55 protein-coding genes and 1 pseudogene (2 of these 56 running past the window's edge) are annotated in these 55,080 nt (G+C 73.5%); 33 read left to right on the top strand and 23 right to left on the bottom strand.

Annotation, left to right across the window (positions count from 1 at the left end; all coding sequences use genetic code 11):
* The 5 genes from ACF08F_RS27805 to ACF08F_RS27785 form a co-directional block, all read right to left on the bottom strand.
* On the bottom strand, window positions 1–1,050 hold the 5' portion of the coding sequence (locus ACF08F_RS27805) for an alpha/beta hydrolase (RefSeq protein ID WP_392301245.1). Its footprint begins 594 nt before the window's first position; the window shows 1,050 of its 1,644 coding nt (coding positions 1–1,050); it begins with the start codon at window positions 1,048–1,050; the stop codon falls past the left edge of the window.
* Between the two features lie 87 nt (window positions 1,051–1,137).
* Window positions 1,138–1,893 carry a TIGR04222 domain-containing membrane protein gene (locus tag ACF08F_RS27800; protein WP_392301244.1) on the bottom strand — a complete coding sequence of 252 codons (756 nt, stop codon included), beginning with the start codon at window positions 1,891–1,893 and terminating at the stop codon, window positions 1,138–1,140.
* 48 nt (window positions 1,894–1,941) lie between these two features.
* Window positions 1,942–2,952: a TIGR04222 domain-containing membrane protein gene (locus ACF08F_RS27795; protein WP_392301243.1), complete on the bottom strand. Its 1,011-nt coding sequence runs from the start codon at window positions 2,950–2,952 to the stop codon at window positions 1,942–1,944.
* A 2-nt stretch (window positions 2,953–2,954) separates the two neighbouring features.
* Window positions 2,955–4,550 (bottom strand): DUF692 domain-containing protein, encoded by a 1,596-nt coding sequence (locus ACF08F_RS27790; protein ID WP_392301242.1) that lies wholly within the window; start codon window positions 4,548–4,550, stop codon window positions 2,955–2,957.
* A 124-nt stretch (window positions 4,551–4,674) separates the two neighbouring features.
* Window positions 4,675–5,388 (bottom strand): peptidyl-tRNA hydrolase, encoded by a 714-nt coding sequence (locus ACF08F_RS27785; RefSeq protein WP_392301241.1) that lies wholly within the window; start codon window positions 5,386–5,388, stop codon window positions 4,675–4,677.
* A gap of 91 nt (window positions 5,389–5,479) precedes the next feature.
* Here ACF08F_RS27785 and ACF08F_RS27780 point away from each other — a divergent pair, with 91 nt between their 5' ends.
* The 3 genes from ACF08F_RS27780 to ACF08F_RS27770 are packed head-to-tail and all read left to right on the top strand — an operon-like array spanning window position 5,480 to window position 7,196.
* Window positions 5,480–6,328, top strand: coding sequence for an ATP-binding cassette domain-containing protein (locus ACF08F_RS27780; RefSeq protein WP_392301240.1), 849 nt, complete (start codon window positions 5,480–5,482; stop codon window positions 6,326–6,328).
* Window positions 6,325–6,975 carry an ABC transporter gene (locus ACF08F_RS27775; protein ID WP_392301239.1) on the top strand — a complete coding sequence of 217 codons (651 nt, stop codon included), beginning with the start codon at window positions 6,325–6,327 and terminating at the stop codon, window positions 6,973–6,975. The genes ACF08F_RS27780 and ACF08F_RS27775 overlap by 4 nt, the downstream gene beginning before the upstream one ends.
* Before the next feature lie 29 nt (window positions 6,976–7,004).
* A complete protein-coding gene (locus ACF08F_RS27770; protein WP_392301238.1) occupies window positions 7,005–7,196 on the top strand; it encodes a hypothetical protein in 192 nt (63 codons plus the stop codon).
* A 229-nt stretch (window positions 7,197–7,425) separates the two neighbouring features.
* Here ACF08F_RS27770 and ACF08F_RS27765 read toward each other — a convergent pair whose 3' ends face one another.
* The 5 genes from ACF08F_RS27765 to zapE form a co-directional block, all read right to left on the bottom strand.
* Window positions 7,426–8,316: a polysaccharide deacetylase family protein gene (locus ACF08F_RS27765; protein WP_392301327.1), complete on the bottom strand. Its 891-nt coding sequence runs from the start codon at window positions 8,314–8,316 to the stop codon at window positions 7,426–7,428.
* A gap of 130 nt (window positions 8,317–8,446) precedes the next feature.
* Window positions 8,447–9,328, bottom strand: coding sequence for a PPK2 family polyphosphate kinase (locus tag ACF08F_RS27760; protein WP_392301237.1), 882 nt, complete (start codon window positions 9,326–9,328; stop codon window positions 8,447–8,449).
* A gap of 86 nt (window positions 9,329–9,414) precedes the next feature.
* The gene (locus ACF08F_RS27755; protein ID WP_392301236.1) at window positions 9,415–10,794 is read right to left on the bottom strand and encodes an alkaline phosphatase PhoX; all 1,380 of its coding nucleotides are present in this window, start codon (window positions 10,792–10,794) and stop codon (window positions 9,415–9,417) included.
* A 136-nt stretch (window positions 10,795–10,930) separates the two neighbouring features.
* Window positions 10,931–11,356 (bottom strand): OsmC family protein, encoded by a 426-nt coding sequence (locus ACF08F_RS27750; RefSeq protein ID WP_392301235.1) that lies wholly within the window; start codon window positions 11,354–11,356, stop codon window positions 10,931–10,933.
* 33 nt (window positions 11,357–11,389) lie between these two features.
* Window positions 11,390–12,475 carry a cell division protein ZapE gene (gene zapE / locus ACF08F_RS27745; RefSeq protein ID WP_392301234.1) on the bottom strand — a complete coding sequence of 362 codons (1,086 nt, stop codon included), beginning with the start codon at window positions 12,473–12,475 and terminating at the stop codon, window positions 11,390–11,392.
* Window positions 12,476–12,538: 63 nt separating this feature from the next.
* Between zapE and ACF08F_RS27740 the strand changes: the two genes are divergently transcribed.
* The 11 genes and pseudogenes from ACF08F_RS27740 to ACF08F_RS27690 all read left to right on the top strand — a co-directional run bounded on the left by ACF08F_RS27740 (window position 12,539) and on the right by ACF08F_RS27690 (window position 20,540).
* Window positions 12,539–13,438 carry a pyrimidine reductase family protein gene (locus tag ACF08F_RS27740; RefSeq protein WP_392301233.1) on the top strand — a complete coding sequence of 300 codons (900 nt, stop codon included), beginning with the start codon at window positions 12,539–12,541 and terminating at the stop codon, window positions 13,436–13,438.
* Window positions 13,439–13,543: 105 nt separating this feature from the next.
* A complete protein-coding gene (locus tag ACF08F_RS27735) occupies window positions 13,544–14,026 on the top strand; it encodes an indole-3-glycerol phosphate synthase (protein WP_392301232.1) in 483 nt (160 codons plus the stop codon).
* Between the two features lie 209 nt (window positions 14,027–14,235).
* The gene (murC, locus tag ACF08F_RS27730) at window positions 14,236–15,627 is read left to right on the top strand and encodes a UDP-N-acetylmuramate--L-alanine ligase (RefSeq protein WP_392301231.1); all 1,392 of its coding nucleotides are present in this window, start codon (window positions 14,236–14,238) and stop codon (window positions 15,625–15,627) included.
* Window positions 15,628–15,637: 10 nt separating this feature from the next.
* A complete protein-coding gene (msrB, locus tag ACF08F_RS27725) occupies window positions 15,638–16,048 on the top strand; it encodes a peptide-methionine (R)-S-oxide reductase MsrB (RefSeq protein ID WP_392301230.1) in 411 nt (136 codons plus the stop codon).
* 80 nt (window positions 16,049–16,128) lie between these two features.
* Window positions 16,129–17,199 (top strand): annotated as a pseudogene (locus tag ACF08F_RS27720) (type IV secretion protein Rhs); the annotation flags it as partial.
* Between the two features lie 129 nt (window positions 17,200–17,328).
* Window positions 17,329–17,925 carry a YwqJ-related putative deaminase gene (locus tag ACF08F_RS27715; RefSeq protein WP_392301326.1) on the top strand — a complete coding sequence of 199 codons (597 nt, stop codon included), beginning with the start codon at window positions 17,329–17,331 and terminating at the stop codon, window positions 17,923–17,925.
* Window positions 17,926–17,944: 19 nt separating this feature from the next.
* Window positions 17,945–18,409: an SUKH-3 domain-containing protein gene (locus tag ACF08F_RS27710; protein ID WP_392301325.1), complete on the top strand. Its 465-nt coding sequence runs from the start codon at window positions 17,945–17,947 to the stop codon at window positions 18,407–18,409.
* A gap of 37 nt (window positions 18,410–18,446) precedes the next feature.
* Window positions 18,447–18,740 carry an SUKH-3 domain-containing protein gene (locus tag ACF08F_RS27705; RefSeq protein WP_392301229.1) on the top strand — a complete coding sequence of 98 codons (294 nt, stop codon included), beginning with the start codon at window positions 18,447–18,449 and terminating at the stop codon, window positions 18,738–18,740.
* Window positions 18,733–19,128, top strand: a complete 396-nt coding sequence (locus tag ACF08F_RS27700) for a YwqJ-related putative deaminase (protein WP_392301228.1) — start codon at window positions 18,733–18,735, stop codon at window positions 19,126–19,128. The genes ACF08F_RS27705 and ACF08F_RS27700 overlap by 8 nt, the downstream gene beginning before the upstream one ends.
* Window positions 19,125–20,030: an SUKH-3 domain-containing protein gene (locus tag ACF08F_RS27695; RefSeq protein ID WP_392301227.1), complete on the top strand. Its 906-nt coding sequence runs from the start codon at window positions 19,125–19,127 to the stop codon at window positions 20,028–20,030. The genes ACF08F_RS27700 and ACF08F_RS27695 overlap by 4 nt, the downstream gene beginning before the upstream one ends.
* A 36-nt stretch (window positions 20,031–20,066) precedes the next feature.
* The gene (locus tag ACF08F_RS27690) at window positions 20,067–20,540 is read left to right on the top strand and encodes an SUKH-3 domain-containing protein (protein ID WP_392301226.1); all 474 of its coding nucleotides are present in this window, start codon (window positions 20,067–20,069) and stop codon (window positions 20,538–20,540) included.
* Window positions 20,541–20,545: 5 nt separating this feature from the next.
* On the opposite strand, the gene ACF08F_RS27685 is transcribed toward ACF08F_RS27690, so the two are convergent.
* The 3 genes from ACF08F_RS27685 to ACF08F_RS27675 form a co-directional block, all read right to left on the bottom strand.
* Window positions 20,546–21,331 carry an SDR family NAD(P)-dependent oxidoreductase gene (locus tag ACF08F_RS27685; RefSeq protein WP_392301225.1) on the bottom strand — a complete coding sequence of 262 codons (786 nt, stop codon included), beginning with the start codon at window positions 21,329–21,331 and terminating at the stop codon, window positions 20,546–20,548.
* A gap of 182 nt (window positions 21,332–21,513) precedes the next feature.
* Window positions 21,514–23,532, bottom strand: coding sequence for an elongation factor G (gene fusA / locus ACF08F_RS27680; protein WP_392301224.1), 2,019 nt, complete (start codon window positions 23,530–23,532; stop codon window positions 21,514–21,516).
* Window positions 23,533–23,812: 280 nt separating this feature from the next.
* On the bottom strand, window positions 23,813–24,247 hold the full coding sequence (locus ACF08F_RS27675) for a VOC family protein (RefSeq protein WP_392301223.1): 435 nt from the start codon (window positions 24,245–24,247) through the stop codon (window positions 23,813–23,815).
* Window positions 24,248–24,416: 169 nt separating this feature from the next.
* Between ACF08F_RS27675 and ACF08F_RS27670 the strand changes: the two genes are divergently transcribed.
* Together ACF08F_RS27670 and ACF08F_RS27665 are read left to right on the top strand one after the other, a co-directional pair.
* Entirely contained in the window at window positions 24,417–25,055 is a 639-nt protein-coding gene (locus ACF08F_RS27670) for a nucleoside/nucleotide kinase family protein (RefSeq protein ID WP_392301222.1), read from the top strand.
* 22 nt (window positions 25,056–25,077) lie between these two features.
* Window positions 25,078–25,602, top strand: coding sequence for a YcxB family protein (locus ACF08F_RS27665; RefSeq protein WP_392301221.1), 525 nt, complete (start codon window positions 25,078–25,080; stop codon window positions 25,600–25,602).
* 19 nt (window positions 25,603–25,621) lie between these two features.
* Here the strand turns inward: ACF08F_RS27665 and ACF08F_RS27660 are convergent, their stop codons facing one another.
* Window positions 25,622–26,359 carry a hypothetical protein gene (locus ACF08F_RS27660; RefSeq protein WP_392301220.1) on the bottom strand — a complete coding sequence of 246 codons (738 nt, stop codon included), beginning with the start codon at window positions 26,357–26,359 and terminating at the stop codon, window positions 25,622–25,624.
* 96 nt (window positions 26,360–26,455) lie between these two features.
* Between ACF08F_RS27660 and ACF08F_RS27655 the strand changes: the two genes are divergently transcribed.
* The 4 genes from ACF08F_RS27655 (at window position 26,456) to ACF08F_RS27640 (ending at window position 30,186) form a co-directional block, all read left to right on the top strand.
* Entirely contained in the window at window positions 26,456–27,004 is a 549-nt protein-coding gene (locus tag ACF08F_RS27655; protein WP_392301219.1) for a tetratricopeptide repeat protein, read from the top strand.
* A gap of 8 nt (window positions 27,005–27,012) precedes the next feature.
* Entirely contained in the window at window positions 27,013–27,951 is a 939-nt protein-coding gene (locus tag ACF08F_RS27650; protein ID WP_392301218.1) for a LysR family transcriptional regulator, read from the top strand.
* A 49-nt stretch (window positions 27,952–28,000) separates the two neighbouring features.
* Complete coding sequence (locus ACF08F_RS27645) at window positions 28,001–28,960, top strand: hypothetical protein (protein ID WP_392301217.1); 960 nt, start codon at window positions 28,001–28,003, stop codon at window positions 28,958–28,960.
* 77 nt (window positions 28,961–29,037) lie between these two features.
* Window positions 29,038–30,186 carry an aminopeptidase P family protein gene (locus tag ACF08F_RS27640; protein ID WP_392301216.1) on the top strand — a complete coding sequence of 383 codons (1,149 nt, stop codon included), beginning with the start codon at window positions 29,038–29,040 and terminating at the stop codon, window positions 30,184–30,186.
* A 25-nt stretch (window positions 30,187–30,211) separates the two neighbouring features.
* Here the strand turns inward: ACF08F_RS27640 and treZ are convergent, their stop codons facing one another.
* A complete protein-coding gene (treZ, locus tag ACF08F_RS27635) occupies window positions 30,212–31,963 on the bottom strand; it encodes a malto-oligosyltrehalose trehalohydrolase (RefSeq protein ID WP_392301324.1) in 1,752 nt (583 codons plus the stop codon).
* A 61-nt stretch (window positions 31,964–32,024) separates the two neighbouring features.
* Window positions 32,025–32,942, bottom strand: a complete 918-nt coding sequence (locus ACF08F_RS27630) for a GNAT family N-acetyltransferase (RefSeq protein WP_392301323.1) — start codon at window positions 32,940–32,942, stop codon at window positions 32,025–32,027.
* Between the two features lie 255 nt (window positions 32,943–33,197).
* On the opposite strand from ACF08F_RS27630, the gene ACF08F_RS27625 reads away from it, so the two are divergent.
* The 3 genes from ACF08F_RS27625 (at window position 33,198) to ACF08F_RS27615 (ending at window position 35,849) form a co-directional block, all read left to right on the top strand.
* Window positions 33,198–33,746: an FHA domain-containing protein gene (locus ACF08F_RS27625; protein ID WP_392301215.1), complete on the top strand. Its 549-nt coding sequence runs from the start codon at window positions 33,198–33,200 to the stop codon at window positions 33,744–33,746.
* Window positions 33,747–34,118: 372 nt separating this feature from the next.
* The gene (locus tag ACF08F_RS27620) at window positions 34,119–35,261 is read left to right on the top strand and encodes a cytochrome P450 (RefSeq protein WP_392301214.1); all 1,143 of its coding nucleotides are present in this window, start codon (window positions 34,119–34,121) and stop codon (window positions 35,259–35,261) included.
* A gap of 96 nt (window positions 35,262–35,357) precedes the next feature.
* Entirely contained in the window at window positions 35,358–35,849 is a 492-nt protein-coding gene (locus ACF08F_RS27615; protein WP_392301213.1) for a hypothetical protein, read from the top strand.
* A 56-nt stretch (window positions 35,850–35,905) separates the two neighbouring features.
* Here the strand turns inward: ACF08F_RS27615 and treY are convergent, their stop codons facing one another.
* Window positions 35,906–38,251 (bottom strand): malto-oligosyltrehalose synthase, encoded by a 2,346-nt coding sequence (gene treY, locus ACF08F_RS27610; protein WP_392301212.1) that lies wholly within the window; start codon window positions 38,249–38,251, stop codon window positions 35,906–35,908.
* A gap of 90 nt (window positions 38,252–38,341) precedes the next feature.
* On the opposite strand from treY, the gene ACF08F_RS27605 reads away from it, so the two are divergent.
* Window positions 38,342–39,580 carry an MFS transporter gene (locus tag ACF08F_RS27605; RefSeq protein ID WP_392301322.1) on the top strand — a complete coding sequence of 413 codons (1,239 nt, stop codon included), beginning with the start codon at window positions 38,342–38,344 and terminating at the stop codon, window positions 39,578–39,580.
* Here the strand turns inward: ACF08F_RS27605 and glgX are convergent.
* The gene (glgX, locus tag ACF08F_RS27600; protein ID WP_392301211.1) at window positions 39,549–41,669 is read right to left on the bottom strand and encodes a glycogen debranching protein GlgX; all 2,121 of its coding nucleotides are present in this window, start codon (window positions 41,667–41,669) and stop codon (window positions 39,549–39,551) included. The two genes, ACF08F_RS27605 and glgX, sit on opposite strands and share 32 nt — an antisense overlap.
* A gap of 138 nt (window positions 41,670–41,807) precedes the next feature.
* Here glgX and ACF08F_RS27595 point away from each other — a divergent pair, with 138 nt between their 5' ends.
* The 4 genes from ACF08F_RS27595 to ACF08F_RS27580 all read left to right on the top strand — a co-directional run bounded on the left by ACF08F_RS27595 (window position 41,808) and on the right by ACF08F_RS27580 (window position 46,297).
* On the top strand, window positions 41,808–42,698 hold the full coding sequence (locus tag ACF08F_RS27595) for a Tat pathway signal sequence domain protein (RefSeq protein WP_392301210.1): 891 nt from the start codon (window positions 41,808–41,810) through the stop codon (window positions 42,696–42,698).
* Window positions 42,699–42,751: 53 nt separating this feature from the next.
* On the top strand, window positions 42,752–44,077 hold the full coding sequence (locus ACF08F_RS27590; protein ID WP_392301209.1) for a copper amine oxidase: 1,326 nt from the start codon (window positions 42,752–42,754) through the stop codon (window positions 44,075–44,077).
* Between the two features lie 108 nt (window positions 44,078–44,185).
* Window positions 44,186–45,472 (top strand): SAV2148 family HEPN domain-containing protein, encoded by a 1,287-nt coding sequence (locus ACF08F_RS27585; protein WP_392301208.1) that lies wholly within the window; start codon window positions 44,186–44,188, stop codon window positions 45,470–45,472.
* 99 nt (window positions 45,473–45,571) lie between these two features.
* Window positions 45,572–46,297 carry a 3'-5' exonuclease gene (locus tag ACF08F_RS27580; protein ID WP_392301207.1) on the top strand — a complete coding sequence of 242 codons (726 nt, stop codon included), beginning with the start codon at window positions 45,572–45,574 and terminating at the stop codon, window positions 46,295–46,297.
* 46 nt (window positions 46,298–46,343) lie between these two features.
* Here the strand turns inward: ACF08F_RS27580 and ACF08F_RS27575 are convergent, their stop codons facing one another.
* Both ACF08F_RS27575 and ACF08F_RS27570 read right to left on the bottom strand, forming a co-directional pair.
* Window positions 46,344–47,177 (bottom strand): alpha/beta fold hydrolase, encoded by an 834-nt coding sequence (locus ACF08F_RS27575; RefSeq protein WP_392301206.1) that lies wholly within the window; start codon window positions 47,175–47,177, stop codon window positions 46,344–46,346.
* Window positions 47,178–47,235: 58 nt separating this feature from the next.
* Window positions 47,236–48,093, bottom strand: a complete 858-nt coding sequence (locus ACF08F_RS27570) for a phosphotransferase enzyme family protein (protein WP_392301205.1) — start codon at window positions 48,091–48,093, stop codon at window positions 47,236–47,238.
* Window positions 48,094–48,239: 146 nt separating this feature from the next.
* On the opposite strand from ACF08F_RS27570, the gene ACF08F_RS27565 reads away from it, so the two are divergent.
* The 5 genes from ACF08F_RS27565 to ACF08F_RS27545 all read left to right on the top strand — a co-directional run bounded on the left by ACF08F_RS27565 (window position 48,240) and on the right by ACF08F_RS27545 (window position 52,731).
* Entirely contained in the window at window positions 48,240–49,184 is a 945-nt protein-coding gene (locus ACF08F_RS27565) for a carbohydrate ABC transporter permease (protein WP_392301204.1), read from the top strand.
* Window positions 49,181–50,023: a carbohydrate ABC transporter permease gene (locus tag ACF08F_RS27560; protein ID WP_392301203.1), complete on the top strand. Its 843-nt coding sequence runs from the start codon at window positions 49,181–49,183 to the stop codon at window positions 50,021–50,023. The genes ACF08F_RS27565 and ACF08F_RS27560 overlap by 4 nt, the downstream gene beginning before the upstream one ends.
* Window positions 50,020–51,327 carry an ABC transporter substrate-binding protein gene (locus ACF08F_RS27555; RefSeq protein WP_392301202.1) on the top strand — a complete coding sequence of 436 codons (1,308 nt, stop codon included), beginning with the start codon at window positions 50,020–50,022 and terminating at the stop codon, window positions 51,325–51,327. The genes ACF08F_RS27560 and ACF08F_RS27555 overlap by 4 nt, the downstream gene beginning before the upstream one ends.
* 142 nt (window positions 51,328–51,469) lie before the next feature.
* Window positions 51,470–52,024: a DUF1697 domain-containing protein gene (locus ACF08F_RS27550; protein WP_392301201.1), complete on the top strand. Its 555-nt coding sequence runs from the start codon at window positions 51,470–51,472 to the stop codon at window positions 52,022–52,024.
* A gap of 74 nt (window positions 52,025–52,098) precedes the next feature.
* The gene (locus tag ACF08F_RS27545) at window positions 52,099–52,731 is read left to right on the top strand and encodes a DsbA family protein (RefSeq protein ID WP_392301200.1); all 633 of its coding nucleotides are present in this window, start codon (window positions 52,099–52,101) and stop codon (window positions 52,729–52,731) included.
* Window positions 52,732–52,943: 212 nt separating this feature from the next.
* On the opposite strand, the gene ACF08F_RS27540 is transcribed toward ACF08F_RS27545, so the two are convergent.
* The 3 genes from ACF08F_RS27540 to ACF08F_RS27530 form a co-directional block, all read right to left on the bottom strand.
* Window positions 52,944–54,044: a hypothetical protein gene (locus ACF08F_RS27540; RefSeq protein ID WP_392301199.1), complete on the bottom strand. Its 1,101-nt coding sequence runs from the start codon at window positions 54,042–54,044 to the stop codon at window positions 52,944–52,946.
* A 75-nt stretch (window positions 54,045–54,119) separates the two neighbouring features.
* Window positions 54,120–54,602 (bottom strand): hypothetical protein, encoded by a 483-nt coding sequence (locus ACF08F_RS27535; protein WP_392301198.1) that lies wholly within the window; start codon window positions 54,600–54,602, stop codon window positions 54,120–54,122.
* Window positions 54,603–54,804: 202 nt separating this feature from the next.
* Window positions 54,805–55,080: the 3' end of a sirohydrochlorin chelatase gene (locus ACF08F_RS27530; protein ID WP_392301197.1), read on the bottom strand. The gene runs 516 nt beyond the window's last position; 276 of the gene's 792 nt are visible here — the last part of the coding sequence; the start codon falls outside the window, past its right edge; it ends in the stop codon at window positions 54,805–54,807.

The following is a 55,080-nucleotide window of genomic DNA, read 5'->3' as shown; positions in this document are numbered from 1 at the left end:
GCCCTTCAGATACGTGGCGAGCGCGCCCGCCCGCAGCGGCCACAACCGGTCGTCGTAGCCCGCCCCCAGCATCGCCCCGTGCAGCTGGCCCGGACCGACCCGGCCGCCCGCCGGCCGCGCCGCCAGCTCGGCGCGCACCCGCTCGTAGTTCGCGGCCACCTCCCGCGCGGTGCCCCCGAGCCCGTAGACCGCGTCGTGCTTCGCCACCCAGGTGCGGAAGTCCGCCCAGCGGCGCTCGAAGGCCTCGGACTGGGCGAGGTTGTTGGCGTACCAGACCCGACCGGGCGACGGGTCCACCGGCGCGTCGAGGACCATCCGCCGCACCCGGTGCGGGAAGAGCGTGGCGTACACGCCGCCGATGTAGGTGCCGTACGAGGCCCCCAGGTACGTGAGCCGGCGCTCGCCGAGCGCCGCCCGGAGGACCTCCAGGTCCCGGGCGTTGTTGAGCGAGTGGTAGTGGCGCAGGGCCGGGCCCGTCCGCCGCGCGCAGCCCTCCGCGTACGCCTTCGCCCGCGCGACCCGCTCCCGCTTGTACACCTCGGACGGCCGGCTCGGCGCAGGGGTCGGGCCCGTGACCCGGTCCGCCGGGTCCTGGCAGGAGACCGGCGCCGAGCGGCCCACCCCGCGGGGGGTGTAGCCCACGAGGTCGTACGCGGCGGAGATCCGCCGCCACTCGGGGAGTCCGGCGGCCAGCGGGAAGTACGTCGAGGAGGCGCCGGGACCCCCGGGGTTGAGGACGAGCGCGCCCTGCCGGCCGGCGGCGGGCCCCGAGGCCCGGACGCGGCTGACGGTCAGCGGGACGCTGGGCCCGTCGGGGTCCGCGTAGTCGAGCGGGACGCGGACCGTGCCGCACACGACGGACGACGGCAGCTTCTCGGCCGCCGGGCAGGTGCCGAAGACGATCCCCTCGGCGGCGGCCCGGCCGGCGGCGAGCAGGGTGCCGTGCGCCTCGGAGGCCGGGGTGCCGTACGCGGGGGCGAGGGGGGAGGCCAGGGGGAGGGAGGTGAACAGGAGGGCGCTGAGGGCTCCGTACAGCGCGGGAGAGGGCATCGGTGCTTCCCTTCGTGACCGCGTGCGCGTGGGGCGCGCGCGGGGACGAGGAGATCGTCGGCACGAGGGCGGAGCGAAGTAAAGGATCTACGGCAGGCGCACGGGAGCGTGTCCGCGGAGGGCCGCGCGGAGCTCGGGCTCCAGGACGGCCGGGCCGCGCGTCGCCAGCGCGGTGAGCGGATCGGCGGGGGAGAGGCCGGAGAGCAGCCGCTGCCCGGCGGGGGACGCCCAGCGGGAGTACGGGTGCACCTCGACCAGGCCGATCAGCAGGCAGAGCCCCGAGCCGAGCAGCGGCAGCGAGAACGCGGCGAGCACCGGGGTCCGTTCGGCGGGCGGCACGAGGAGCGCCGCCGCCGTCCCGAGCGCCAGCGCGAGCAGGAAGGCGGCCCGCACCGCCCGGACCCCGGCCGCGTACTCCCGGCGGCCCGCGTCGGAGACGGCGAGCCCCCGCTCGACGAGCCCCTGGGCGAGCGACCGCACCGCGCCGGCGGCGGCCACCGCCGGACGGACCGCGGGGATCGGGGACTGCCCGCCGGGCCCGATGGCACCGAGCACGGCGCTCTCCCACTCGTCCCGGGAGTCGGCGGAGGAGTCCACGACCGTCGCCCAGCCGGTGCGGGCGAGGAACAGCCGCCGCTCCCGGTGCATCGTGACGAGCGTGAGGTCGGTGACGCGGAACGGACCCCCGGCGAGGTAGGCGGCTTCGACGACGGTGAGTTCCGTGTCCTTCCCGGCGGTGGACGGGGCCGGGGGCCGGGCCGCCGCGAGGGAGGCCCGGCACAGCCGCGCGCAGCCGATGCCGGCCACGACGCACGCCACGAGGAGAAGCGGAACCCAGACCATGTCCGAGTTCTACGACAGGAACGACGGGCCCGCCACTCGAATGGGTGATCAGCCGCTGGAACTGGAACTGGAGCACGAACTCCCGCTGGAACTGGAGCTGGAACACGAGCTGCCGCCGGAGCTCGAACAGGAGCTGCCGGACCCGCCGCCCGAGCACGAACCGGAGGAACAGGACCCGGACGAGCACGAACCGGAGTTCCCGCCGGAGGAGCCGCTGCCGCAGAAGCTGTTCTCCGCGCACCACTCGGCGGGCACCCCGGCGAAGGCGTCGTCGGTGAGGTGGCGGCGCCCGGCCGCGGGACGCCGCCCGCGCCCCCGGGGCGCGTACACCCGGGCGGCGGCCAGGAGTTGCTCCTGCAGCACCGGGTCGGGCAGCCCCCGCAGCCCGTAGAGCGCCACGAGATGGCCGGCGTCCGCGAGGTGACCGTGGGCCCGCCCGTACGCGGAGACGGCCCGCTGCCCGGCCGGGGTGATCCGCCGCCCGGCGACCGCCCCGCACGCGATGGCGGCGACCCCGGCGCCGAACAGGGCGGGCAGCACCTTCACGACGAACGGCACCGACATCTCCGGCGCGGTGGAGAGTTCGACCATCGTGAGGGCGACCGAGACGGGGAAGAGGAAGAAGGCCGTGAGACCGATCCCGGTGCACCAGCCGACGGTGGTGCGTCGCCTCGACGGCTCCACGATCAGTCCGCGCCCCGCGAGCCCGTCCCCGATCTCCTGCACCGCCGGGTGCCGCATCACGGCGAGCCGCAGGTGGTGCAGGGCCCCGTGCGGGGCCGCCGCGTGCTCCTCGAGCACGGCGCGCTCCACCGGGTCGTGTGCGACGGGCCGGACGACCGCGACGATCCCGGGGCCGCCGATCGCGATCCGGCCGTCGTACTGGAGGGCCGCGAGGGCGGTGTCGGCGACCCGGGCCGGGCCGCCGTTCAGGAAGGCGGCCTCGTACCGGTCGTGGACCGGCCCGCCGGAGCCGCCGCGCGAGCGGACGACCCGGGTGACGAGCAGGACGACGGCCACGGCGGCGGCCACGTAGTAGACGACGACCAGGGTGTTCACGGTCACCTCCTGACGAGGGCGTGGCGGGCGGCCCGGACGAGGCGGACGGCACGGCCGGGCGGACGGCTGCCGGAACGGTCCTGCCACCACTCCGTGAGCCGGCGGCGGGCCGACGGGTCCTCGGGGCGCTCGGCGAGCAGCAGGTGTTCGGCGAAGTCGAGGGCGTCCCGGCGATAGCCGCCGGTCATCGGACGGGTCCTGGCGTACGCGAGGAACGCGGGCCGGAAGTCCTTGCCGAGGATCTCCGGCAGCTCGGGGGCGACCTTCGCGACGACCCCGGCCCGCTTGGCCGCGAGGGCCCGGCTCTGCACGCCGAGGCGCCGGCTGTCGAACCCCTCGGGCGCGGGCGTCCCGGCGACGAGCGCCGACAGCAGCGCGGCCTGCGCGAGCCCGACGCGCTGCCGGGCGCCGTCGCCCGGGGCGGACGCGGGCGCGGATGGGGACGCGGACGTGGACCGGGGCTCGACGTGGGAACCGGACCCGGACGCGGGCACCGACTCGACGCCGGACCCGTGTGCAGGAACGGGTACGGCCACGGAGCCGGACTCCTGCGCGAGGTCCTCGACGGCGGCGGCGCCCGGCATCGGCCCGCCCGACACGCGCGCACCGGCGCCGATCAGCAGCGGCGTAGGACGGGCGGCGAGCACGGACGAACGGGCACCGCGCGACCGGACCGCCCCTCCGGCGGACCGCGTCGCACCGACGCCCACCGTTCCTCCGACGTCCACCGTTCCCCCGGCGGTCACCGGCCCACCGGCGGATCCCGGCCTCCCGGCGGTCACGGTCACCGTCTCCCGGATCACCGTCAGCTCGGCCGCCAGCTCCTCCGCCGGCGGGAAGTCGTCGTCCCGCTCCAGCAGGACCCCGGGCGGCGAGACCCGCGAGGCGAGGTCCGCGAGGACGTCGAGCACGGCCCCCGGCACCGGGTGGGCGTGCGTGTCGTGCCAGACCCCGTCCCGCTCGACACCGCCCGCCACGTGCACGTACGCGATGGCCTCCACCGGCAGCTCGGACAGCGCCCGCGCGGGGTCCTCGCCGCGGTTGACGTGGTTGGTGTGCAGGTTGGCGACGTCGACGAGGAGCCGCACCCCCGTACGCTCCACGAGCTCCGCCAGGAACTGCCCCTCCGTCAGCTCCTCCCCGGGCCAGGCGATCAGGGCCGCGATGTTCTCCAGGGCGAGCGGCACGGGCAGCGCGTCCTGGGCGATCCTGACGTTCTCACAGAGCACGTCGAGCGCGTCCCGGGTCCGCGGCACGGGCAGCAGATGGCCCGCCTCGAGGAGCGGCGAGGCGGTGAGCGGTCCGCCGGCCCGTACGAACGCGATGTGCTCCGTGACGAGCGGCGCCCCCAGCGCCACCGCCTTCTCCCCGAGCGCCGCGAGTCGCGCCGGGTCCGGCCGGTCCGCGCCGCCGAGCCCCAGCGACACCCCGTGCGGGACGACCGTCACGCCGCGCTCGCGCAGCCGGGTCAGCGAGTCGGGCAGGTGGTCGGCACAGATGTTCTCCGCGACCACCTCGACCCAGTCGAGACCGGGCAGCGCCTCCACCGCCTCCGCGATCTCGGGACGCCAGCCGATGCCGATGCCGAGTTCCGTCATGTCCCCCTCCTTCGGTCCTCAGTCACCCACGTGATGACCCGGAGGGAAACGTTCGAACCCGAAGAGGGCGACGTTCAGAGCTACATTTGAGGTTCCGGCCGCGGACGGGCCTCCCGGACGGGCCCTACGCCTGCCGCAGCCGCAGCCGGGAGGCGAAGAGGTGGCTGCCCTCGGACACGACCGTCTTCCCGGGCGCGATCTCCGTGAAGCCGGCGTCCCGTACGACGGGCAGCCCGGTGCCGTCCGCCGTGAGCGCGGCCCAGCGCTCGGGTGTCGCGGTGCGTACGGCGAGCGGGAAGCCCGCCTCCCGCCAGGCCTTCCGGTCCGCGTCCGCCATCGCCCACCACAGCAGCTGCGCGCCGTGTCCGACCTGCGCCATGGTCTTGCCGGCCGACATGTCGAGACCGGGGTTGATCCAGAGCACCACGGCCCCGTCCGGCACGGGACCGGGCTCGGCCGGGTCGTCGAGGTCGGTGCCCGACACCTGGAGCTTGGCCAGTTCCTTGGGCCAGCCGTCGAGCGGCACCGGCGGGAAGACCCGTACCTCCGCCTCGGCACCGGTCACGGCGATCCCCGGGAGCGTCCCGGCCCGCCGCCACTCGGCACCGCGCGCCCGGCGCACGACCTTGCGGATCCGGGCGTCCTGCCAGTCCGTCATGGCCTGCGCCCACTCGCCCTCGCCGAGGGAACGGTCGTCGGTGAGGATCTCCAGGACGGCCCGCGCGGCGGTCTCCAGGGCGTCGGTACGGCTCGGGGGCGCGTCGCGCTCGATCCGCACCACCAAGGGGAGGACGAACTGGGGCTTCTCATCGCGGAGGTCGGTCTCTTCGCTGCTCACCCGGCAAGTCTGCCACCGCGGCGTGAGGCGGATCTTGTGGGAGTCCTCGCTTCCGGGTCAGGATGCCCCGTATGACGATCGATCTTCGCGGATGAGGCTGGAGCGGGTCGGGCGCCGGTACGGTCCGCGCGGGCCGTGGGTGCTGCGCGGAGCCGAGCTCGACGTGCCCGGCGCCACCCTCGTCCGGGTCGTCGGCACCAACGGCACCGGCAAGTCGACGCTGCTCCGGCTGGTCGCCGGGATCGACGCCCCGAGCGAGGGCCGGATCACCGGCCGCCCGCCCCGCACGGCCTACGTCCCCGAGCGCTTCCCGGCCGCCCTGCCCTTCACGGCCACCGACTACCTGGTCCACCTGGGCCGCGTCCAGGGCCTCGGCCGGGCGACGGCCCGGGCCCGGGCGGGGGAGTGGCTGGAGCGCTTCGGGGCCGGCGGGCACGGGCGTACGGAACTGGCCGAGCTCTCCAAGGGCACCAGCCAGAAGGTCGCCGTCGCCCAGGCCCTCCTCGCCGATCCCGATCTCCTCGTCCTCGACGAGGCCTGGACCGGCCTCGACACCGGGGCCCGCGCGGAACTCGACCGCGCCGTCCGGGAGCGGGTCGCGGCGGGCGCCACGGCCGTCTTCGTCGACCACGACCCGCGCCGCCTCGCGGGGGAGGCGGACGCGGTGTACGCCGTGGAGTCCGGAGCGGTACGGGCCGTGGCGGCCGCGGCGGGGGACGTACCGGCCGGCCCCCGGGTGCGGATCACCGCCTCCGGCGGCACACCGCTCCCGACGGGCCTGCCGGGCGCCCCCGCCACCGAGCCGCCGGACCCGGACGACCCCGCCCGCCCCCTCGTCCTGACCGTGGCCGCGGCGCACTCCGACGCCCTGCTCGGGGCGCTCCTCGCGGCCTCCTGGCACATCCACCACCTCGGCACGGAGGAGGACGTACGGGTATGAGGGCGCTCCTTCTCTACCAGTCGGGTCTGCTGCTCCGCTCGCAGCGCTGGCTCGCACCCCTCCTGCTGTACGCGGCCGTCCTCGCCGTCGGCGTCCGCGCGGGCGAACCCGTGCTCGGCGCGCTCGGTTTCTCGGCGGCGGCCCTGGTGCCGGTGACGGCCTGGTGCCTGCGGATCTGCCTCACCCAGGAGCCTCCCGCCGCCCGCGATGTCGTCGCCGCGGCCGCCGGCCGGGGCCGGGCCCACCTCGCCACGCTCCTCACCGGGGCCGCGCTGCCGGGGCTCCTCGGCACGGTCGCCGTGCTCGGGCTCACCGCCGTCGGCGACCGGCGCGGGGTCGGCGCGCCCGCCGCAGCGGGTGCCGGGCTGCTCGCCACGGGGGCCTGCGTCCTGACGGGCGCGGCGGTCGGCGCGCTGGCCTCCCGGCCGTTCCTTCGGACCACCGGCCGGTCGGTCGCGGCCCTCGTCACCGGCTCGCTCCTCGCCCTCGTCACCACGGGCTCTCCGGCGAAGCACGCCCTCACCGCGTTGGTCACCGGCTCCCGCACGACGACCGCGCAGCTGCCGTGGCTCGCCTGCGCGGGCGCCGTGCTCCTCGCGGCGGCGACGGCGGCCCTCGCCTGCCGGGCCACGGCACGTCTGGAGTGAGCGGACCCCGGAGGCGTACGCTCGAAGACATGACCGAGTCGACGTCGTACTGCGGCATCCCCGAGCCCGCCGGCCCGAAGCCCGAACCGGCGGCCGAGGGCCCCTTCGCCGCCTGCGTGCTGTGCCAGGAGCCGACCGAGTACCCGGAGTCGACCAAGGGGATCACGCTCTGCCCGGTCTGCGAGTGGCAGGAGGCCGAGCGTACGGCCTGCTCGGGCTAGGGCGTGTTGCGAAAGTCCCGCCTGCCCGACGGCGCCTGGCACGCACGCTCGCCGCGTTGTCGGGATCACCCCGATACATCCAGTATCGGGGCGACCCTCCGCCTTGCGATCGCACGCACCAGACCCCGTCGGGCCCGCCCTTCGGGCGGCCGGCGCTACTTTCGCAACACGCCCTAGAGGGTCCTCCTCGGATCACGCTGCGAGCCCGGCAAGATCCGGAAGTCAGGCCTCAGCGGGTCCCGTTCCCCATCAGCTCCGAGACCTTCACGAAGCGGTAGCCGCGCGCCCGCAGTTCCGGGACGATCCGGCGGATCGCCCGCTCGGTGACGGGCGCGGCGCTGCGCGTGCAGTGCATGACGACGAGCGAACCGGGCTTCACCCCGTCGAGCACCTGCTCGGCGACGGCGTCCGCGTCCTTGGCGAAGGCGTCGCCGCTGACCACGTCCCACTGGACCGCCGTCACCCCGGCGGGGCCGAGCGAGCGGAGGGCGGCGTCGTCGTAGCAGCCGCCGGGGAAGCGGAAGTACGGGACGACGTTGACGGCCCCGGCGTCCCGGAAGGCGTCGAAGGCCCGCTGTACGTCGGCCGTCATGTCGGGTCCCGCCACGGCCGGGAGGCCGTAGCAGGGGGACGCGAAGGCGTAGTGGCTGTAGGAGTGGTTGGCGATCTCGAAGAGCGGGTCGCCGCCGATGGATCTGGTCTGGTCCGGGTACTCCTCCGCCCAGCGGCCCGTCATGAAGACGGTGGCGTCCACCTTGAGCCGGCGCAGGGTCGCGATGAGCTGCGGGTTGTCGAACCGCTCGCCGCCCGCCGCCCTCGGCCCCTGATCGGCCGTCATGTCGGCGTCGAAGGTGAGCGCGACGACCTTCTCGGCACTGTTCGGCGCCCCCGCGACCCGGCGCGAGTACACCGGGGTGAGCCCACCGGGCCCCGGCGCCATGGTGGGCACCGCCCCCCGCCCCGCCCCGCGCGCGGGTGCGGGCTCGGCCCCCGCCGCCGCGTCGGCCCGTGGCGACGGGCTGCCGGATGCGGCCGGGGTCTTCGCCGTCGGCACGGGAGCCTCGGCGCCGCCTCCGCCGCAGCCGACCAGAGCGGCGCCCAGAAGAACGAACGCCGCCATGTTTCGTGCAGGAATGTTCACGATCGGAAGTTATCCGATCAAAGTGTCTAACGCTCGCGACTCGACAGCAGCAGAACCCGAGTCCCCGCACTGAGCTGACGCACCATCGCCTGGAAACGGGAACCGTCGCTCACGTCGCCAGGAGCCGCCTCCGGCACTCCGCCACGTCGAAGTCCCCCGGCGGATACCGCGGATCCAGCGCCTCCAGGTGTTCGAGCAGGAGCTTGCTGATCGCCCAGTTCCGGTACCACTTGCGGTCGGCCGGGACCAGGTACCAGGGCGCCCCGTCCGTCGTGCAGCGCTCCAGGGCGATCTCGTACGCCTCCTGGTAGGCCGGCCACACCGACCGCTCCTCGATGTCGCCCGGGTTGAACTTCCAGTGCTTCTCCGGGTTGTCCAGGCGCTCCAGGAGACGGTTGCGCTGCTCCTCGTACGAGATGTGCAGGAAGACCTTGACGACCGTCACCCCGTCGTCGGCGAGGGACCTCTCGAAGTGGTTGATCTGGGCGTAGCGGCGGTCGAGCTGCTCGCGGGGGGCCAGGTCGCGGACGCGGGCGATGAGGACGTCCTCGTAGTGCGAGCGGTCGAAGATGCCGATCTCCCCGGGCCGGGGGAGCTCCTTCGTGATCCGCCACAGGAACGGGTGGTCCCGCTCCTCCGGGGTCGGGGCCTTGAAGGCGCGGATGCGGCAGCCCGAGGGGTTGAAGAGGCCGATGACGTGCTTGACCGTGCCGCCCTTGCCACTGGTGTCCATGCCCTGGAGGACCAGGAGGAGCCGGCGCCGGTCGCCCGCCGTGCTCGCCGCGTACAGGCGTTCCTGGAGGTCCGCGAGGCGCGGCGCGAGGGCGGCGGTGGCGGCCAGGCCGGCCGCCTTGCCGGCGGGGCCGGCCGGGGTCGCCGAGGCGTCGTACGAGGACAGGTCGGGCCGCTCGCCCCCGGGCACGCGCAGCACGTCCCGCAGGGGTGTGTCCGGCAGGCTGCTCAGCCGTTCCTTCGCCTTCACCTTCGCCACTGCCCGACCCTTCCGCCGCGACCCGTGCCGTCCCCCCGATCCTGCGACGGAACCAGGCCGTCCGCGACCCCGGCCCTCCCGTCAGCTCAGCACCACGGGCCCGTCACCGCGAACGTCGTCCCCGGCGTGTAGCAGTTCACGTACATCGTGGAGCCGTCCGGGGAGAAGGTGACGCCGGCGAACTCGCCCCACTCCGGCGCCTCCGGCGTGCCGATGTTCTGCGCCCCCCGGGCGACCGCGTACACCTCGCCCTTCCGGCTCACCCCGTAGACGTGCTGCGCCCCGTCGCCGTCCTCGCTCACCATCAGGCCGCCGGCCGGCGTCAGACAGATGTTGTCCGGGGACTCGCCCGGGAGCTGGATGTCGGTGCTCGGGCCGAAGACGACGACGAGCGTGAGTCGGCGCCGGTGCGGCTCGTACTTCCAGACCTGCCCGAAGTGGGTGGCGCCGGAGCCCTCCTTCTGCCGGGCGAAGGAGGACACGAAGTACACGGCCCGCCCGCCCCAATAGCAGCCCTCCAGCTTCTGGGCGTGCGTGATGCCCCTCGGGCCGAAGTCCTGGAGCCGGATGGGGGTCTCGGCCGCCTGCGGATCCGGTACGGGGACCCACTCGACGCCCTCGAAGCGCGCGCCGGTCTCCTGGACCACGGAGAGGTCGGGGACGCCCGGCACCCGCATGGCCTCCAGGGCGCCGCCCGCGCGCAGCGAACCGGTGCCGCCGAGCGGCTTGCGCGGGAGGAAGCGGTAGAAGAGGCCGAAGGGCTGCTGGAAGGCGTCCTCCGTCTCGTAGACGATGCCGCTCGCCGGGTCGACGGCGATCGCCTCGTGCTGGAAGCGGCCCATCGCGGTGAGGGGGACGGCGCCGGTGCGGTGCGGGTCGGCCCCGTCGACCTCGAAGATGAAGCCGTGGTCCTTGGTGTAGCCGTTGGTCCCGGCCTTGTCCTCGGTCTCCTCGCAGGTCAGCCAGGTGTTCCAGGGGGTGGGCCCGCCGGCGCAGTTGACGGCCGTCCCGGCGATGGCGACCCGCTCGCCCAGGACGTTGTTCCGGCCGTCGAGTTCGAGGGCCGTGCACCCGCCCTTCGCGGCCGGGTCGTACGTCAGGCCGGGGACGGTCGGGACGCCGATCTTCCCGGTGACCCGGTTCTCGTGGTTGCGGACGAGGTGCACGCGTCCGCGCCGGCCGGCGAAGGCGCCCATGCCGTCGTGGTTGCTGGGGACGAGGCCTTCGCCGGAGCGGAGCGGATCGCCCTGCCGGGAGAGGACCTTGTAGCGGAAGCCGGCCGGGAGGTCGAGGAGGCCGGCGGGGTCGGGGAGGAGGGGGCCGTAGCCGCCCCGCGCCCCGAGCCTGCCGAGGTCCCCGGCGGCGGCCGCGCTGCCGGCGAAGAGTTCGGAGAAGGCGCCGGTGAAGGCGATGCCGGCGACGGACGCGCCGGTGCGGGAGAGGATCTGACGTCGTGTTGCGGACATGAGGCAACCCACTTTTCCTGTTGGCGGACAGGTGTGTGATGTGACGTGTGACCCGCATGTGTGTATCACGCACTGTGGTGACACGTGAACCATGCGGGCCACAACTGCCTCGTGTGGCGCCCGGTCTGACTCCGGGTCAGACCAGCTTGGCGGTGAGGGTGATCGTCGTGCCCGTGAGCGCCTGGCTCACCGGGCAGTTCTTCTTCGCGTCCTCCGCGAGCTCCTGGAAGCGGTCGGCCTCCAGGCCGGGGACCTCGCCGGTCACGGTGAGGTGGATGCCGGTGATGCCCTCGCCCGGCTGGAAGGTCACGTCCGCCTTGGTCTCCAGGCGCGCCGGAGCGTGGCCCGCCTTGGCCAGGCCGTTGGAGAAGGCCATCGAGAAGCAGGACGAGTGCGCGGCGGCGATGAGCTCCTCGGGGCTCGTCTTGCCGTTCGGCTCCTCGGACCGGGCCGGCCAGGAGACGTCGTACGAGCCGAGGCCGGAGGAGTCGAGGGTGACGACGCCGGAACCCTTGAGGAGGTCGCCCTGCCAGACGGTGTGGGCGTGACGCACGGTGGCCATGGTGGATCCCTTTCGATCGGGTATGGCCCCAACCTACTGCGCGACAAGCCCCTTTGCGTCGCGTGCGAGCGCGGTGAGCCGGGAGATCGCCCGGAAGTACTTCTTGCGGTATCCGCCGTTCAGCATCTCGTCGCTGAACAGCCGGTCGAAGGGCAGTCCGGAGGCGAGCACGGGTATCTCGCGGTCGTAGAGGCGGTCGGCGAGGACGACGAGCCGGAGGGCCGTCGACTGGTCGGGGACCGGCCGGACGTCGGTGAGGCAGACCGCCGCGAGGTCGTCGGTGAGCGCGCCGTACCGGCTCGGGTGCACCTTGGCCAGGTGGTCGAGCAGGTGCGGGAAGTCGTCGAGGGAGGCGCCCGGCGTCCTGTACGCGGTCTCGGTGACGACCTGGTCGGTGTACGGGGCGGGGGCCTCGGGCAGGCCGCGGTGGCGGTAGTCCTCGCCGTCGATCCGCAGCGGCATGAAGTGCGCGGAGAGGCCCTGGATCTCGCGGAGGAAGTCGGCGGCGGCGAAGCGGCCCTCGCCGAGCTTGCCCGGGAGCGTGTTGGAGGTGGCGGCGAGCGCCACGCCCGCCTCGACGAGCTTGCCGAGGAGGCTGGAGACGAGGACGGTGTCGCCCGGGTCGTCCAGCTCGAATTCGTCGATGCAGAGGAGACGGTGCCCGCTGAGGGTCTTCACCGTCTGCTGGAAGCCGAGGGCGCCGACCAGGTTGGTCAGCTCGACGAAGGTGCCGAAAGCTTTCAGCGAGGGGTCGGCGGGGGTCGCGTGCCAGAGGGAGGCCAGCAGATGGGTCTTGCCGACGCCGTACCCGCCGTCCAGGTAGACCCCGCGCGGCCCGCTCGGGGCGGCCGGCTTCCTGGCGAACCAGCGGCGCTTCCCGGCACCGGAGGCGTGCGCCCCGCCGAGGCCCTCGGCGAAGCCGCTCAGCGCCTTGACGGCGTCCGTCTGGCTGGGCTGGTTGGGGTCGGGCAGGTACGTGTCGAAGCGCACGGAGTCGAAGCGCGGCGGCGGCACCATCTCCGCGACGAGACGGTCGGCGGGGACGTGGGGCTCTCGGGAGCAGAGCGAGAGCGGGGCCGCTTCGGTGGAAGCCGCTTCGGTGAGGGCGTGGGTCGACACAGTTCCCCACTGTAAGCGCCATGTCAGACTGCGAGGATGCGACGCCTGCTCCCTGTGACGGACATGACAGCCCACGAGACCGCGGCGGGGGAGGTCCACGAGACCGCCGCGGGGAAGCTCGGCCAGGCCGCCCCGGGCAAGGCCACAGCGGCCGCGGAGGCCACGACGGGCACCTCCGCGGGGGCCCGGGGGGACGCCGCGGGAGAGGCCCGGGGGGCCGGTTCCGGGGGCGCCGCGGCCGACGGCCGGGAGTGGTCCCTCGACGAGCTGGCCGACGCCTACGCGTATCCGGAGGGTGACGCCGTGTGGCTGCGCGCCAACATGGTCTCGTCCCTCGACGGGGCCGGGCAGCACGACGGCCGCTCCCAGCCGCTCTCCTCCGAGACGGACATGCGGATCTTCGGCACCCTGCGCGGCCTCGCCGACGTGGTCGTCGTGGGCGCGGAAACGGTACGCCTGGAGGGGTACCGCCCCGCCCGGGCGCGCGAGGCCTTCGCCGCCCGCCGGGCCGCCGCCGGGCAGGGCCCCGCACCCGCGATCGCCGTGGTGACCGCCTCCCTCGATCTCGACTTCTCGCTGCCGCTCTTCACGGAGCCGCTCGTCCCGACCCTGATCCTCACGGGGGCCGCCGCGCCCGCCGAGCGCGTACGGGCCGCCCGGGAGGCGGGCGCCGAGGTGCTGGTCGCGGGCGACGGGGCCGGGGTGGACCCCGCCCGCGCGGTGGCGGTCCTCGCGGAGCGCGGGCTGCGGCGCCAGCTGACCGAGGGCGGACCCCGGCTCCTCGGCCAGTTCGTGGCGGCGGAGGTGCTCGACGAGCTGTGCCTGACGATCTCGCCGACGATGACCGCGGGTGCCGCCCAGCGGATCGCCGGAGGGCCTTCGGTGGCCGTCCCGACACGCTTCTCGGTGGCTTCCGTGCTGGAGCAGGACGGCTTCCTCTTCACCCGCTACCGTCGGATCTGACAATCGGCGGAATTTGTCGTTCCGCTTTCCGTCCGCTGGGCACACTTATGTCGCAGACCCCGTGCGGGCACGGGGAAGGATGGTTTCCGCAGAAGGGCTCCTGAGGTGTTCACAAGCGTTCTGATGATCGAGAAGCCCCTGACGTCCGTCGACGTGGAGTTCGTCACCACGCTGCACGGCGACGAGGGCGTGTCCTTCATCGTCCTTATGCAGCCGCGTGGTGACCAGGCCGATGTGCTGTTGCGGGCCATCGACGACGTCGCCATGGGCGAACTGAAGGAAGCCGCCCACGAGGGCGGGGAACCCGAGGGCAAGGCCGCCCGGGGCCCCGCCGAGCAGGCCCTGGAGCACTCGCTCCAGGCCCTGAGAGACGCAGGCTGCGAAGCGGTCGGCCAGGTCGTCGAGGACCACCCGCTCACCAGGATGAAGGCGGTGGTCGAGGAATCGGAGGCGGACGAGGTGATCGTGCTCACCGCCCCGCACTACGTGGAGGAGTTCTTCCACCGGGACTGGGCCTCCCGGGCCCGGCACAAGGTCGGCGTCCCGGTGCTCAAGCTCTTCGCCCACAGCGAGCAGGACGGCGCGTAGGGCCTGTCCGGCGGATCAGGGCCCGACGGGCCCTGACGACCGGCCCCGGGCCGCGCCCCGTGCAGGGGGCGCGGCCCGGGGCCGCACACCGTCCGACGTGGCTGGCCCCGGTCACGGAGACCGGAGCCACTAGGCTGGGGACTTCCACCGCTACCTGTTGCGTACGCAACAGGTAGGAGATACGAGACGCACCCCGGGGAGAGATCCGCATGGCACCCGCCATCCCTGCCGCCATGGAACGACCGCACTTCATCGGCATCGGCGGTGCCGGAATGTCGGGCATCGCGAAGATCCTCGCCCAGCGGGGCGCCAAGGTCGCCGGCAGCGACGCCAAGGAGTCCCCGACCGCCGAGGCCCTGCGCGCGCTCGGCGCCACCGTGCACATCGGCCACGCCGCCGAGCACCTCGCCGACGACGCCTCCGCCGTCGTCGTCTCCAGCGCCATCCGCGCCGACAACCCCGAGCTGGCCCGCGCCGCCGAGCTCGGCATCCCGGTCGTGCACCGCTCCGACGCGCTCGCCTCCCTCATGGACGACCTGCGCGCCGTCGCGGTCGCCGGTACGCACGGCAAGACGACGACCACCTCGATGCTGGCCGTCGCCCTGACCGAGCTGGGCCTCGACCCCTCGTACGCCATCGGCGGCGACCTCGCGGGCCCCGGCACCAACGCCCGCCACGGCTCCGGGGACGTCTTCGTCGCCGAGGCCGACGAGAGCGACCGCAGCTTCCAGAAGTACGACCCCGAGGTCGCGATCGTCCTCAACGTCGAGCTGGACCACCACGCGAACTACGCCTCCATGGACGAGATCTACGAGTCCTTCGAGGCCTTCACCGCCAAGATCCGCCCGGGCGGCACCCTGGTCGTCGGCGAGCACGCCGGTGCCCGTGAGCTGGCCCGCCGGGTCGCGGACCGCGAGGGCCTGCACATCGTCACGGTCGGCGAGTCCGAGGACTCCGACGCCCGGATCCTGAAGATCGCCCCGAACGGCATGAAGAGCGAGGTCGTCGTCCTCCTCGACGGCGTCGAGCACACCTTCACCGTCTCCGTGCCCGGCCGCCACTACGCGCACAACGCCGCCGCGGCCCTCGCCGCCGGCTCCCGCGTCGGCATCGACCCGGCCGAGCTCGCCCAGGCCCTCACCGCCTACACCGGAGTCGGCCGCCGCCTCCAGCTGAAGGGCGAGGCCGCCGGCGTCCAGGTCATCGACTCGTACGCGCACCACCCCACCGAGATGACCGCCGACCTGGAGGCCATGCGCGGCGCCGCCGGAGCCGCCCGCCTGCTCGTCGTCTTCCAGCCCCACCTCTTCTCCCGCACGCAGGAGCTCGGCAAGGAGATGGGCGACGCGTTGGCCCTCGCCGACGCCTCGGTCGTCCTCGACATCTACCCGGCCCGCGAGGACCCGATCCCCGGCATCACCAGCGAGCTGATCATCGCCGCCGCGCAGCGGGCCGGCGCCGACGTCACCGCCGTCCACGACAAGACCACCGTCCCGGAGGTCGTCGCGGGAATGGCCAAGCCCGGCGATCTCGTTCTGACCATGGGCGCGGGCGACGTCACGGACCTCGGACCGCGGATCCTGGACCACCTGGCGAACTGAGGAGCATCTGATGGCGGCGTACGAGGTCGAGAAGCCGGACGAGCAGTGGCGGGCGGAGCTCAGCCCGGCGGAGTACCAGGTACTGCGCCAGGCGGGCACCGAGCCGGCCTTCCGCGGCGAGTACACGGACACGAAGACGAAGGGCGTGTACGCCTGCCGGGCCTGCGGCGCGGAGCTGTTCACGTCGAACGAGAAGTTCGAGTCGCACTGCGGCTGGCCCTCGTTCTTCGACCCCAAGGACTCCAAGGCGGTCGAGCTGATCGAGGACCGCTCGCACGGCATGCTCCGCACCGAGGTCCGCTGCTCGCGCTGCGGCTCGCACCTGGGCCATGTCTTCGAGGGCGAGGGCTACCCCACCCCGACGGACCAGCGGTACTGCATCAACTCGATCTCGCTCCGCCTGGAGCCGGACGAGGGCTGACGCCCGGACGCCTCGTCACCCACCCCCTGTGGTAGGACTATTGCGGATTGCAAACAGTCTTCAACGGGGGGCGGGGGAACGTGGCAGTCACGGTTCCGGACTGGGCGGACACACTTCTCGACCTGATCGGCGTGGCCTGGCCGAACGTCGACGAGGACGCGTACCGCGAGATGGCGGACGCGCTCAGGGAGTTCGCGGAGGACCTGGAGGACGACGGGCAGCTCGCGAACAACCACTTCGAGCGGCTGCTGTCGTCCGGTGAGGGCGAGGCGCTGGACGCGCTCAACGAGCACTGGGCGAAGATCAAGACCAAGCACCTGAAGGACATCTCGGGTGCGGCGCGGACCGTCGCGGGCGGCCTGGACACGGCGGCCGGTGCGATCGAGGGCATGAAGCTCGCCGCACTCGTCCAGCTGGGCTATCTCGCGGCCGAGGCGGGTATCGCGATCTCCCTGATCCCGGTCACGGGCGGTCTCTCGGCGCTCATCGGCGCGGCGTCGATGCGGGCCACGCAAGAGGTCATCAAGCGGCTGATCAAGGAGTGCGTGGAGGAGGCCGTCGGCTACGTCGTGGCCGCGATGACCGAGCCGGCGGTGGCCGCCCTCGAAGGCATGGCCGCCGATCTCGTCGTCCAGCTCGGCGCGGTGGCGATCGGCCTGCAGGACGGGGTCGACCTCGACCAGACGAAGGACGCCGGGCACGAGGGCTTCAAGGAAGGGGTCCAGTCCGGCAAGGAGGCCATGAACCTGGCCTCGGCCGGCAGCGGGGGCGGTGGCGGTTCGAAGGGCGGCGGGCTGAAGAACCTGCACATCGAGCACGCCGAGCACACCCACGCCTCCACCCAGCTCAACTCCGTCTCCGCGGGCATCCACGGCAAGACTGCGGGCAAGCTCACGAAAGCGAAGACCGCGCACGGCCGGACCCGGGGCCGCGACTCGATCGCGGACGCGATCGACCCGATCGCCGACAAGGCGCTCGAAGCCCTCACCAAGGCCGCGAAGAACATGGGCGATCACGTCGGCCAGACGCTGCCCAAGGCCGTCAAGCAGATCTCCGTCGACCACAAGAACACCGACGACAACCTCCGCGACCGCTTCGCCCGCCAGCGCAAGGGCGACCACGACAACGGCGGGAAGGGCGGGGGCGGAGGCGCCGGTGGGGGTGGCGGTGGCGGGAACGGCAACCCTCCCGGCGGAAGCCACTACGGCGGCTCCGGGAACAACCCCGGCGGCAACCGCATCACCCCGGCCCCGCCCTGGCACGGCAGCTCGGCGGGCGGCATGAAGCACCACCGGACGGACCCGCTCGACGTCAGCCACCTGACGCCCGAACAGCAGCGGGCGGCGCTCGTCCAGGAGGCCCGCGACCTCGCCGACCAGGCGCGGAAGGCCGATCCGAACAACCCGAACGACCCCAAGCACCAGATCGACCTGGCCAAGACCCACTTCCCGCCGGGCACGAACCTCCTCGACGGTTCGTGCTCCGGCAGTCTTCTGCACGACGGAACCGTGACGAGCCACTCCAGCTCCACCAAGGGCGCCGGTCAGAAGCTCCCCGACCTGCACCCCGCGATGCAGTCGATCTACGACGACGTCAAGGCGCAGATCGAGGGCGAGGGCAGGAATCCGGGCGCGGGACACGGCAAGTGCGCGGAGGCCAATCTGGTCTCGGACCGGCTGCGGAGCCTCGACCCCGACGGCACCTCGATCAGGTCGGCCGACGACGTCCGCGAGGCCATGCGGGGATCGCAGGTCTACAGCGTGCAGATCGGCGAGCAGATCAAACCGCACCCCCTCGGTCACGGCGAGTACAAACCGCCGTGCCGATCGTGCGAGATTGCAATGGACATGGCGGGTGTCTCCGCCTACACCGGATGAAGGAGTTCCCGTGGCGCGCATGGAAACCAGGGAGGACGTCGATGCCTGGTTCGGAGAACACGGATGGCTCCCCGGCCGCGACGTGACCGAGCAGGCGACGGCGATGATCGAGGAAGTCGCCGGGCAGTACCGGGAGGCAGGGTTCCCGGTGGAACCCTTCGAGGCCGCGACCGCCTTCCTCGCCGAACACGGCGGGCTCCGCCTGACGATCGACGAACCCCGCGAGGAGTACCTCTACTTCACCCCGTATCTGGGCTACCGGTCGGCTCCGGCCGACGTCGCCGAGCTGAGCCGCGACCTCGGCGTGCGGCTCTTCCCGGTCGGCCTCGACAGCTCGGACTCGTCCCCGGTGCTGGTCGACGAGGGGGGCAGGTTCTTCTACCTGCACCACACCGGCGCCTACTACATGGGCGCCGACAAGTACGAGGCGATGATCAGCCTCGCCCACGCCCCCATGCAGGACGCGGAGGACTACTTTGTCTGACCCGGTCCTCGCCTCGAAGGCCAGTGAGGAGCCCCTTGTGCCCCGTCTCAAGGTTGCCGTGGACGTCGATGCCTGGTTCGCGGAGAACGGCTGGTCACCCGGCCGGAGCGCCGTCGAGCAGGCGTCGGCGTTCGTGGCGGAGGCCGTCGAGGAGAGCCGGAGGTGCGGGTTCCCGGTCGTACCGTTCCCGGAGGTGTTCGTCATCGACGAGCGGGGCCGGTTCTTCTGCATGCACCACACCGGTGACTACTCCATGGGCACCGGCAAGCACGAGGCGATGATCGGCCTCTACGACAGTCCCATGCAGGACGCGGAGGACTTCTATGTCTGACCTGATTCCCGGTACGGCGGCCTCGCTGCTCATCCACGGCACGATCACCAGCCACACCAACCTGACCGGTGACGGCGAGCCCCGGCTGCACCCCGCCGTCCAGGAGTTCTTCGACGGGCTGCCGGCCGCCCTGCGCGAGCCGTTCATCGGGTACTGCGCCGAGTCCGCGCTCGTCTCCGACGAACTCCTCGGATGGGACCGGAAGCGCGGCGACGGCCGTGCCGTCACCCTCGACGAGGCCGTCCCGCACTTCGCGGGCGCCGCGATCGTCGCGCGCAAGATCCGCCCGCACGGCGACCCCGAACACGGCACCGAGGCCGAGGTGTGCCGCTCGTGCTCGGCGCTCCTCGACCGGCTGGGGATCACGATCATCCACGACGAAGCATGACCGGCGTACTGACACGGGCCGGGTGGCAGCCGGACCGCGACGCCGGGGAGGCCGCCATGCTCGCGATCCTCACCTCCGTGGCGGTCGGCGCGAGGCTCTTCCCCGCCGCCGAGCGGGCCGTGCGCGAGTTCCACGGCCTCACCGTCCTCCCCGCCGACACCGGTGGCCGTGACGTCGCGGCCATCGGCAGCGTCGTCGACCCCCGCGAAGCCCGCTTCGACGTCCCGTCCCTGCACCGGGTCGCCGACTCCCTCGGCGTACGCCTCTTCCCCCTCGGCCGTACGGACACGGACGCGCCGCTCGCGGTCGACGAGCACGGCCGACTGCTGATGCTCGGAACCGGTGGGCCCTGGCTCCTCGGTGAGACCGTCCGCGACGGCCTCACCGCGCTCGCGGAGGGCATCGCGCCGAGGCGACTCCGCGCACCCCGCTGGAGCTTCCCGCTGCCCGACGGGCCCGCCGATCTCGGCGCCGCCGTACGGGCCGCGCTCGTCGCCGTCTACGTCCTGCACAGCGCGGGCGTGTACAGCGGTCGCGCGCTGCACCTGCGGGCCACCACTCTGCGGGGGATCGGCGTCGTGGCCGTCGACGAGGACTTCCCGCTCGGCCCGGGCTCCCTGGACGCCGGCGCCGAGCTGCTGATCGCGGCGATGACCGGGCGTCTCGACGCCGCGGGCGCCCGCGCGGCCGGCTGCGAACTGACCCTGACGGTCTCCGTCCCGCCCGGCACGGAGGGGCCGTCCGCCACGGTGGAGTGCACCGTGACGGTGGGCAACCCGGCCGAGGCCCCCGCCCTGGACCTCGCGGCCGGCCTGTCCGCCTCCGCGGGCCCCACGGCGACGTCCCTGGAGAGCTGCGCCCGGTCCTTCGCCGCCTGGTCGGGGGCTCCGGTCAGCGCCTGAAGGCCTGCCGCCCCTCGCGTCCGAAAGGAGCCCCCTGTGCCCCGTCTTCGCGTCCCCGCGGACGTCGACGCCTGGTTCGCCGCGTACGGCTGGTCTCCCGGCCGCGACGTGGCGGACCAGGTCCCCGCGATCGTGGCGGAGATCGTCGGGCAGACCCGGAGCGACGGGTTTCCGCTGGAGCCCTTCGCCGCCGCCACGGACTTCCTCGCCGAGCACCTGGGGCTTCGCGTGACCATCGACGCGCGCCGCGAGGACCACCTGCACCTCACGCCGGCCATCGTCTGGCACTGCACCTCCGAGGACATCGCGGAGCTGAGCCGCGACCTGGGCGTGCGGCTCTTCCCGGTGGGCTGGGACTCCTCGGAGGGCGAGGTGATCGTCATGGACGAGCAGGGCCGGTTCTTCTGCATGCACCACACCGGCAACTACTACATGGGCACCGGCAAACACGAGGCCATGATCGGCTACTCCCAGGCCCCCATGCAGGACGCCGAGGACTTCCACGTCTGACCGGGTCAGTGGACGGAGAAGCCGCCGTCCACGAAGAGCGCCTGGCCCGTGACGTACGCCGAGGAGGCGCTCGCCAGGAAGACCGCCGCACCCGCGAAGTCCTCGGCGAGGCCGTTGCGGCCGACCATCGTCCGGGCCGCCAGGGCCGCCACCTTCTCCGGGTCGGAGGAGAGCCGCCGGTTGAGCGGGGTCATGACGAAGCCCGGGACCAGGGTGTTGGCCGTGACGCCGTACGGCGACCACGCCTCCGCCTGCGAGCGGGCCAGCGACTCCAGGGCGCCCTTGGAGACCCCGTACGCACCGCTCTGCACGAACGCGCGGTGCGCCTGCTGCGAGGTGACGTGGATGATCCGGCCGAAGCCCCGCTCGGCCATGCCGGGACCGAAGCGCCGGCCGAGCAGGAACGGCGCCTCCAGGTTCACGGTCATCGTCGTGTCCCACACCTCCTCGTCCAGCTCGCCGAAGGGCGGACGGAGGTTGACGCCCGCCGAGTTGACCAGGATGTCGGGCTCACCGAAGACGGCCGCCGCCGCCTCCGCCCCGGCCCTGATCCCCTCACGGGTGCTCAGGTCGGCGCTCACCCACGCGGCCCGGCAGCCGTCGGCCGTCAGCTCGTCCACCGTCGCGACGAGCTCCTCCTTCCTGCGGGCGAGGACCACGACCCGCGCCCCGGCCCGGGCCAGTGCCCCGGCGACGGCCCGGCCGATGCCGGAGCTGCCGCCGGTGACGAGGGCGGTGCGGCCTTCGAGGGAGAAGAGGTCGGAGAGATACCCGCCGGGCGTCGTGCTCATCAGTTCTGCGCTCCTCGCGTCGTGCGTGCACCGGCCCCTCCGTGTGCGGTGGAGGGCGGGTACACGCATCCTGGCAGACGCGGTTCGGTCCGGCGGTGCGAGGGATCGCGAACGGGCTCGTGAACCAGGCCGGTTCAGCGGTGTCCGGTCCGTGGGCTCGCCACGGACCGGACACCGTTCACTCAGCCGACCTGCCCCCGAGGCGCCGGGGCGTAACCCGCCGGGCGGGTCGTGAACGTGCCCCGGCCCTGGGTGCGGCCGCGCAGCCGGGACGCGTAGCCGAAGAGTTCGGCCAGCGGGACCGTCGCCGACACCACCGCCGTACCGGAGCGGGTCGTCTGGTCCGTCACCCGGCCCCGGCGGGCCGCGAGGTCGCCGAGGACCGCGCCGACCGACTCCGCCGGGACGGTGACCGTCACCTCGGCCACCGGCTCCAGGAGCGTCATCGCGCTCGCGCGGAGCGCCTCGCGCAGGGCGAAGCGGCCCGCCGTGCGGAACGCCATCTCCGAGGAGTCCTTCGGATGCGTCGCGCCGTCCGTGAGCGTGACCCGGACACCCGTCACCGGGTGGCCGCCGAGCGGGCCCTCGACGAGGGCGTCCCGGCAGCCGGCCTCGACCGCGCGGACGTACTCCTGCGGCACGCGCCCGCCCGTGACCGAGGAGGCGAAGGCGAAGTCCTGCTCCTCACCGGCCGGTTCGACGTCGATGACGACATGGGCGAACTGGCCCGCGCCGCCGTCCTGTTTGACATGGCGGTACAGCAGGCCGGTGACGCCCTTCGCCACCGTCTCCCGGTACGCGACCTGCGGACGGCCCACCGTGACCTCAAGACCGCGGTCGCGCCGCAGCTTCTCCACCGCGACCTCCAGGTGCAGTTCGCCGAGCCCCGACAGCACGGTCTGGCCCGTCTCCGGGTCGGACCGCACGACCAGCGACGGGTCCTCCTCGGAGAGCCGGGCGAGGGCCGTCGCCAGCCGGCCGGTGTCCGTGCTCCGGCGGGCCTCGACCGCGACCGAGACCACCGGGGCGGCGGTCGTCGGCGGTTCGAGGACGATCGGCGCGTCCGGGGCGCAGAGCGTCGCGCCCGGCCGGGCCGTCTTCGGGCCGACGACCGCGACGATGTCGCCGGCGCGCGCCGTCTCCAGCTCCGTCGTCCGGTCGGCCTGGACGCGCAGGATGCGGGAGATCCGCTCGGTGCGGCCGGTGGTGGTGTCGAGCACGGTGCCCCCCTTCGTGAGCGTGCCCGCGTAGACGCGGACGTAGGTCATGCGGCCGGTGGCCGTCGCGCTCACCTTGAACGCGAGCGCGGTGAACGGCGCCGCCGGGTCCGCCGCCGCCCCGCCGCGGACCGGAGGCATGTCGGACGGAGCCGGGAGGTACGCGACGACGGCGTCGAGGAGCGGTTCGACGCCCCGGTTGCGGTAGGCCGAGCCGCAGAGCACGACCACGGCCTCGCCGGTGAGGGTGAGGTCCCGGAGCGCCCCCGTGAGGGTCTCCGCCGAGAGCGAGCCCTCGCCGCAGAACTCCTCCAGGGCGCCCGGATGCAGCTCCGCCACCGCCTCCTCCAGGAGTCGCCTGCGGTGCCGGGCCTCGTCCAGGAGCCCGTCGGGGACCGGTTCGTCGGTGTACGTGTCGGCGCCGTCGGCCCACACGTACGCCCGCATCCGGACCAGGTCCACGACGCCGGTGAAGCCGTCCTCGCGTCCGATCGGGAGCTGGACGGGGAGCGGGACGGTGCCGAGGCGCGTACGGATCGACTCCACGGCGCCGTCGAGCTCCGCGCCCGCGCGGTCCAGCTTGTTCACGAACGCGAGGCGCGGGACACCGTGCCGGTCCGCCTGCCGCCACACCGTCTCGCTCTGCGGTTCGACGCCCGCGACGGCGTCGAAGACGGCGACGGCGCCGTCGAGGACGCGCAGCGAACGCTCGACCTCGTCGGAGAAGTCGACGTGCCCCGGGGTGTCGATCAGATTGATCCGGTGGCCCGTCCAGTCGCAGCTGACGGCCGCGGCGAAGATCGTGATGCCCCGGTCCCGCTCCTGCGGGTCGAAGTCGGTGACGGTCGTCCCGTCGTGGACCTCACCGCGCTTGTGGGTGGCGCCGGTGAGGAAGAGGATCCGCTCGGTGACGGTGGTCTTGCCCGCGTCGACGTGGGCGAGGATGCCGAGGTTGCGGACGCGGTCGGTGAGGTGGGTACGCACGGTGTCGTGCCTTTCGCTGCTGCGTGGAGACAGGGCAGCGCGATTCCCGGACGGATCGAGAAGGGATCAGGACGTCACGGGTCGGCGATGGCGGGCGCGCAGCCGCCACCGGCCGGGGGGAGAGGCGAGGATCACGTCGTACCGGGCACGGGAGGGCGACACGGCGACGGCACGGTGGCTGCGCACGGTCTTCTCCCCTCGGACGGACGTCTCTCGGCGCACCGACCGGTGCGCCGAGACGCGAGTGTAGGGAGACGAACCGCGGGTGCGACAGCGGTTTTTACGCGGAGACGGGAGCGGCGGTGGTGGCCTCGGCGGGCTGGAGGAGGTCCCAGCGGTTGCCGTAGAGGTCCTCGAAGACGACGACCGAGCCGTACGGCTCGTGGCGCGGCTCCTCCTTGAAGACGACACCCGCCGCGGTCATCCGGGCGTGGTCGCGGGCGAAGTCCTCGGTGTGGAGGAAGAAGCCGACCCGGCCGCCCGTCTGGTTGCCGACCGAGGCCGCCTCGGCCTCGTTCTTGGCACGGGCCAGGAGCAGGCCGGCGTTGCCGAGTCCGCCGACGCCCGCCGCGCCGCGCGGGCGGACGACGACCCAGCGACTGCCGTCGCCCCGGTCGGTGTCCTCGACGAGTTCAAAGCCGAGGGCGTCGGCGAAGAAGGCGATGGCCTCGTCGTATTCACGGACGACGAGGGTGACGAGTGCGATGGACGGCATAACCCCAACGTAATACGTGGAAGCGGTAGGAATCTACTCGCGTCAACCCGCGTCGTCGCAGGTACGACCCTCGTCGGGAGGAGGGTCCGGACGAGGGGCCGGGGAGGGTCCGGCGGGGTCCGGACGAGGGTCCGGGGGAGGGGTGGCGAGGGGTGCGACAATGCCCCGCATGGACGTGCGGAGCTTCGACCGGCTCGCGGCCCGGGCGCGGGCCCTCGCCGAGCCGGGCCCCGGCCCGCGCCGGCGGCGGATACTCGGGCTCGCGGGCCCGCCGGGCGCCGGGAAGTCCACGCTGGCGGCGCGGCTCGTCGCCCGCCTCGACGGACTCGCCGTGCTCGTCCCGATGGACGGCTTCCACCTCGCGCAGGCCGAGCTGGAGCGCCTCGGCCGGGCCGGGCGGAAGGGCGCGCCCGACACCTTCGACGCCGCCGGGTACGCAGCGCTCCTCACCCGGCTGCGCGCCCCCGAACCGGGCACCACCGTCTACGCCCCCGCCTTCGACCGCTCCCTGGAGGAGCCGATCGCCGGCTCCGTGGCCGTCCCGCCCGAGGTCCCGCTCGTCGTCACCGAGGGCAACTACCTCCTGCACGACGAGGGCGCCTGGGCCGCCGTCCTGCCCCTCCTCGACGAGGCCTGGTACCTGGACCTGGACGACCGCCGCCGCGTCCCCCGGCTCGTCGAGCGACACGTCCGCTTCGGCAGGGAACGGGCGACGGCCGAGCGTTGGGTCCACGACTCGGACGAGGTCAACGCCCGTCTGGTGGCGCGGAGTCGGGAGCGCGCGCACCTGGTCGTGAGCATGACCTGACGGAACAGTACGATCCCGTTCCATGGTCATGAACGCGGGGCGGGACGGCAGCCAGGGCGACACGGTCGAGCTGGAGTACCGGCCGACCCGGGCCGACATCCTCACGGGCGTCCTCGTGCGCGAGCGCCTGCGCCGCCTCCACGTCGTGCGGTGGGGCTTCACGGTCCTGCTGGGCGGCGCCGCCCTGCTGACGATCGTCGCGCAGGGGACGCTCACCGTGCTGACCGCGCTCGTCGCCCTCTGCGCCGCGCTGAGCTGGGCGACACCCCACCTCCAGGCCCGGCAGGTGCTGCGCGTGGTCGCGGGGCAGGGGAACCACCGGACCACCGTGAGCGAGAGCGGGAGCGCGACCGAGACCGAGCACGCCTCGCTGCTCCAGCGCTGGCCGGTCTTCCGCGGCTACCGGGAGACCCGCGACCACGTGGTGCTCCTCGGGCGCGACCGGAGCATCCAGCTCGTGGAGGTGCTGCCCAAGCGCGGGCTGCGCTCCCGGGAGGACGCGGAGCGCCTCCTCGACCTCGTCGGCCGCCACCTGCCCCGCGTCTGAGCCCTGCTCGGAGGGGCGCTCAGGGCGTGTCGCGTCCCGCGTGCCGCACCGCCGCCGTCGCCAGCGCGCGGATCAGGGGGTGCGGGCGGGTGCCGTCGCCCGCGAGCTCCGGCTGGAAGAGGGTCGCCAGGAAGAAGGGGTGCCCGGGGAGTTCCGCGACGCGGACCCCGCCCTCCTCGTCGGCGCCCGTGAACCGCAGGCCGTGGGCGCGCAGCGCGTCGAGGCGACGGCTGTCCGGTCCGTAGTCGCAGTGGTACCGCTCGGTGGTCCGCTCCGCCCCGAGGGCCCGCTCGGCGAGCGAGCCGGGGGTGACCCGGACGACGCCCTCGTGGCCGACGAGCGAGCAGGCGAGCGGCGCGATCAGCAGGTCGCCGGAGTCGGCCGCCGGGTCGTTCTCGGCGTGCGCGGCGCGGGACAGGCCGCAGACGTTCCGCGCGTACTCCAGCAGGGCGTGCTGGAAGCCGCCGCAGGTGCCGAGGAAGGGGATGCCGTCCTCACGGGCCGTACGGATCGCGGCCAGCGCCCCCGCCTCGCTCGCGTACGGGCTTCCCGGCAGCACCCACACCGCGTCGAAGCCGCGCACGGCTCCGGGCGCCTCCGCGTCGCCGGTCGGGATCCAGTACGCGTCGAGCGCGAGGCCGTCCCGTTCGGCGAGGGCGTCGAGGAGGACGGGGACGCGGACATGCGACCTGACGTGCGGGGAACGGTCGCCGACCAGGGCGATGCGGGGGGCGGGGCGGGAGGTGATGGTGTTCATGACGGCCATGCTGGTCGGCGCCCCTTGTTCACGTCCAACGATGATTCGTGCACACTCCATCAGAAATGCTTATGCCGCCGTCGATAGGGTGACCGTATGACGACTGATCACACGGCAGGACAGGACCCGGTCCGGGAGTGGGAGCTGCGGGTCGCCGCGCTCTGGGAGCGCCTCGACGAGCACGAGCCCGCCGACTTCCGCGCCGCCGTCGCCGCCCTCGCCGCCGAGCGGGCCGAGGACGACCCCGCGGCCCTCTTCGAGCTGGGCGCCGCCCACGACTCCACCGGACAGCCCGCGGAGGCCGTCCGCCTCTACGAGCGCGCCCTCGACCACGGCCTCACCGGGCTGCGCCGCCGCCGGGCCGTCGTCCAGCTCGCCAGCAGCCTCCGCAACCTCGGCCGGCCCGACCGCAGCGTCGAACTCCTCACCGCCGAGCGCGACATCCCCGCCGAGCGGCTCGACGCCGACGAGCTCGCGCTCTCGGGCGCCGTCGACGCCTTCCTGGCCCTCGCCCTCGCCGACACCGGCCGCGACCGCGAGGCCGCCTCCCTCGCCCTCGGCGCCCTCGCGCCGCTGCTGCCCCGCTACAACCGCTCGCTCGCCCACTACGCCCGCGCCCTCCTCACCGCCCCCGACGGCTCCTGAGCGGCTCCGTGGACCCGCACCTCCTCCGTACGTACGTCACCGTCGCCCGGCTCGCCTCCTTCTCCGAGGCCGCCCGCGAGCTGGGGTACACGCAGTCGGCAGTCTCCCAGCACATCGCCGCACTGGAGACCGACCTCGGGCTGCCGCTGCTCGGCCGGCGGCCCGTCGCCCCCACCCCCGCCGGGCGGCGGCTCCTCGAACACGCCGGAGCGCTGCTCCTGCGCATCGACGCGGCCCGTGCCGACCTCGGACGGTTCGCCGCCGCGCCCCGCACGACCCTGAGCGTCGCCGCGTCCCCGCTCGCCCTGCACCCCCGTGTCCTCGCCGCCCTGCCCGCCACCGGGGTCACCCTGCGCGCCCTGCCCCGCGAGCGGGTGGCCGAGGCCGTCGCCACCGGAGAGGCCGACGCCGGGCTCGTCGACGGGATCGCCGCGCCCAGCGACCCGCTGCGGCTGCCCGACGTCGCGCCGCTCACCGCGACGGGCGTCGCCGAGGAGCCGCTTGCCGTCGTGCTGCCCGCCGGCCATCCGCTCGCCGGGCGCGCCGGGCTCCGGCTCGACGACCTCGTGGACGCCCGCTGGCTCGACGCGCCCGCCGCCGGCGTCCCCCTCGGCCGGCTCCGGGAGGTCCACGCCGGACCGGCCGGCCGGGGCTTCCGCACGGCCCTGCGCTACGAGGGCACCGACACCCGCACCCTCGCCGCCCTCGCCGCCGCCGGGCACGGTCTCGCGCTGCTGCCGCTCCCCGTGGCCACCGGCGTCCCGGGAGCCGCGGCCGTCCCGCTGGCCGCGCCCCGGCTCGTCCACCGCACCGAACTCCTCCTCCCGGGGCCCGAACGGCCGCCCGGGCCTGACGGGCGGCGCGGGCCCGACCGGCCCGGCGAACCCGACGGGCCCGGCGAACCCGACGGCCCGGCGGCCGAGTTCGCGCGACGGCTCAAGAGCTGACACCCGCACTCGCTACCCTGTGCGCAACGGCGACGGAAGGCGGGCTGACGTGGGCTGGCTACGGCGAGGACCCAAGAGGGACGGCGAGGACGCGCCGAGGGATCCCGAGTTCGCGTACTTCTCGGAGCGGGAGGCGGCGCTCTTCCGCGGCCGGGTCCGCTCCACCTTCGCCGAGCTGGGCCTGGAGGTCTCCGTCTACGCGGACCACGTCGTCGACGACCGCAAGCGGCGGTTCGGCCTCGGCAACCTCGCCGCCGTCTGCCACCAGGACCGCCGCGGCACACGCGTCTGGCCCGAGCTGATCCACCGTCACGTCGACCTGGTCGTACGGGCGATGGAGGGCCCGTCCGCCCTGGAGACCCTCCCTCCCGAACAGATCCGGTCCCAGCTCTACCCCCGGGTCGTCAGCGGCGACGGCATCGACGCCGGCGCCTTCGGGTACGCCAGGACCGTCGCCCCCGGGCTGTACGAGGTTCTCGCCCTCGATCTTCCGGAGAGCGTCATGATGCTCACCGACGAGGCCCTGGACCGGCTCGGCGACCACGCACAGCTCCGCGACCGGGCGCTGCGCAATCTGCGCGGGCTGCCCGTGGAGGAGCACGAGACCGTCCGGGACGCCGACGGCATGTGCTTCGAGATCATCCTCGGCGACTCCTTCTACACCGCGAGCCGGGTCCTCGACCTGGACGGCGTGGCCCGGCGCGTCACCGGGCTGCCGCTCGGCGAGCACGGCGCGCTCGTCGCCCTGCCCTTCCGCCACCAGCTCGCCTTCCACCCCATCCGGGACACCTCGACCGTCCCCGCGCTCGGCGCGATGGCCTCCTTCGCCGCCTCCGCGTACGAGGACACGCCGGGGGCCATCAGCCCGTACGTCTTCTGGTGGCGCGGCGGCACGCTCACCCAGCTCAGCGAGCACGACGCGGACTGCGGCGAGCTGCGGATCGTCGTCGGCGACGACTTCCAGGAACTGCTGGAGCGGCTCATCGCGCAGGGCCCGGACCGCCGCTGAGCGGTCGCGTCGGGGCGCGCCCGGGGGCAGGATGCTGTACGTCGACGCCGCCGCAGCCGCCGCGAAGGAGCCCCCTCATGCCGAGCACCCCCCACGCATCCGCCGAAGAGGTCACGCCCTTCACCGCGGACGACTACCGGGCCCGGATGGCCCGCGCGGCCGAGTCCGCGGCGGACGCCGGGCTCGCGGGCGTGCTCGTCGCGCCCGGCCCCGACCTCGTGTACCTCACCGGCTACCAGCCGACCGCGATCACCGAACGGCTCACCGTCCTCGTCCTCGCCGCCGGCCAGGACCCGGTCCTCGTCGTCCCCACCCTGGAGGCGCCCGACGCGGAGCGGGCGACGGGGGCGGCGGCGCTGACGCTGCGCGACTGGACGGACGGCAAGGACCCGTACGCCGTCACCGCCCCGCTGCTGGATGTCGACGGCCGGTTCGGCGTCAGCGACAACGCCTGGGCCATGCACCTGCTCGGCCTCCAGCACGCACTCCCCGGCACCGCGTACGTCTCCCTCACCGAGGCCCTGCCCATGCTCCGCGGTGTCAAGGACGCGCACGAGCTCGCACGGATCGCGGCGGCCGGGGCCGCGGCCGACCAGGCGTACGGCGAGATCCTCAAGGTCCGCTTCGCCGGGCGCAAGGAGACCGACGTCGCCGCCGACCTCGCCGCGCTCCTCATGCGCTTCGGCCACTCCCAGGTCGACTTCACCGTCGTCGGCTCGGGCCCCAACGGTGCCAACCCGCACCACGAGGCGGGCGACCGGACCATCGAGCACGGCGACATGGTCGTCCTGGACTTCGGCGGCCTCAAGCACGGCTACGGCTCCGACACCACCCGTACCGTCCACGTCGGCGAGCCGACCGACGAGGAGCGGCGCGTCCACGACCTCGTGCGCGAGGCCCAGCAGGCCGGCTTCGAGGCGGTCCGCCCCGGCGTCGCCTGCCAGGAGGTCGACCGCGCGGCCCGCAAGGTCATCAAGGACGCCGGCTACGGCGAGTACTTCATCCACCGCACGGGCCACGGCATCGGCGTCACGACGCACGAGCCGCCGTACATGATCGAGGGCGAGGAGCTGCCGATCGTCCCCGGCATGTGCTTCTCGATCGAACCGGGCGTCTACCTCCCGGGCCGCTTCGGCGTCCGCATCGAGGACATCGTGACGGCGACGGAGGACGGCGCGGGGCGCCGCTTCAACAACACCCCGCACGAGATGGCGATCGTCGAGTAGGTCCCGGAACCCTCCCGGGCGCCGGTCAGCCGTCCGTCAGGACGACCACCGACTCGCCCGGGAGGCGCAGGACCCCGTCCGCGCCCGGGGCCTCGACCGGCTCCCAGGCCGCGAGGACCCGGTCGCGGCCGTTCGAGCCGAGGGGGATCACCGCCGGCTCCCCGCCCAGGTTGACCGCGACCCGCAGGTCGCCCCGGCGGAAGACCAGCCAGCGGGCCTCCTCGTCGAAGGCGACCTTCACGCCCCCCAGGTCCGGGTCCGTCAGGTCGGGCAGGGTCCTGCGGAGGGCGATGAGCTGGCGGTGCCAGGTCAGCAGGTGCTTGTGCGGGTCCCGCTCCCGCTCCGCGCGGTCCAGCACCGAGCGGTCGCGGGTGGCCGGCTCCTGCGGGTCGGGGACCTCGTTCTCGGCCCAGCCGTGCGCCGCGAACTCCCGCCGCCTGCCGCGCCGTACGGCCTCCGCGAGCTCCGGGTCGGTGTGGTCGGTGAAGTACTGCCAGGGCGTCTTCGCCCCCCACTCCTCGCCCATGAAGAGCATCGGCACGGAGGGCCCGGTCAGGACGAGCGTCGCCGCGCAGGCGAGCAGACCGGGGGAGAGGGAGGCCGAGAGGCGGTCGCCCAGCGCCCGGTTGCCGATCTGGTCGTGGGTCTGCGCGTACCCCAGGAAGCGGTGGGCGGGGGTGCGTTCGCGGTCCACCGGGCGGCCGTGCCGGCGGCCCCGGAAGGTCGAGTACGTGCCGTCGTGGAAGAAGACGTGCGTCAGGGTCTTGGCGAGCGCCGCCATCGGGGCCCGCGCGAAGTCCCCGTAATAGCCCTGGGACTCACCGGTGAGGGCCGTGTGCAGCGCGTGGTGGAAGTCGTCGTTCCACTGGGCGTGGACACCGAGGCCGCCGAGCGTGCGCGGGGTCGTCGTCCGCGGGTCGGCGAGGTCGGACTCGGCGATCAGGAAGTGCTGGCGGCCCTGCTCCTTCGCCAACTCGTCCACGGCGGAGGAGAGTTCTTCGAGGAAGGTCAGCGCCCGGGTGTCGGCGAGCGCGTGCACCGCGTCGAGCCGCAGCCCGTCGATCCGGTAGTCCCGCAGCCAGGCGAGCGCGCTCCCCAGGAAGTACGCACGGACCTCGTCCGAACCCGGCGCGTCCAGGTTCACCGCCGCGCCCCACGGCGTGTGGTGCGTCTCGGTGAAGTACGGCCCGAAGAAGGGGAGATGGTTGCCGGACGGGCCCAGGTGGTTGTGCACCACGTCGAGGACCACGCCCATGCCGAGACCGTGCGCCGCGTCCACGAACCGCTTGAGGGCCATGGGCCCGCCGTACGGCTCGTGGACCGCCCACGGCGCCACCCCGTCGTACCCCCAGCCCCGGACCCCGGGGAACGGGCACAGCGGCATCAGCTCCACATGGGTGACGCCGAGGCCGGCGAGCTCCCCGAGGCGCGCCGTCGCCGCGTCGAGCGTCCCCTCGGGGGTGAAGGTGCCGACGTGCAGCTCGTAGAGGACCGCGCTGCGCAGCCGCAGCCGCGGGGACTCGTGCCGCCAGGAGTACGAGGAGTGGTCGACGACCGCGCTCAGGCCGTCGGGCCCGTCGGGCATCCGGCGCGAGCGCGGGTCCGGCAGGACGTGCCCGCCGTCGAGGGCGAAGCCGTAGCGGTCGCCGTCCTCGGCGGGGACGACCCCGGTCCACCAGCCGTCCCGCTCGGCGTCCCGCTCCAGGGCGTGTCCCGTGCCGTTCAGCTCCAGCGTGACCTGGTCCCGGGCGCTCGGCGCCCACACCTCGAAGAGCACGCGCATCCCCTCGTCGACGGTTCCACCACTCAACGACTGACTACCGCGTCCATCCTGGCAGTCAGGACCCCGACTCGCCCGGCGCGTCCCACACGTAGTTGATCGCCCGCTCGAAGGTGACGTAACCCGTCCGGCCGAAGGACGCCGCCATCGGTACGTTCCCCAGGTCCGTCGCCGCCCTGATCCGGGGCACGTCCGTGGCCGCGAGGATCCGGGTGCCCTCCGCCAGGATGTCGTCGATGTAGCCGTGGCCGCGGTGGGCGGGCAGCACGCCGATGTAGGCGATGGTGTGGTGGTAGTTGTTCCGGGCGGGGACGACGAAGCCGACGGGCTCGCCCGTCTCCGGCAGCTGCGCCACCTGCCACCACTCGCGGGGCGAGGTGTAGTGCGCGAACTCCTCGTCGTAGTGCAGCTCCGCCGCCTCGCGGGCCGAGAGCCCGGACGCCAGGTCGGCCTGGCCGTGCGCGTCGAGGGTGCCCTCCATGACGGGCGTCATCAGCGCGACCAGGTCCTCGCGGTCCCGGACCGGCCGGAACTCCAGACGGCCCGTCGGCTCCGGCACGGGCGTGCCGGGGCGCCACTCCAGACGGAGCCGCTCGACGAGCGGGCGCGCGCCCGAGCGCTCCAGGACGTCGAAGAGCGACTCCAGGACGGACCGGGTCTCCGGGACCTCGCGCCAGTCCGCCGGCATGAAGCGGCCGAACTCCGGGCGCTGCTTCCCCGCCGGGACGACCGAGGCCGCCGCGGTCTCCAGGAGCCGCAGGCTGATGTCGGCGCGCTCCTCCTCGGCGAGTTCCGGGGCGAGGTCGAAGAAGTCGAGCGCCAGCGGTTCGGCGCCCGCCTTGTTCGTCCACCAGGCGATGCGGCCGAGGAGTCGGTCGCCGTCGAGCGCCACCCACATCCACTCGGGGAGGCGGCGGCCGGTGGCGAGGTCGTCCGCCAGCTCGTGGTCGAGCGAGTACGTGAGGCGGAGGAACAGGTCGAGTTCCCCGGGCCCGGCGAGCGGGCGTATGACGAGGTCCGGAGCGGTGCTGCCGGGAGCGGCGTCAGAAGCGGTGTCACGAACGGTGGTTCGGGTGGTGCGGGAAGAAGACGCGGTCACGTCGTGGTTCCCCCTGGGGATCTCTGGTGCGGTGACCGCAGACCGTAGCAGCGATCTTGCCGGACCGGCACGGAGTTCCCAGGTCGGAGGCCCTTCTGGACACTTCGGGCCCGACAGGCCGACAATCACTTTGTGACGACCCCTTTCGAGCTTCCGGCGAACACCCCTCGGCTGACGGACGCCGAGCGGGACCGTGCGCTCGGGCTGCTCCGTGAGGGCGCCGCGCAGGGACGCCTCTCGCACGACACCTTCCTCTACCGGATGGAGCGCGCGCTCCAGGCCCGCCGGCCGGACGAGCTCGACCTGCTCGTCGCCGACCTGCGGACCGAGGGCGCCTGGTCCAAGCGGGTCGTCGGCGCGGTCGAGCGCATGTCCGCGTTCACGGCGCGGCTCGGCCGTGCCTGGCGCGCGGAGCGGCTGCCGAAGCTGCTGATGCCGCTCCCCGGCCCGCATCCGCTGCGGATCGGCCGCGACCCGGTCAACGGCCTGCGGCTCAGCCACGAGACCGCGTCCCGGCTGCACGCGGAGCTCTCCCACCAGAGCGGGATGTGGGTGCTGCGCGACCTCGGCTCGACGAACGGGACGACCGTCAACGGGCGCCGGGTCACCGGCGCGGTCGTCGTACGGCCCGGGGACGTCGTCGGCTTCGGCCAGATGACCTTCCGCCTCTCCCACGGCTGACCGGCACCACGAACCGGCGCGGGGCCGCCCCCGCGCACCGCACCGGGCCGACCCCGCGCTGACGCCCCGCCGCGCCTCCGTGCCGACACCGCGCCTCCGTGCCGACACCGCGCCTCCGTGCCGACACCGCGCCTCCGTGCCGACACCGCGCCTCCGTGCCGACGCCCCGCCGCCCTCCGCGCTGACACCGCGCGCGCCGCGCCTCCGCGCCGACCCCACGCACCGCCTCGCGTCCCCGCACGTCACCGCCCGTCTCCCTTCACCCGTTCGGCGGTATGTGGCGCGCCGTGCGGGCCACCCGGTGATGGGGTGAGGAGACGCGCGCCACACTTCTCCGGCCGCGGCACCCACCGCCGATCGACAGGGGGCGCGATGAGCGACGAGCCGAACCGCGGAGCACCGGACCGGGGCATACGGGACGCCCGGCCCCAGGAGTCAGGGGACCCCTGGACGCGACTGCCGTCCATGGTCCCGGGCGCGGCCTCCGCCGCGATCCCGACCGTGCCGTCCGGCCCGGCCCCCGCGCGGGGCACCACCGCGGGCCGCGTGCGGACCGTCGCCGAGCGGACCGCCGCACCCGGCGGTCCCTTCGCGCCCACCGGGCGGACGGTCGCACCGAGCCCGCTCGACCCCGGAGCCACGCGCGACCCGCACGCGATCCACCGGACCCTGCGCGAGGAGTTCCCGCTCACGTACGACCCGCTGCTGCGCGCCTGGGTCCTCAGCCGGTACGCGGACGTCGCCGCCGCCCTCACGGACAGCCGCTTCACGCACGGGCACCGGCCGGGCGACCCGCCCTGCTCCCGGGCCCACGTCGACGTCGACATGGCCGAGTTGAGATCCGTCACCGAGCGCACGGCGTACGTCCTCGCCCGTCGGATCGCCGAACGCCCGCAGGCCGACCTCGTCGCCGACTTCTGCCACTGGCTGCCCGCCGGGACCGTCGCCGCCGCGGTCGGCGTGCCCTACCGCGACATGATGCGGCTCGTCCGCGGCCGGGCCGCCGGGGCACTCGCCGGGGAGTGCGGCGGCCAGATCGCCGTACGCGAGAAGGCGCTCGCCTCCTTCCTCGGCAACGTCCTCGCCGACCCCGACCAGGTCGCCGCCCTCCGCGACGCCCCCACCGCACTCGTGGCCCGCGCCTGGACCGAGTCGCTGCGCCGCGACCCGCCCGTGCAGATCGCCGTGCGCCGCACCCGCGCCGAGGTGGCGGTCAGCGGCGGCACCGTCCCGGCGGGCGCGTCCGTCGCCCTGCTCGTCGGCTCCGCCGGCCGTGACCCGGAGCGCTTCCGCGAACCCGACCGCTTCGACCCGTTCCGCGACGACCCGGGCCAGCTCACGTACGGCAGCGGCTTCTGCCCCGCGGTGCTGCTCGCCGGTCTGGAGGCCGAGTACGCCCTGCGCGCGCTCTTCTCGGCGATGCCCCGGCTGCGCCTCGCCGACGGCTTCCGGCCCGACGCCACCGGCCTCATCACCCGGGCCCCGCGCAGCCTGATCGTCCGCCCCGGCGGCTGATCCGGGGTGGAACGAGGGGTCCGGTACCGCTGCTAGGGTGACGTGCGCTCGTCAAAAGAGCCCTACTTCTGTACCACTTTCCACGGGGATTGAAACATGAATAAGCGTCATGTCCGGTTCATTGCCGTCGCTGCCGTCGCCGTCGTCGCCCTGACCGGTGCCCGCGGCTCGAACGGCGCCAGCTGTGGCGGCAGCAGCAGCGGCAGCTCCGGCAGCTCCAGCGGCAGCAACCACAGCGACAACGACGGCGGCAGCACCTCCGGCGGTTCCGTGTCCGGCGGCTCCTCCAGCGCCGACAAGGCGATCCGCGACGTGACCATCGACGAGTGCAAGTACGACTCGGCGACCAAGAACCTCGTCGCGCGGATCACCGTGAAGAACGACGGCTCGATGGACTACGACTACAGCGTCAGCATGAAGTTCAAGGGCGCCGCGGGCGGCAGCGTCACCCCGCGGACCGCCTTCGAGGCCGGGATCGCGGTCGCGGCGGGCGCCTCCCAGAGCGTCGAGGTGAAGACCCCGTACATCGGCACCGGCGACGGCTCCGAGTACACCGAGTGCGAGGTCTCGCGCGTCTCCCGCTTCTGATCTCCCCCTTGACCGCCCGCTTCTGATCGACCGAGCGCTCCCGGACTCCGGGGCGCTCAGTCGTCCAGCCGGGCGAGCAGGGCCACCGGACGGTCCGCGAAGAGCTCCGCGAGCTTGAGCTCCGTCGCCGGGCCACCGGTGAACTCCCTTACGCCGTCGAGAAGATCGGCCCAGCGGCCGTCCGGCAGGACCAGCTCGGTGTCCTGCCAGCCGCCCGCCTCCGCGAGCCGCAGGGAGAGTCGGGTCACCGCCGTCACCACCGCGCCGGAGCGGGCGAAGGCCAGGCAGTGCGCGGCGGCGGGGCCGCTCGCCGTCAGCGGCGCGTACGCGCCGCCCGGGCCGAAGGCCTCCGGGCGCTCCCGGCGCAGCCCCAGCGCCGCCCGGACCAGGGCCGTCCGGTCGTCGTCCGGGCCCGGCGCGAACGGGGCCCGGTTGTCCGGGTCGACGAGCGCCCGGTACTCCCGCTCCGTGTTCTGGTACAGCTCCGGCACGCCCGGCATCGTCAGCTGCACGAGCGCCGCGCCCAGCGCGTGGGCCCGGATGTGCGGTTCGAGGGCGAAGGCCGCCTCCGAGGCCGACCGCAGCGGGATCCGGCCGGGCCCGGTCGCCGTGAACTCGGCCACCGCCCGCTCGTACGCCGCGTCCGGCTCGGTCCAGCTCGTCCGGAGGCCCGCCTCCCGCACGGACTTGAGGACCGCCGGGCCGAGCCGCTCCGCGTCCGGCGCGCCGAAGCCGAAGGCCGTCTGCCAGGCCGTCCACGCCAGGTGCGGATCGGGCGCCGGGACCCCCGAGACCTCCGTCAGGAGCGCCGCCCACACCTCCGGGCACTGGGCGAGCACCGCGATCGCGGCCCGCACGTCCGCGCTGCGCTTGGTGTCGTGCGTGGACAGCACGGTCCCGGTGGCCGGCCAGTCCCGGGCGATCCGCAGGCAGTACGCGTGGAAGTCGTCCACGGACACCGCCGGACGCCCCGCGTCCCCGCCCACCTCGTTCGCCGAGAGCAACGGCGTGTACCGGTAGAAGGCCGTGTCCTCCACGGACTTGGCCCGCAGCGCCGAGGAGGTCTGCGCGAACCGCGCCCGGAACGCCCGGTGTTCCGGACCGTCCCCCAGCGAGCCGAGCGCCAGGTCCCGTACGAGGTCGACCGCGGAGGCCTCCTCCGGCACGGCGAACGCGGCCTTCGCGCCCCGGGCCGCCGCCGGGGTCAGCACCTCCTCGCCGCCCGTCCGGTAGGTCCGGTAGACCGGCACACGGACGAGCAGCTCCCGGACGGCCGTCCGCACGGCCCAGGGCGCGTGGTCCCGCAGCGCCGGGTCGGCCGCGCAGATCCGTTGCGCGATCCGGGTCAGCGCGGCCGTCTCGGCGGCCAGGTCGTGCGTCACCACCTCGTACGCGGCGCGCCGCGCGGTCGCCTCCCACCGGCCGCCCCGGTCCCCGGCAGAGCCCGTGAACTCACGGTAGACGTCGGCGAGTTCGTCGGCGCCCACCGGATCGGTGAGGACTCCCTCGACCTGGCGGAGCGCGTCGTACCCCGTGGTGCCCGCGACCGGCCAGGCGGCGGGCAGCGGCTCCGTCCCCGTGAGGATCTTCTCCACCACCGTCCAGCAGCGCCCGCCGGTCGCCGCCGCCAGGTCCTCCAGGTACCCCTGCGGGTCCGCGAGCCCGTCCGGATGGTCGATGCGCAGCCCCTCGACCACCCCGTCCGCCACCAGCTCCACGATCTTCGCGTGGGTCGCCGCGAACACCTCGGGGTCCTCCACCCGCACCCCGATCAGCTCCGAAATGGTGAAGAAGCGCCGGTAGTTGAGCTCGGTGCGGGCCAGCCGCCACCAGGCGAGGCGGTACCACTGGGCGTCCAGCAGCTCGTCGAGCGGCAGCCCCCCCGTGCCGGCCCGCAGCGGGAAGTCCTGCCCGTCGAGGTGCAGCGCCCCGTCCGAGACCCGCAGCCGGTCGCGCACCTCGGGGAGCCGCGCGGGCAGCACCGGCAGCAGCAGCCGGCCGTCCCCGGCCGCCCAGTCGACGTCGAACCAGCGGGCGTACGGCGAGTCCGGGCCCTCGCGGAGCACCGACCGCAGCGCGTGGTTGTGCCGGGGGGAGGCCGCCATGTGGTTGGGGACCAGGTCCACGACCAGGCCGAGGCCGTGGGCCCGCGCGGTCGCCGCCAGGGCCCGCAGGCCGTCCTCGCCGCCGAGCTCGGCCCGGACGGAGCGGTGGTCGGTGACGTCGTAGCCGTGGGTCGAGCCGGGCACCGCCTCCAGGACGGGGGAGAGGTGCAGGTGCGAGACCCCGAGCCCGGCCAGGTGCGGCACGGCCCGCTCGGCGGCGGCGAACGGGAACTCCGGCTGGAGCTGGAGCCGATAGGTGGCGGTGGGGAGCGCGGAAGGGGCCGAGGAGGAGGTCATGCGAACGTACGTACCCCGCGCGAGGCCTTCTGTGTCATCGCCCTATGCACTCGTTCGTGTGCATCGCGTTACGGTCGCGTGATGCTCCGGATGTATCGCGACACGCTCTCCCTGCTCGGCCCGGCCCTGCCGGTGATCTCCTTCCTCGGCCGGCTGCCCACCGCCATGTGTCAGCTCGGCAGCCTCCTCCTGGTCGCCGAGACCAGCGGCTCCCTCGCCACGGCGGGGCTCGCCGGCGGCGCGCTCGCCGCAGGACAGACCGTCGCGGGACCGGTCATCGGCCGCCTCGCCGACCGGCACGGCCAGCGCGGGGTCGTCCTCGCCGCCTCCCTCGCGAACGCGGTCGCCGTCCTCGTCCTCGTCCTCGCCGCGCTCGCCCACGCGGGCACCGGCTGGCTGATGCTGTCCGGTGCGTTCGCCGGCGCCACCGTCCCCCAGATCGGGCCGCTCGCCCGGACCCGCGCGGTGGCCCTCGCCCGCCGCTCCGGCGGCCACGACGAACGGACCGTCGGCGCGATCCTCTCCTTCGAAGGCACCCTCGACGAGGTGTCCTTCGTCCTCGGCCCGGCCCTCGTCGGGCTCGCCGCCGCCCTCGCCCACCCCGCCGCCGCGCTCCTGACGGCCGCGCTCCTGCTCGCCGTCTGCGGCTCCGCCTTCGCCCTCCACCCCACCGCCCGGGTCACCGCCCCGGACCCGGGCCGGGTCACCCGTACGGACGCGGCCGAGCGGGCGCGGCTGCCCCGGTCCGCGTACGCGCTGCGCGGCGCGATGGTGCTCCAGGGCGCGATGTTCGGCGCCTCCCAGGCCGGGATCACCGCGCTCACCGAGGAGCTCGGCGCGCCCGCCCAGGCCGGACTCGTCTACGCGGCGATGGGCGTGATGAGCGCCGCCGTCGGCCTCTCCCTCGCCGCCGTGCCCGCCCGTATCGGGCTCACCACCCGCTGGCGCGCGGCCACCGTCGCCCTCGTCGTCCTCTCCGTGCCCCTGTTCCTCGTCGGCTCGCTCGGCGCGCTGTACGCGGTCGTCATCGTCCTCGGCGCCGCCTACGCCCCGCACCTGATCACGGTCTTCGGGCTCACCGAGCGGACCGTGCCGGCCGCCCGGCTCGGCGAGTCCATGGCCTTCCTCACCAGCGGGATCGTCGCGGGCCAGGCCCTCGCCCTCGCCGTCTCCGGCCGCCTCGCCGAGAGCCACGGCGCCCCCGCCGCCTTCGCGGTGGCGGTGGGGGCGGCCGTGGCCTGCGCCGCGCTGGCCTGGTCGGTGCGGGTGACGGCTCCCGTGGTTCCGGTGCGGGAGCTCAGGCCGGCCGGCGTAGAACGGTCAGGCTGAGCGGCGCCAGCGTCACCCGCTCGCCGCCCGCGAGCTCCGGCCCCTCCTGCGGCGGCATGCCCTCCGGGTCGGAGGTGTCCACCACCGTCCGCCAGTAGCGGCCGTGGCTGTCCGGCACCACGAACTCCAGCTCCTTCGCGGAGGCGTTGAACATCAGCAGGAAGGAGTCGTCGGCGATCCGCTCGCCCTGCGTCCCCGGTTCCGAGATGGCGTTGCCGTTGAGGAAGACCGTCAGCGCCTGGGCGTGCGCCGCCTGCCAGTCCCTCGATGTCATCTCCTCGCCCTCGGGCGTGAACCAGGCGATGTCGGTCAGCTCGTCGTGAGTGCCCTCCACCGGCCGCCCGTGGAAGAAGCGGCGACGCCGGAAGACCGGGTGCTCCCGGCGCAGCCGCACCATCGAGCGGGTGAAGCGCAGCAGCGTGCCCTCCGCCTCGCTGTTCTCCTTCGGCCAGCGCACCCAGGACACCTCGTTGTCCTGGCAGTACGCGTTGTTGTTGCCGCCCTGCGTCCGCCCGAACTCGTCGCCGTGGCTCAGCATCGGCACGCCCTGCGAAAGCATCAGCGTGGCGAGGAAGTTGCGCATCTGCCGGGCGCGCAGCTCGGTGATGCCGACGTCCTCCGTCTCGCCCTCCTCGCCGCAGTTCCACGAGCGGTTGTAGCCCTCGCCGTCCCGGTTGCCCTCGCCGTTCGCCTCGTTGTGCTTCTCGTTGTACGAGACGAGGTCGCGCAGCGTGAAACCGTCGTGGCAGGTCACGAAGTTGACCGAGGCGAGGGGGCGGCGGCCGTCGTCCTGGTAGAGGTCCGAGGAGCCCGTCAGGCGGGACGCGAACTCCGCGAGCGTCCGCGGCTCGCCCCGCCACAAGTCCCGTACGCAGTCACGGTACTTGCCGTTCCACTCGGTCCACAGCGGCGGGAAGTTGCCCACCTGGTAGCCGCCCTCGCCCACGTCCCAGGGCTCGGCGATCAGCTTCACCTGGCTCACCACCGGGTCCTGCTGCACGAGGTCGAAGAACGAGGACAGCCGGTCCACCTCGTGGAACTGCCGGGCCAGGGTGGCCGCCAGGTCGAAGCGGAAGCCGTCCACGTGCATCTCGGTCACCCAGTACCGGAGGCTGTCCATGATGAGCTGGAGCACGTGCGGGGAGCGCATGAGCAGCGAGTTCCCCGTGCCCGTCGTGTCCGTGTAGTACCGGGGATCGTTCGACAGCCGGTAGTACGAGGGGTTGTCCAGGCCCCGGAAGGAGAGCGTCGGACCCAGGTGGTTGCCCTCGGCGGTGTGGTTGTAGACCACGTCGAGGATGACCTCGATGCCCGCCTGGTGCAGCGCCCGGACCGCCGACTTGAACTCCAGGACCTGCTGGCCCCGGTCGCCCCAGGACGCGTAGGCGTTGTGCGGGGCGAAGAAGCCGATCGTGTTGTAGCCCCAGTAGTTCGCGAGCCCCGCGTCCACCAGCCGGTGGTCGTTCACGAACTGGTGGACGGGCATCAGCTCCAGCGCCGTGACGCCGAGTTCCTTGAGATGACCGATGACGGAGGGGTGCGCCAGCCCCGCGTACGTACCGCGCAGCTCCTCCGGAAGGTCCGGGTGGAGCATCGTCAGGCCCTTCACATGGGCCTCGTAGATCACCGTGTGGTGGTACTCGGTGCGCGGGCGCCGGTCGTCGCCCCAGTCGAAGTACGGATTGACCACGACCGAGGTCATCGTGTCCGGGGCGGAGTCGAGGTCGTTGCGCGCGTCCGGCCGCCCGAAGGGATAGCCGTACACCGCCTCGCCCCAGCGGATCCGGCCCGACACCGCCCGCGCGTAGGGGTCGAGCAGCAGCTTCGCCGCGTTGCAGCGGAGCCCGCGCTCGGGGGCGTACGGGCCGTGGACCCGAAAGCCGTACCGCTGCCCCGGCATCACGCCCGGCAGATAGGCGTGCCGGACGAAGGCGTCCGTCTCGCGCAGCTCCACCGCCGTCTCCGAGCCGTCGTCGTGGAGCAGGCACAGCTCGATCCTGTGGGCGGCCTCCGAGAAGACCGCGAAGTTGGTGCCCGCTCCGTCATAGGTGGCGCCCAAGGGGTACGCCTGTCCCGGCCAGACCTGCATGGATTCGACTCTTCCTCTTCTGTCCGGGTTTGGGGGATGTTCCTCGGCCAGATCCTGCCCGAAAGAGGCGCAACCTCCTAGGACTTCGCCCCGTCCTACCGGGTGACCGCACATCAAGAGGGGGATAGAGGGGGAAGTGTGTACGAAATAGCGCGCCGCCACCTGGGGAAGGTGGTGGCCGGGGCGGCCATGGCGGTGACGGGAACCGCCGTCGCGGTCGCGATCAGCCTGCCGGGCAGCGCGGGAGCGAACGGCGCCGCGGGTCCGACCGGAGCGGCGGGGGTCGCCGGCACCGCGGGAGCCGCGGGCACGGCGACGGGGAACGGATCGGGCGGCGCGACCGGCCAGGGGCAGGCCGGCATCACGGCCGAGGGCTCGGCGGAGGCGGGCGGCCAGGCGGCCGGCTCCGCGCCGCCGCCCGCGACCGTCGCCCCGGCGGCGGCCGAGGGACAGAAGGGCGTCGGGAGCGACCCGCTCACCGACGACGAGCTCACGAGGGCCGAGCAGCTGGCGCTGACCCCGCCGGCCGCCGCCGCCCAGGAGAACGTCGAAGGCGGCCGGGGCCCGCAGCACCTGGGCACCGTCCTCGCCGACCCGCTGCCGGGCGACGCCTCCCGGCGCGCCGAGGTCCGGTTCTACGACTACGCGAAGGACGAGCTCGTCACGCGTACCGTCAACCTCGGGACGGGGAAGGTCGAGAGGTCCGCAGCCCAGCGCGGGGTCCAGCCCTCTGCCCACCCCGAGGAGCTCCGCGAGGCCCTGGAGCTGATCCTCGCGAGCCCGCTCGGGAAGGGCGTCAAGGAGGACTACGAGGACGCCACGGGCAAGCCGCTCACCTCCACCGAGCAGCTGTGGTTCAACGGCGACGTCTACCGGCCCTACCGCGAGGCGAAGGTGCCCGCGCAGCTCAAGGAGTGCGGCAAGCACCGCTGCGTCCGCCTCGTCACCAAGGTCCTCAACGGGGCCTGGATCGACACCCGGAACATCATCGTCGACCTCTCCGCGAGGACCGTCACGCGCGTCGGCTGACCCCCGCCGCCGACGGTCCTCCCGTTCATCTCCGTACGAGGGAGTACGTTCCCATGTCCACCCAGCGAACCACGCGAACCCGCCGAAGGGGCGCCGCCCTGACCGCGGCCGTCCTGCTCGGCACCGCCACGGCCGCCGCCGGGCCCGCGACCGCCGCACCCCGAGCCCCCGCCCCGCCGCCGACGGCCACGCCCGGCACGCCCGCCCAGCTCGCCTGCTCGGCCGCGTACCGCATCACGCAGAAGCTCGAGGGCGGCGCCGTCTGGAACATGTGCTGGCGCTACAACACCGACGCCGGCCTCACCCTCGACGGCGTCACCTACCAGGCGCCCGGCGCCGCGCCGATCAAGGTCCTCTCCAGCGCCCGGCTCGCCCAGATCCACGTGCCGTACGACGACGGCGGCGCCGAGTACGACGACCTCACCGGCGCCGGCTTCGGCTGGGGCCTGCAGAACCTCAAGCCCGCCGAGTGCCCCGGCGGCACCATCTCCACCGTCAAGGTGCCCGAGGTCGGCCAGATCAAGGGCCTCTGCACCACGACCAGGGCGCGCGGCCACGCGTACCGCATGGCCGCCGACGGCGGCGACAAGGTCTACCAGGTGCAGGGCAAGGACCTTCTCGTCTACACCGTGAACAAGGTCGGCTGGTACGAGTACATCTCCGAGTGGCGCTTCTCCGCCGACGGCACCATCGGCGCCAACGTCGGTGCCACCGGCAGCCTTTCGCCCGTCGACTACAACGCGACCGACGGCCGCGGCTGGCCCATCGGCAAGGGCGCCCGCGCCTACGCCACCAGCCACGCCCACAACGTCTTCTGGAAGCTCGACTTCGGGCTCGACGGCTCCACCAAGGACCGGATCGAGCAGTTCGACTCCACCGTCAGCGCGCCGCCCGCCGGCGGCGGCGGGCCGACCGTGAAGACGAAGCGCACCGTCGTCACCAAGGAACTCGCCGGTGACGCGAAGAACATGCGCTGGTGGCGGGTGGTCAGCGGCACCGGCAAGAACGCCGACGGCCACGCCCGCTCGTACGAGATCGTGCGCGGGCACACCGACACCCACGCCGGCCGCGGCTTCACCAAGCACGACGTGTACTTCACCCAGTCGCGCGCCTGCGAGCAGTTCGCCAGCAACAACATCGGCAACTGCGGGGCCAACGCCGGTGACAGCGTGGACAAGTGGGTCAACGGCGAGACGCTGACCAAGCCGTCGGTCTGGGTCAACATCGGGTTCCACCACGTCGCCCGGGACGAGGACCAGCAGCCGATGCCGGTCCACTGGCAGGGCTTCCAGCTCGCTCCCAGGGACCTAACCGCTATGAATCCGCTCACTCCGGCCGAACTCGCCTCCCAGAACGGACAGCCTGATCTGGGTAGTTGAGCAAGCAGCCTGACGATCCTGCTGCACCGCCTCCCGCTCGCGGAGTACCCTTCCTTGATCGTTGTTCGGAAATGAAGCGGGCTTCCAGGAGCAGAAGGCGGTGCGCGGGTGAGCTCGGGAGGTCGGGAGCTGCCCCCAGGTGACGCGGGTCACGACGGGGGTCCGGCCGACCCCGCCGAGGCACCGCCCGGCGCGGTCGTCCCGCCCGGCGCGGTCGTCCCGCCCGGGACGGTCTCCGTCGCCCGGCCGGTGGAGATCGGGGCGGAACTCGACTGGGGCGCCGAGGCCTGGGGCGAGGTGCGCACCCGCGCCCAGCGCGCGGGGCGCGCCTACATCTGGCTCAACCTGGTCGAGCAGCGGCTGCGGGCCGTGGTCGCCGCCGTCCTCCGGCCCGTGTACGAACCGGTGCACGGCGAGGAGTGGGTCGTCGCCGCGGCCGGTCCCGCCGGCCAGGAGTGGGTGCAGCGGGCGGTCGCCGTCCGCGAGGTCTCCCGGCGCAAGGGCTACCTCCTCGACCCGGCCGACGACAACGTCCTCAGCTTCCTCACGCTGCCGCAGCTGCGCGAGCTGATGGTGCAGCACTGGCCCTGCTTCGAGCCCTACTTCGACGACCGGCGCGAGGTCGAACTCGCGCTGGACGAGCTGGAGGTCACGCGCAACGTCGTCTCCCGCAACCGGGCGCTCTCCCTGACGGTGCTCGCCCAGTCCGAGCGGGCCTCGGCGCGGCTCCTGGAGATCCTCGGCAGCGGGGCCGGGGTGCCGTCGGCCGACCGGCTGCCGGTGGACGCGGTCGAGGACCTCGTCGGCGACCGCTACGCGGACGTGGTCTCCGTCCACCCCGACCGGGTGCGGCTCCAGCGGCAGCTGCCCGCCGAGGACCTGTTCGGCGGGGCCCGGCGCCTCGACGCCACCGGCATAGGCCTGAACCTCCTCGTGCAGAACTTCTCCGGCCGCCGCATGGTGCGGCTCGCGGAGTCCGGCTGCCGGACGCGGCTGCTCTTCCTCAACCCGGCCAGCAGCGCGGTCAAGCGGCGCGAGCGGGAACTCGGCCTCAAGAAGGGCGAGCTCAGCCGCTCCGTCGAGATGAACATCCTGCACATGCGGCGGGTGCGGTCGAAGCTGCGCGACCCGGGCGCCTTCCAGATCCACGTCTTCGACGAGACCCCGCGCTTCACCGCGTACCTGGTGGACGGCGACGGCCCGGACGGGGTCGGCGTCGTGCAGTCCTACCTGCGGAAGGCCCGCGGCATGGAGGCACCGGTCCTCGTCCTGCGCGGCGGCGGCCGGAGCGTGGTGCGCCACGGCCAGCCGGGCGGCGACGGCGAACACGGACTTTTCGCGACATACCGGGAGGAATTCGAGTCGGTGTGGCTCGACTCCCGACCGGTCTCCTGACCGGTCGCCACACCTGTTCGGGACCGCCGCCGGAGGCGTTGTCAGTGGTGCGTGCGAGGGTGGTCACCACCACGGGGGAGATCACGTAAGGAGGACCCGATGGCCTGGCACGGCGACACGCTGGTCGGCTTCGACCTGGAGACGACCGGCACCGATCCGCTGGAGGCCCGTATCGTCACGGCCTCGATCATCGAGGTCGACGGCGCGGGAGACGTCGTACGGCGACGGGACTGGCTCGCCGACCCCGGCATCCGCATCCCGGAGCAGGCCTCCGCGATCCACGGCATCAGCACCGAGCGCGCCGCGGCCGAGGGCCGGCCGGTGCGCGAGGTCGCCGACGAGATCGCGAGGACCCTCGCCGCGTACTGGGAGGACGGCGTCCCGATCGTGGCGTATAACGCCTCCTTCGACCTCACGCTCCTCTCCGCCGAGCTGCGGCGCCACGGGCTGCCCTCGCTGAGCGAGCGGCTCGGCGGCGCCGACATCGGCCCGGTCGTCGACCCGTACACGATCGACCGTGCCGTCGACCGCTACCGGCGCGGCAAGCGGACCCTGGAGGCGGTCTGCGGGGAGTACGGCGTGGTCCTCGAAGCCGCCCACCAGGCCGCGGCCGACGCGCTCGCCGCCGTCCGGGTCGCCGTCGCGATAGCCGAGCGGCACCGCCAGGTGGCGGAGCTGGACCCGGCCGAGCTGCACGAGCGGCAGATCTCCTGGTACCGCGTCTGGGCCGAGGACTTCCAGGCCTTCCTGCGCGGCAAGGGAGACCCGGAAGCGGTGATCGAGTCCACCTGGCCCCTGCGCCCGGCGGTCCTGGCGGCCGGCTAGGACCCGCCTCGGCCGGGCGCTCACCCAGGCCCGGAGCTCCTCTCGGCTAGGAGTTCTCCTTGAAGAAGGAGAGCAGCAGCTCGTTGACCTTCTCGGGCTGGTCCAGCTGGAGCCAGTGCCCCGCCTCCTCGACGCGCTCGTAGCGCCAGGACCCGGCGACGAACTCGCCCGTGCCCGACATCGAGCGCTCCGTGAGGAACCGGTCGCCCTTCGACCAGACGCCCATCACCGGGACCGACTCCGCCAGCGGCGGAGGCAGCGGCAGGTCCGGGCCGAACTGCACCTCCGGGGGCAGACCCGCGCGGTAGATGTCCAGCGCCGCCGTCAGCGCGCCCGGCGCGCGCAGCGGTTCGAGGACGGCCTCCGCGTCCGGGTGCTCGCCGAGCATCTCGCGGAAGTTCGCCCAGTCGTCCCGGGTCAGCCACTCCTCGGCCACCCCGGCCAGCTGGAACAGCACCATGTACCAGGACAGCTGCCGCTGCTCCCAGCCCGCCGCCCGGATCGCGCCCAGGTGCCCCACGGACAGCAGGCTCAGGCTCCGCACCCGCTCAGGCGCGATCTGCGCGAGGGCCTGGGCGATGCCCGAGCCCCAGTCGTGGCCGACCAGATGGACCCGGTCGAGCTCCAGCCGGGCGAGCAGTTCGAGCAGGTCGCCCACGTGCTTCGCCGGGTGGTACGCCGCCGGGCCGCCCGCGGGCCGGTCCGAGGCGCCGAAGCCCCGCAGGGTGGGCGCGACACAGGAGAAGCCGGCGGCGGTCAGCGCCGGGATCTGACGGCGCCACAGGTCATGGCTGTCAGGGAAGCCGTGCAGCAGCAGGACGGCCGGTCCCTCGCCGCTCGTCCGCACGTCGAGCGTCACCTCGGAAAGTTCCACACGCATCGCAACACCCCGTTCGACAGCAGGAGTCCGGGCCGGTCACCCGGCCCGGATCATGATGTCAGAACGGGTACCAGCGGACCTCCGGGTCACCCTCCCGCAGCGAGCGCACCCGCCGCTCGAACTCGGCCAGCGCCTTCGGGTTCGCCGGCGCGTGCTGGGCCACCCACGCGCAGCTCGCGGTCTCCCGCGCGCCCCGCAGCACCGCGCACCCCTCCCACTCCCGGACGTCCCAGCCGTACGCCTCCGTGAAGGCCTCGTAGGCGGCCGGGTCGAGGCCGTAGCGGTCCCGGGAGAGCGCCAGCACCACGAGGTCGTGCTCGCGGAGATCGGAGGAGAAGGTCTCCAGGTCCATCAGGACCGGGCCGTCGGGTCCGACGAGCACGTTCCGGGGGAGGGCGTCGCCGTGGATCGGACCCGGCGCCAGACGCGGGGTGAGCGCCGCGGCCGCCGGGGCGAAGGCGTCCCGCCGCTCCCGGAGGAAGGCCGCGTCCGCCGGGTCGATCGCCTCGCCCGCGAGCCGCAGCCACCGCTCGACCCCGCCGAGCAGCTCACGCCGGGGGAGCGTGAACCCCACCGGCTCGGGCAGCGCGTGCACGGCCCGTAGCAGCGGGGCCAGATCGCGGGGCTCCGCGGGCCGGACCGCGTCGGGCAGCCGGTGCCAGAAGGTGACCGGATGCCCGTCTACCAGTCGTGGCTTCTCCTCGGCGGCCCGCGGCGCCGGGACCCCCGCACCGGCGAGCCAGCCGGCCAGCGCCATCTCCCGCTCGGCCCGCTCGAACAGCTCGGCGTCCCTGCCTACCTTCACCACGAGGTCGCCCACGGCGAAGACCGCGTTCTCCCCCAGTGCCAGCAACCGCGCCTCCGCGGCCGGCAGCCCCGCCTCCGTCAGGATCTCCCGCGCCCGCGCCTCGTCCATCGACAACTCCCTACCTGTGCGTTTGAGCCAAAGTCTCGCATTCGCCCAGGTCGCCGCGCCGGTCGCCTTGACGGCCCCACGGCCCGTCAGGACCATGACGGGGGTTCCTCACCGGCGGCGCGGCCGGCAGACGGGGGGTCGGATCGATGAGCTCGGCGACCGCGACGAAGCGGCCGGGCGGAACGCGGACACCGCGGACCGTCCGCTCGGCACGACCCCGGGGGCCCGACTTCGGCGCCTGGTTCCTGGTGCTCCCGGCGCTCCTGCCGATCCTCGTCCTCAGCATCGGCCCGCTCCTCTACGGGATCGCCCTCGCCTTCACCGACGCCCAGTCCGGCCGCACCCAGGCCACCCGCTGGGTCGGCACCCTCAACTTCCAGGACCTCCTGCACGACACCCTCTTCTGGGACTCCTTCCGCATCGGTCTGGTCTGGGCCGTCGGTGTCACCGTCCCCCAGTTCCTGCTGGCCCTCGGCCTCGCCCTCCTCCTCAACGAGAAGCTCCGCTTCCGCTGGCTGGCGAGGGCCCTCGCGATCGTCCCCTGGGCGATGCCCGAGGTCGTCGTCGGCATCATGTGGCGGCTCGTCTACAACCCCGACGCCGGCATCCTCAACGAGACCCTCCGCGACCTCGGCCTCGGCCAGGGCCACGACTGGCTCTCCGGCCTCGCCACCGCCCTCCCCGCCGTCGTCCTGGTCGGCGTCTGGGCCGGCATGCCGCAGACCACCGTCGCCCTGCTCGCCGGACTCCAGAACACCCCGCGCGAACTCCACGAGGCCGCCGCCCTCGACGGCGCCGGCGCCTGGCGCCGCTTCCGCACCGTCACCTGGCCCGCGCTGAGACCGGTGGCCCTCGCGGTCACCGCGCTCAACCTCATCTGGAACTTCAACTCCTTCGCCCTGGTCTACGTCCTGACCAGCGGCGGACCGGGCGGCCGCACCCGGCTCCCCATGCTCTTCGCCTACGAAGAGGCCTTCCGTTACGGACAGTTCGGCTACGCCGCCGCGATGGGCTGCGTGATGGTCGCCGCCGTCTCGGTGCTCATCGCCCTCTCCCTCGTACGTCGGCTGAAAGGGGACCAGGACCGGTGAGCGCCCTCCGGACGAGCAGACCCGCGCGGATCGGCCAGTACCTCGCCCTCCTCGCCTATCTGGTCTTCCTCGCCTTCCCCTTCCTCTGGTTGGTCTCCACCGCCTTCAAGCCCGCCCCCGAGCTGGCCTCGCTCCACCCCACCTGGATCCCGCGGGAGCCGACCCTCGCCAACTTCCGGCAGGCCTTCGACGAACAGCCGCTGCTCAGGGCGGCCGGGAACAGCCTGGTCGCCGCGCTCGCCGCGGCCCTGATCGCGGTCGTCCTCGCGACCCCGCTCGCCTACGTCACCGCCCGCCACCGGGGCCGGCTCGCGACGGCCGCCACCGGCTGGGTCGTGATCAGCCAGGCCTTCCCCTTCGTCCTGGTGATCATCCCGCTCTTCCTGATCCTCAAGAACCTGCACCTGATCAACAGCGTCCCCGGCCTCGTCCTCGTCTACGTGGTGTGGTCGCTGCCCTTCGCCCTCTGGATGCTCATGGGGTACGTCAGGGCCGTCCCGGCCGAGCTGGAGGAGGCCGCGGCCGTCGACGGCGCCGGCCGGCTCCGTACCCTCGTCTCCGTCACCGCCCCGCTGCTCGCCCCCGGCATCGTCGCCACCGCGCTCTTCGCCTTCGTCACCGCCTGGAACGAGTTCTTCTTCGCACTCGTGCTGCTCAAGACCCCCGAGAAGCAGACCCTGCCGGTCGTCCTCACCCACTTCCTCGGCGCCGAGGGCGTCGCCGACCTCGGCCCGCTCGCCGCCGCGGCCTTCCTCGCCACCCTGCCCTCCCTCGTCGTCTTCGCCGTCCTCCAACGCCGCATCGCCGGCGGCACGATGGCCGGGGCGGTGAAGGCATGAGACGACGACTCCCCGGCACCCTCACCGTCCTCACCGCCGCGCTCGCCCTCCTCCTCACCGGCTGCACCGGAGGCGCCGAGCGCCCCGACGACGGCGTCGTACGGCTCCGCTTCCAGTCCCTTGCCTGGCAGAAGGAGTCCGTCGACGCCAACAGGCAGCTCGTCGCGGAGTGGAACGCCGCCCACCCGGAGGTCCAGGTCGACTACGTCCAGGGCAGCTGGGACTCCGTCCACGACCAGCTCCTCACCTCCTTCGAGGGCGGCGAGGCGCCGGACATCATCCACGACGCCGCCGACGACCTGGCCGACTTCGCCTACGGCGGCGACCTCGCCGACCTGCGCCCGCTCCTGCCCGAGCGGCTGCGCGCCGACATCCCCGCCCGCAGCTGGGAGACCACCACCTTCGGCGAGGGCGTCCACGGCATCCCGTTCCTCCAGGAACCCCGCGTGATCATCGCCAACCGGAGGATCCTGGAGTCCTCCGGCGTCCGCCTCCCGACCCCCGGGAAACCCTGGACCTGGACCGAGTTCCGGCAGATCGCCCGGGACCTCACCGCCGCCATGGGCCCCGGTCGGTACGCGGTCGCCTGGCCGCTCAAGGAGCCCGTCTCCGTCAGCCTCAACCTCGGGGTCTCCACCGGCGGCGGTCTCTTCCACCGCGGCGCGGACGGCCGGGTCACCGTCGACTTCACCGAGGCCGACGCCGTCGTCCCCGGCACCGTCCACGACCAGGTGGTCACCGACCGGACCGCCCCGCGCACGACCCTCGGCAGCGGCGGCTCCGACACCCTGCCCGGATTCTTCGCCGGCAAGTACGCCATGGTCCCGCTGGGCTTCGCCTACCGGCAGCAGATCGCCCAGCAGGCACCCGAGGGCTTCGACTGGACGGTGCTGCCCGCCCCCGCCGGGAGCGAGGGGCTCGCCCAGGGGGTCTCCCCGCAGACCCTGTCGATCGCCGAGGACAGCCCGTACAAGAGAGAGGCGATGGAGTTCCTCGACTTCTTCCTGAAGCCGGCGAACATGGTGCGGCTCGCGCGCGGCGACTGGATGCTGCCCACCGGCAGCGCCGCGCTCGCCGACCCCTCCCTGCGCACCGCCCGCGACGGCTGGGCCGTCGGCGCGGAGGTGGCGGAGCGGCTGCGGCCCGCGCCCTCCCAGGGCGTTCGCGGCTATCCGGAATGGAAGGACAAAGTGGCGACGCCCGCCTTCCAGGAGTACTACAGCGGGGCCATCGACGGCGCCGAACTCCGCAGAAGGCTGGTGGCGGACGGCAATCGGGTCCTCGCCCGCTATCAGCGCAAATGATGGATTCGTCATTACGAAACCTTGTTGAATAAGTCACAGATGGGTGAAGGGTCTTCTCGCGGATCGCTCCCATCCGCGAGGGTTCGAACCGGCTACCGTGCCGCCCCCCACGCGGCGCGGTGGCCACCCCTAAGGTGGGCCCATGGCGAAGACCTACGCGGCCCTCCTCCGCGGCATCAACGTGAGCGGACACCGCAAGGTCCCCATGGCGGAGCTCCGTTCCGTCCTGGAGGACCTCGGCCACCGGGACGTCCGCACCTATCTCCAGAGCGGGAACGCCGTCTTCACCGCGGACCCGGCCGCCTCCGACGCCGAGCTCACCACGGCGCTGGAGGAGGCGATCGAGCGCCGCTTCGGCTTCCGTGTCGACTGCCTCGTCCGCGACGGCGACTACCTGGCGGCCGTCGCCGAGGCCTGCCCCTTCCCGGCCGCGGAGCTGGAGGGCAAGCAGCTCCACGCGATCTACTACTCCGGACCCGCCGAGCCCGAACGCTTCGCCGCGATCGACCGGGAGGCGTACCTCCCCGAGGAGTTCGCCCTCGGCGACCGTGTGCTCTACCTCTACGTCCCCGAGGGCCTCGGCCGGTCCCGGCTGGCCGACGTGATCGGCCGCCCGTCCGTGGTGAAGGGGCTCGTCGCCACGGCCCGGAACTGGAACACGGTGGTCAAGCTCGTCGAGATGACCCGCGAGGACTGAAGGCGAAGTGGCCCGGCCGACCGGTCGTCGATTGGCCCAGGTCGACGGGCCACCCCCGGACTAGATTCGGTCGTATGACGAGCACCGAGACCGCCGCCGAGCCCCGCACCGCCGTCGACTTCTTCTTCGACCCCGCCTGCCCCTTCGCCTGGATCACCTCCCGCTGGATGCTGGAGGTCGAACGCCACCGGCCCGTCGACCTCCGCTTCAAGGTCATGAGCCTGTACCTCCACAACGAGGGCAACGCCCTGCCCGACTGGTACCGCGAGCTCGTCGACGCCTCGATCGGCCCGGTGCGCGTGGCGGCGGCCGCGGCCGAGCAGCACGGCGAGGAGGTCCTGCGCCCGCTGTACACCGCGTACGGCACCCGCATCCACGAGAAGAAGCAGAAGGACTTCGACGCCGTGATCGCCGAGTCCCTCGTCGAGCTCGGCCTCCCGCCCGAACTCGCCGCAGCCGCCCACGACCCGGCGTACGACGAGGCCGTCCGCCGCAGCCACGAGGCCGGCAAGGACCCCGAGGCCGGGGCGTACGTCGGCACCCCGACGATCCACGTCGACGGCACCGTCTGGTTCGGCCCGGTGCTCCGGGCGATCCCGCGCGGCGAGAAGGCCGCGGAACTCTTCGACAGCTTCCGGGTCCTGGCCGCCCACCCCGACCTCTTCGAACTGAAGAGGACCCGTACGGGCGGCCTCGACTTCTCCTAGGCCCTGTCGCCGAGGAGCCGGGCCGGGAGTGGGCCCTAGGGCGTGTTGCGAAAGTAGCGCCGGCCGGCCGAAGGGCGGGCCCGACGGCGTCTGGTGCGTGCGATCGCAAGGCGGAGGGTCGCCCCGATACTGGATGTATCGGGGTGATCCCGACAACGCGGCGAGCGTGCGTGCCAGGCGCCGTCGGGCAGGCGGGACCTTCGCAACACGCCCTAGGAGCCGATGGTGCAGCCGCCGTCGGCGGTGACGACTCGGTGCCGGGCCACCGTGCCGTCCGGGGCGAGGGCGTAGACACCGCCGTCGGACACGACGCGCAGACCCGCGGCGCGCACCTCCGAGAGTGCGGCCCCGCCCGTGGGAGGCATGGCCGCGAGCCGGCCCTCGGAGAGGAACACCCCGCAGCCCTCGGCGGCGCCGAGGCCGCCGCCGCTCGACGTGCCCGCCCGGGCCGTCCGGTTCCCGGTGTTCCCCGTGACCTGGACGGACTGGGTGTCCTGCTGCCCCTGGCCCGCAGCGTAGGTGGCGAACACCGTGGTGCTCCGCGACATCGCGCACTCGCTGGAGAACTCTCCGAGGTCCCGGACCCTGCGGCCCGAACCGAGGGTGACGAGGGCCGGCTTCTCGCCCACGGTGGCGGCCCGGTCGGCTGCGGGGTCGAGGCAGCCGACGGAACCGGGAAGGTGGTCGGCGGCGAGCCGGGGGCGGCCGGCCGCCTTCCCGGAGACGTCGAAGAGGTACGCGGACCAGCGCGGCGCGGACTCCTCGCCCGTGGCGACCGACACCGCGAGGGAGCGCCCGTCGGCGGACTGCGCGCCCATCGAGTCCTTCAGCTCGCCCGGCAGGCTCAACGACCCCGTGCCCGCGCCGTCCGCCCAGGTCACCTTCGGGCCGACGGTCGCGACCCAGTTCTCGGGACCGGAGCTCCAGTGCACATCGAGACGGCCGGCCGGGAATTCCTTCACGGTGGTTTTTCCGTCGCGCTTCCAAATTGCCAGTGAATTCTTCTGCCCCGGATTCTCCGAGACGGGTGCGGAGATCACGGCATCAGGACACCGGGTGAGGCACTGAATATCGGAAGGGAAATTTCCGGAGTGGGTCCACGCGCGGGTTCCGTCGGCGCGGTACCCGGCGAGGGTCTCCTTCTCGGTGTCGAACGTGATGTAGCCGGCGGTGTCGCCCTCGACGAGGAGGAACCGGTTCTCCACCGCCTCTTCCGCGGCCTTCTCGGTCGTGCCTCCGTCGCCGGCCGAACAGCCGGCCAGGACCGGGACGATCAGCAGGGCGACGGCCGCCAGGCGCGTGCGCATCCTCATGGTTTCCTCCGCGGGGGCGCGGGCGGGCCCTGCCGGCCCGCCCGCGCTCACTCGCTGCCTGGTGCGGGTGGGGGATCAGAAGGCGAAGGACTTGCCGCTGCACTCCACCGGCCAGGTGTTCATGTTGTACCAGCCGTGGCTGACGAGGCGGGTGCGGCCCTTCTTGGTGATCGGCTCGCGGCCCACGCCCCAGGACGCGATGCCCCAGCTGTGGTTGTCCCAGGCCACCTCGTTCTTCTTCACCTCGACGTGCCCGCGGCGGGTCGTGCCGTCCAGCAGGTAGGTCACGTGGCTCAGGTCACGGCGCTTCTTGTTGATGCCGTGGCTGGTCGGGAAGTTGAGGCGCTGCTTGTGCTTCCACGTGGTCGAGGTCTTCGCCACGTAGTAGCTGACGGTGCGGACGTTGCCGTCGGCCGAGGGGCCCAGGGCGGTCGAGCAGTTCACCGTGACGGTCCGGTCGGCGGCCATCGCCTGCGGGGCGGTGAGCGTACCGAGCGCCAGTGCGGCGACGACGGCGGGGGCCGACAGAATGCTGACCCGGCGAAGCGTGATGTTCATTTTCTTTCCCCTCTTGATCGGTCAGCAATATCTTCCGGCTGATCGGGATTACCGAACAAGGGAGTTGAGGAACATCTGAGGTTGTTTCGCTTCGCGCTTTTCCGTCATTCCACGTGGTGGAATTATGGATTTCTTAATTCCGCTTGAGGGGTGTTCGTGTCCCCTATTCGGAAATTCCTTGCCGAATTTCGGACGGAGCGGCTCAGGCGGTGTGGGCGACCGGTCGATCCGCCGCACGGGCACCGTCGTAGCGCTCCACGAGGAGCGCGGCCAGCTCGGGCGAAGGGCCCAGGACGTCCGCGAGGACGTCGGCCCCGGCCGCGCCCGCCGCGATGCGGTCCGGGAGCCTGCCGGGGGCGATCACGTACGGGGCGACGGCCACCCGGCGGACGCCGGGGTCGGTACGGACGAGCCGTACGGCCTCCTCCGTGCGCGGAAGAGATGCGGAGGCGAAAGCGGGCCGCACGGAGCACCAACC

It is taken from the genome of Streptomyces sp. NPDC015130 (assembly GCF_043080005.1).
Taxonomy (GTDB): Bacteria; Actinomycetota; Actinomycetes; order Streptomycetales; family Streptomycetaceae; genus Streptomyces.
The sequence above is the reverse complement of the archived record's forward strand: the minus strand, read 5'-3'. Positions and strand labels throughout refer to the sequence as shown.

Coding starts and splice junctions, on each gene's coding strand:
- ACF08F_RS27685 (WP_392301225.1), bottom strand. CDS start 21,331: ATGAGCACGACGCCCGGCGGGTATCTCTCCGACCTCTTCTCCCTCGAA.
- ACF08F_RS27800 (WP_392301244.1), bottom strand. CDS start 1,893: ATGGTCTGGGTTCCGCTTCTCCTCGTGGCGTGCGTCGTGGCCGGCATC.
- ACF08F_RS27695 (WP_392301227.1), top strand. CDS start 19,125: ATGACCGGCGTACTGACACGGGCCGGGTGGCAGCCGGACCGCGACGCC.
- glgX (WP_392301211.1), bottom strand. CDS start 41,669: ATGCAGGTCTGGCCGGGACAGGCGTACCCCTTGGGCGCCACCTATGAC.
- ACF08F_RS27655 (WP_392301219.1), top strand. CDS start 26,456: ATGACGACTGATCACACGGCAGGACAGGACCCGGTCCGGGAGTGGGAG.
- ACF08F_RS27545 (WP_392301200.1), top strand. CDS start 52,099: ATGACGAGCACCGAGACCGCCGCCGAGCCCCGCACCGCCGTCGACTTC.
- ACF08F_RS27700 (WP_392301228.1), top strand. CDS start 18,733: ATGTCTGACCTGATTCCCGGTACGGCGGCCTCGCTGCTCATCCACGGC.
- ACF08F_RS27640 (WP_392301216.1), top strand. CDS start 29,038: ATGCCGAGCACCCCCCACGCATCCGCCGAAGAGGTCACGCCCTTCACC.
- ACF08F_RS27550 (WP_392301201.1), top strand. CDS start 51,470: ATGGCGAAGACCTACGCGGCCCTCCTCCGCGGCATCAACGTGAGCGGA.
- ACF08F_RS27775 (WP_392301239.1), top strand. CDS start 6,325: ATGAGGGCGCTCCTTCTCTACCAGTCGGGTCTGCTGCTCCGCTCGCAG.
- msrB (WP_392301230.1), top strand. CDS start 15,638: ATGGCGGCGTACGAGGTCGAGAAGCCGGACGAGCAGTGGCGGGCGGAG.
- ACF08F_RS27615 (WP_392301213.1), top strand. CDS start 35,358: ATGAATAAGCGTCATGTCCGGTTCATTGCCGTCGCTGCCGTCGCCGTC.
- ACF08F_RS27565 (WP_392301204.1), top strand. CDS start 48,240: ATGAGCTCGGCGACCGCGACGAAGCGGCCGGGCGGAACGCGGACACCG.
- ACF08F_RS27605 (WP_392301322.1), top strand. CDS start 38,342: ATGTATCGCGACACGCTCTCCCTGCTCGGCCCGGCCCTGCCGGTGATC.
- ACF08F_RS27670 (WP_392301222.1), top strand. CDS start 24,417: ATGGACGTGCGGAGCTTCGACCGGCTCGCGGCCCGGGCGCGGGCCCTC.
- ACF08F_RS27535 (WP_392301198.1), bottom strand. CDS start 54,602: ATGAACATCACGCTTCGCCGGGTCAGCATTCTGTCGGCCCCCGCCGTC.
- ACF08F_RS27665 (WP_392301221.1), top strand. CDS start 25,078: ATGGTCATGAACGCGGGGCGGGACGGCAGCCAGGGCGACACGGTCGAG.
- ACF08F_RS27675 (WP_392301223.1), bottom strand. CDS start 24,247: ATGCCGTCCATCGCACTCGTCACCCTCGTCGTCCGTGAATACGACGAG.
- ACF08F_RS27580 (WP_392301207.1), top strand. CDS start 45,572: ATGGCCTGGCACGGCGACACGCTGGTCGGCTTCGACCTGGAGACGACC.
- ACF08F_RS27750 (WP_392301235.1), bottom strand. CDS start 11,356: ATGGCCACCGTGCGTCACGCCCACACCGTCTGGCAGGGCGACCTCCTC.
- ACF08F_RS27780 (WP_392301240.1), top strand. CDS start 5,480: ATGAGGCTGGAGCGGGTCGGGCGCCGGTACGGTCCGCGCGGGCCGTGG.
- ACF08F_RS27715 (WP_392301326.1), top strand. CDS start 17,329: ATGAAGCACCACCGGACGGACCCGCTCGACGTCAGCCACCTGACGCCC.
- murC (WP_392301231.1), top strand. CDS start 14,236: ATGGCACCCGCCATCCCTGCCGCCATGGAACGACCGCACTTCATCGGC.
- ACF08F_RS27770 (WP_392301238.1), top strand. CDS start 7,005: ATGACCGAGTCGACGTCGTACTGCGGCATCCCCGAGCCCGCCGGCCCG.
- ACF08F_RS27620 (WP_392301214.1), top strand. CDS start 34,119: ATGAGCGACGAGCCGAACCGCGGAGCACCGGACCGGGGCATACGGGAC.
- ACF08F_RS27755 (WP_392301236.1), bottom strand. CDS start 10,794: ATGTCCGCAACACGACGTCAGATCCTCTCCCGCACCGGCGCGTCCGTC.
- ACF08F_RS27765 (WP_392301327.1), bottom strand. CDS start 8,316: ATGGCGGCGTTCGTTCTTCTGGGCGCCGCTCTGGTCGGCTGCGGCGGA.
- ACF08F_RS27555 (WP_392301202.1), top strand. CDS start 50,020: ATGAGACGACGACTCCCCGGCACCCTCACCGTCCTCACCGCCGCGCTC.
- ACF08F_RS27790 (WP_392301242.1), bottom strand. CDS start 4,550: ATGACGGAACTCGGCATCGGCATCGGCTGGCGTCCCGAGATCGCGGAG.
- ACF08F_RS27590 (WP_392301209.1), top strand. CDS start 42,752: ATGTCCACCCAGCGAACCACGCGAACCCGCCGAAGGGGCGCCGCCCTG.
- ACF08F_RS27710 (WP_392301325.1), top strand. CDS start 17,945: ATGGAAACCAGGGAGGACGTCGATGCCTGGTTCGGAGAACACGGATGG.
- ACF08F_RS27540 (WP_392301199.1), bottom strand. CDS start 54,044: ATGAGGATGCGCACGCGCCTGGCGGCCGTCGCCCTGCTGATCGTCCCG.
- treY (WP_392301212.1), bottom strand. CDS start 38,251: ATGACCTCCTCCTCGGCCCCTTCCGCGCTCCCCACCGCCACCTATCGG.
- ACF08F_RS27575 (WP_392301206.1), bottom strand. CDS start 47,177: ATGCGTGTGGAACTTTCCGAGGTGACGCTCGACGTGCGGACGAGCGGC.
- ACF08F_RS27740 (WP_392301233.1), top strand. CDS start 12,539: ATGACAGCCCACGAGACCGCGGCGGGGGAGGTCCACGAGACCGCCGCG.
- ACF08F_RS27570 (WP_392301205.1), bottom strand. CDS start 48,093: ATGGACGAGGCGCGGGCGCGGGAGATCCTGACGGAGGCGGGGCTGCCG.
- ACF08F_RS27660 (WP_392301220.1), bottom strand. CDS start 26,359: ATGAACACCATCACCTCCCGCCCCGCCCCCCGCATCGCCCTGGTCGGC.